Raw genomic sequence first — 56,663 nt, 5'->3', positions numbered from 1 at the left:
TGGCAGGCCGTCCTCCACGCGCGACGGACATGAGCAGACCTCGCTGGGGCGCCCCGGGACTCGCCGACGTCCAGCAACCGGCGTTTCGCGGCGGCACCTATCGAAAGTCCCGCGAACCGCTCGCGAGGTTCTTGAGGTCGAGCGGGGTGACCTGATCAGCCACGGGGGAGACCGTGCCCTGTCCGACGTGGGCGATGCCGCGCACGAGCAGTGCCGGGCTGTTCAGCCACAGCTGCCGGTGCCGACGCCACACCGTTGACCGAACTACGGGGCGACACGCCATGGGGTTGGCCGTGGCCGTCGTCGACGCGGACCTGCGTCGATTTGGTGTGCCGCAGGGCTGCGCCCTGCGGGTTTTCCGCTATGGAGCGTGCCGTGCGGTTCGCTCCGGTGGTTGTGGGCCATCCGGCTGTTGACATCGGGAATGTTGGTGTCCGTGATTTGATGCTGATACGGGGTGTTCACGCTGGTGGTCCTTTTTCCGGTCATGGCCGATGAGGTGCGGTGTTCGTGGCCCTGGCGCCTCGGCCCGGGACTGTCTTCGGAGGTTCCCGAGGCGTGTCATCGTGTGGTCGGTTACCGCGGTTTCGCCGCTGTCGTTCTCGCCGGTGGCGGGGTGATCGTGACCGGTGGTGTGGCTCTGGCCGCGACGTGTTCCGAGTCGGTCTGCCGCTGCCTCATGCGAGTTGCACCCCGGGCACCTACAACCCGGACGTCACCCAGTCGAATATCCACTCCACGATCTGCGTGTCCGGCTGGACCGCTACGGTGCGCCCGCCCACCTCCTACACCAACCCGTTGAAGGTCCGGGGCATCGCCGACTACGGCTACAGCGACACCAGCCTCGCCGACTACGAGGAAGACCACATGGTCCCGCTCGAGCTGGGCGGCGCCCCGCGGGATCCGAAGAACCTGTGGCCCGAGCCGTACTCCGGTACCCAGACCGCCCATACCAAGGACGGCACCGAAACCAAGCTCAAGAACGCCGTCTGCGCCGGCACCATCACCCTGTCGGCCGCCCGCTCGGCGATCAAGAACAACTGGACCACCGCCCTGCAGGTCGCTGGCATTGGCTGAGTCCCCTCATTCGTGGGCAGCCACGCCTGACGTGTGAGCTGCTGCTGCCCGCCGGGCTTGGGACACCCGGGCGGGCGGCAGCCCCGGTGAACGGTCACTGAAAGTCGCGGGACGTTCTGCGCCACCATGGTCCCGACCCTGGACGGCGGTTGCCACTTCTTCGACGACGACCCCTACCTGCACCAGCCCTGGCATCCCGAGCACGCTTACCACTTCGACGAGCACGGCCAGGCTCGACCGTGGCGTCGCGGTCCGGCTCGAGCGCCTGGGCCGGATGCGTGACTGCGTCCGGATCGTCCCTGACCAGTTCACCATCGCCGGCGACCTGCCCCCGCTGGACGGCTGACGTGCCGAACCCTGCGAGCGTCGGCTGTAGCACGTCGACGTATTCCGCCGCGTGGGGTCAGCTGCGGTTTCCGGTGTCCTGGGTGGTGGCGCGAACCGGGATGGCGTAGTGGTTCTCGCCGCGCGGCACCACGAGCACGAGGCGGGCGTTCTTGCCGCCGACCCACCCGCGGGTGGGCGCCGACGCCGTGAGGAATTGGTAGTGCGGGCGCAGCGCGGTGACGATTTTGACGGTCGTGGGCTCGCGGCCGGCGGGCCGCAGGATCAACGTGTGGTTGCCGAACGGCGTGACCTTCACCGCTCGCCATCCGGAGCGTGCGGCGAGGTGGCGGCGCCGGGCCAGGCGCACCGGGTACGCGACCGCCCAGGCGAGCGGGGCCAGCTCGACGATGGTCAAGATGATCAACCCTCCGGCCCACGTGTCGTCACCGTTGGGGTTGTCGGCGGTGCGCACGTGCAGGGGATCGGCCGGGTCGTAGTACACGGTCAGGACTTCGCCGACGTGGTGGGAAGTGCTGCCTTGGTAGAAGATCACGCCTCGGACGCCGGCGTAGTCCACGACGAAGTAGGGGCTGTTGCCGCGGCCCGGGGGGTCGTCCATCACGGAGTCCACTCGCGCGGGCGCCCGAACGCCGTCGACGAGCAGCCGGTCCGACCAGCGCAGCAGCAGGATCGCCCCGACGATTGTGGCGGCCGTCAGGAGTGCCCCCGCCACCGCGGCGAGCACCGCCCGGTGCAGGCGCGCGCGGACCGCGCGGTCCAAGGTCGCCGGGTCCGGCTTCGGCCGCCGGCCGGTGCGGGCTCTGAGAGGTTCGTCGTCCTGTCGGTCCGGGCTGTCGCCCGCGGTCCCCAGATCCATCAGGAGAGAGTACGACCGGGAAATCGCGCTCCACCAGCGAAAAAGCTGCGATCCAGAACACCCGGGCGACCGATGGTCCGTGCCACCGTCCGCCATCGAGGCACTACCGCGCGGCGCGTGGGTGGTCTGCCGGGGCTCGGGTCGGTTCCCGGCCGATTCTGGTCAGTCCCAGCAGTTGAACAGCAGTTCGCCCAGGGTGGCGGGCCGCCAGTGGCTAACCTGGGTGCGTTCGGCCCGGGCGAGGTTCGCCAAGTCCAGCTCCTCGACCGGCGTCGCGAGTTCGAGTTGGCCGAGCACCCGGAACCCGGCCAGGGCGAATTGCCCCGCCCAGTCCGGCGGCTCATCGAAAGTCCGTGGCGACTCCCATCCTTGCGGTGGTGCCGACGGAAACGCGACCGCGGTGAGGTGGGCGTGGCACAGGACCGTGCGGGACCATCCGGGGCCGGTGATCGTGACCGCGTGGAAGGTCGCCATTGCGAGGCGGGTTACGACACCGACGTGGCCGCCGGCGGTCCTCGCCGCTGTGAAGCAGGCCGCGCGGAAGCGGGTCAGGTCCGTGCTGGGCAACGGTTGCGCACCCGCGTCCCGAAAGCCCGTCGCGCCCCGGTCGACGCGCCACGGCGGGCCGTCGGTCAGGACGGCCGGTGCCTCCAGATGCTCGGGGTTCTTGCGCGCTGCCACGCTGGAATCCTGCCACGCCGGTGCACCATGGGCAGCCGCTCGCCATCCGCGACGAACGGTCACCGAAAATCGCGCGACGTCGCCGCGAGGCTCTTGAGGTCCAGCGGGGTGACCTGATCGGCGACGAGCGACACGGTGCCCTGCCCGACCTGCCCGACCTGCGCGATGCCGCGCACCAGCAGCGCCGGACTGCTCAACCACAGCCGCCGGTGTCGGCGCCAGACCGTTGACCGGACCAGGGCTCACCAGATCATTCCGATCACCTCGGAGGACGGCCGGATCATGACCTTCTCACAGTGGTATCGGGTGGAAGTCCTCAGCTGGCAGGCTCGGCTCTACCGGAGCGGCGGCCAGGCATAAAGACCACCGAGCAACCAGGAACGGTGGGGGAGAAGACGCCACGAGTGGCTCGCGACAGGCACCTGCGACCGTCGCGGGAGTCCCCGCCGACGGGAACGAGTCCGTACACGGTCTCGGGCGGTGGTGCAGCCGGCATCGCTAGGACAGCCAAGTCCGTGCGGTGTCGGGCACGCAGGAGCTGGCTCGACCGTCGCCTGGGGGTGGTTGGCTCCCCCATCAACGATGACGGCATCGACGCTGCGGTCACCGAGGCCCCCGGCGTTTCAGCGTGGCCGATCTGTTCCGCCACGGTCGCGGCGAGGCGCCGTACGCGGTGCCCGCCCGGGTCGTCGGCACGCGTGCGGCGGACTGAACAAACGCGGGGGAAGGTCGTTCGGTTGCCTCCGGCCCCGGTGTTCTCCGTCGCAGGATTTTCCCTGGTGGAGCCCCATTTCTGCGCCGTAAACTCAGGAAATGGAGCTGGGGATGGCGAACGAGGAAGGCGACAGGCCCGAACGGGCCGCCGACGACGGTGAACCACTGCTACCCGCCACAAGGCGGGCCGGCGGGCGCGCAACCGTCTGCGGGCGCACGAGCCGGCCCGGGAGGATCGGGCGCGCCGCGGGCCGACGGAGTCCGCGGTGGGGGACAGGGCGCTGTCCCTGCGGTTCTGGCGGGCCGCGGCGTTGTGGTTCCTGGTCGTGCCAGGGGCACCGGTCGGGATCTCGCGGCTGTGCGACGCGTCGGACGCGTTGCTGGAGAACGGTTTCACCGCGTCCGGCGAGATCCTCGCCGTGCACACGCCACGGCGCGGGACGCCCGGCCGTCACCGTGGCCTACCTCGCGGGGGACGTGTACGAGGAGCAGAAGATCAACCGCGACTCCGGCGCCGCGCGGGTGGCGGGTGACGGCCGCAGCCCGGCCGCGTACGCAGCCGGGGTGCGCGTCCCGCGCGGTTCGAAGTGGACCACTCGGTGACGCGGCGACCGGTCGGCAAACGCTCGCGGCGCGAGCTCCTGTTCCCGGCGGACCGCAGCGCGCCCGAAGACGGGGAGCCCTGGCTTCCGCCCGGCGACGACGCCCGCCCGGACGGCCGTTTCCGCGTGCTGTCCTGGCTGGCCCGTCGTGCGGGCTGGGCCGTGGCCGGTGTGGTCGCGGCTGCCGGCGTGCTGGCCGCCGGAATCGTTCTGCTCGGGATCGAAGAAGACGCGGCGGCCAGGGCGCACGCGAACGACCTCACGGTGTACGGCGTGGTGGTGTGGCTCGCCGACCGGCACTTCGAGGTGTCCTACCCGGGCTCGGACGGTCCGCACGTAGTCGACTTTCCCTACCGCAAGACGGAACACCTCGGCATCGGCGACCGGATCGAGGTGACCTACGACCAGACCGAGCCCGCTGCCGCGCGCCGGGCCGACGACTCCGTCCTGGACCCGCTCGGTGGCACGATCGCCTACGGCCTGATGTTCGGCGGACTCGGCGGCGGGCCGGTCGCCGCCTGGTTCGCCGTGATCTGGTGGCGTCGCCGCCGGGCGGTGCTCAAGACGGGCTGGCGCGCGGCCACACTGGACTTCGGTGAACCCGGCGTCACCCACGCCACGTACACCGACGGCAGTCACCTGCGGCTGCGGCCCGCCCGCGGGTTGTCCGAGCGGTACGCGCGGCTCGGCGCTCGCCGGCGCGGCGGGTTCCTGGCGGGCGAGGGCAACCGGATGGTCCTGCTCGTGCCCGGGCTCGACCCGGTCGACGTGCAGGCCGTGAGCACCCGGTGGGTCTAGTCGAGCCCGAGGTCGCCGGTCAAGTAGCTGCAAGTATCCCGGTATCTGTTGCACCGCGCTGCCGGTGATCAAGACGTCGTACTCGGGCTCGTGCACCTGCTCGCCGTACACGACCCGGCGCGGCTTCGGGAACCGACACTCCACGCAGCCGCGGTGTCGTCGGGCAGGTCTTGCAGCAGGGCACGGGGGCGTGCCTCGTCGTTGTAGATCCGGCTGGTGCTCATCGACTGCTTTCGGCGGCTCGGTTACGGCTGAGTGGCGACGGGAAGAACGTCGATCAGGTAGTCCCCGCGCGTTACGTGCACAACTCAGCGAGCCCGCCGTTCAGAAAACGGCTTGAGGCGCGCGGGCATGATGACCTCCGTGACGAGCAACCCAGAAGCCCCTCCCGCCGGGATACCCGGCTACGACGGCGGCCCTTTCCGCCACTTGCCCGAGTTGCTGGACGAGCACCTGTTCTGGCTGGGCCATCTACACACCTACTACTCCGAGACCGAAGAGCTCGTAGGTGGTACGGACCAGCAGGAGGCAGGGGACCTGCAGTCCCGGCTGCTGAGCGGCAACAGCTGGCCGATCTTCACGGTGCCGCTCGCCGGTGATCACCGCCTGTTCGTGGTGTACCGCGCATTCAAAGAGGACAGCGGCATCGACTACCTCCTGCACCACCCCGACTGGGATGCCGCCGAGCACCTCGCGCAGGATGAAGGACACTTCATGGGCCCTGGCCTGTCGTGGCCCGAGCTGATCTCCGCAGCGGACAACGGCCTGCCCGGCGGCAGCACCACCGATGCCCACGTCCGACTGCTGCTCCTACTGCCCGCGTTCGGCGACGACACCCTGCCGGATGACGCTGTCAATCGCCTGGCAGCGGCGCTGCGCGCCCGCACTCGGGTCCTGGCCCCCGAACGACTCGCCGCAGCGCTGCTGAAGAACCAGAGGCCGTGCGGCCCCGCGCACTGGACCACGGCCGCCGGCGGCTATCGGATCAACAACGGTCGCTATTCCTACCGCAACCCTGCCAACCACTTCGCCTGGTCGGCATCCCGTCTGGCCCGGGCGACCGACGCACTGGCCCCCTGATCACACGTCGTCCCGCGCGGCTTGGCTTCACGGCCCGGGCGCCGCGCACTGGACCACGGTCCGCTCATTGGCCGCCCGTACCGAGCCCGAGGATCTGGTCTCTCTGCCAGTAGGTGAGGTACTGGGCGACGGTGGTGTCGCTGAGGCGGGTGGGAAGGCCGCGGTTGCTGACGGCGACGGCTTCGGTGAGTTTGTCGGCGGCGTCCTTGCGGGTGGTGCCGTAGACGCGGATGCGATTGCGGGTGCCGCCGGCAGCGAGGACGTATCCGGCTGTTTCCCAGCGGCCGTCCTTGCGCTGGTAGATGGTTCCGTCACCGTTGGCGCGGGTACGGCGGAAGGCGGGGTTCGAGGTGCGCATCAGCTGCTTCCTGTTCGAGGCGGCGGATGTAAACGGCGAGGGCGTGGGCGGGGGATGCGGCGGGCGCGGCCGATCGTGATGGAGGCGAGCTGCCGGGTGCGGATGAGGTCGTAGACGGTGGAACGGCCGATCTTGAGCCGCGCCATGACCTCGGGAACAGTGAGGCCGATGCCGGAGAAGACCCAGTGGGCGAGGGTCAGCGTCGACTCCGCGTCCGGACCGGCGAGCGGGCCCCGGCTTGGGCACCCACCCAAACGCCGGACCCCAACCGCCGCCCACGATTCAATGAGGACGGCCTCGGGTGTGCGGACGCGGCCTGGAACCAGGCGCACCCCTTCAGCCAAGGTGCCACCGGCGTCTGCTTGGGCGGCACCCTCGCGTTCGTAGGAGGAGTCACAGGCAATGTCTGCTTCGCGGCCACCGGATCCAGCGCTGGTCTCACCGCTTCCTGCGGGCCTGTTCTTGGCGTCGCCGCGGAAGCCGGCCTTACCGGCTTCTCCTCGAATGCGAAGAAGATCAACGATCTCAGAGCGGGCTTCGAGTCGGGCTCTGGGTCCGGCCTCGGACCGTTCGGCGCCTCGTACTCGGGGGGATCTTCCCCCGACGGGTGGGTCAACGTGTTCGGCCTCGCATTCGGCTATGGCTTCGGCTTCTGGACCGGCCCCACGTACACCTGGCTGCTGTTGGGTGGGTGAAGCGGCGATGACGACTTTCCGCCCTGTCGGCTCGAGCCTGGTGGCGTTGGGTATGTGCCTCGGCCCGACCGCGCTTGTGGTGAAACTGGTTGCCGCGGTGACACATTTCGGCGCGTCGCCCGGTGTCACGAACGTCGCGGCCGGCGCGTTGGGAGTGGTGCTCGCGCTTGCCGGCGTGGCGCTCTCGTCGCGGGTCCGGATCACTGTCGACGACCGCGGTGTCCGTTTCCGCAATCTGTTTCGCAGCCGGAGCTACGCCTGGAGCGACCTCAGCGCCGTGACGATCAAACGCTGGGGCGCCCGTATCACCGCCGCCGATGAGGTCGCCGCCACGCTCCCGGTCGGGCTCGGTACGCATGGCCGCAAACACGGCATCGCGTTCGAGCTTGCCGACGGCACGCTCTCCCCGACCTCCGCGGCAACTGCGTGGGTTGGCGCGAACTCGCGTCGGATCCTGCTCGATGCTCTCGACACCCGTGCCGCAGCCCGCGGTGTCGTCGTCCGGATCATCAACCCGAACAACGGTGGCCTGTTCGGGTTCGGCTGGGACATCCGCATCGGAGACGGAGTTCCACGACCGCAGAAAGCCCGTCCATGAACGAGAAAACCACCAGGTGGATCGATCGTGGGGGTCGGCCGTGCGCTTGATCGCGTTGTGGTGCGCGCTGGCGTTGGCCGCCTCCCTGGCGGTGTTCGTCGACTCGTTCCTCCCCGGCGCGCCGCACCTGCCGGGGCCGGTGTTGTTCACCGCTGTCGTCGGGATCTTCCCGGTGGTCGCGATCACCGTTGCGACAGTCGCCCTGCGTCGCTCCGAGCTGCCTGTCGCGACGATCGCGCCTCGCCTCTTGCGGCTGCTTCCCGCCGCGCTGCGGTGGGGTGCTCCGGCCGTCATCGTGGGTGCCGCCATCGTCGCTGTGCTCACCGGCCCGCAGGTGCCCGACGGTGTCCCCGAGACCACCCCCGGCGGCTACCTCATGGACACCCGCGCCGGCGACGTCCCGATCAGCGCAGGCGAGTACCTCCACGCCCAGGTCGAGAACCGGAGGTTGTTCGCCGCGATCTCCATCGCTCTGAACACCGCGGGCGGCACCGGTGCGTTTGCCCTACGACCTCAATCCCGGCGCCGACCGCGACTCGACGCGACGAAGCCGCTTTGACCGTGGCTGCTGTCGAAGACCTTTCGTCGACGACGGGGATGCTGCGGCCGGGGCACCGCCGTGTGCGGGTCTACGGGGCGGCGGTGCCGGGGCGGCCGACGATGTGGATCGGGCCGATGTCGATCTGGGAGACGTCCATCGTGTGCAGCACCGCGATGATCAGCCCGGCTGCCACCGCGGCAACCGTCACTGACCTGGCCGTCTGCGCCATCTGCCCAGGCACAGCGCGGCCAGGGCAGTCAGTCCGCGCCGCTGGTCGCACCGCTCGTCCACAGGAGAGCAGGGAGCCGGGACCGTGATTTCGGGGTCGGCGGGCTTCACCTATCGCCGGTCGATGGTCAGTGTCGGGTCGTCGTGCCATGGCGGCAACCGGTTCTCGCGGGGACGAGGGGACCGCCGGGTCACGTCGGAACCTTTCCGGTGTCGAACGCCGCCCGTCCCGGCGCCGCTCACGCGGGGCCGAGGCCGGCAGCCTGGATGCGACGCCGGCGAGGGCCAATGGCCGCGTCGCCCGGCTCCACCCCAGCGACGCGTGCTGCATCGCGTCCGGACGCATGTGGGAGGGAACCCGCGCGGTCAAGGCGCTCGGGTTGGGCGCGCGGGCCGTGGGCCTCGGTCGCGCCGCTTTCCTCGCCGCCGACGAGGACCCCGCACGGGGATTGCTCAATCTGCTCGACTGTTGTGCCTTCGAGATGCGGCTCCTGCTCAGCGCACTGGGCAAGTACACAGCGGCGGTGGTCGGCCGGGAAGACCTCTGGGGCCTACCCCCGGCCGCCGCACCTTCCTCGGCCCCCGCCAACCCTCAACCCACCACCATTGACTCCAAGGAGACGTCGTGACCAACCCCTTCGAAGACGAAGCCGCCGCCTACGTCGTGCTTGCCAACGCTGAGAACCAGCACTCGCTCTGGCCCTCCGCAATTGACGTGCCGAACGGGTGGACCGTACGGCACAGGGGGTCACGACAGAGCTGCCTCGAATATGTGGACGCGCACTGGACCGACCTTCGTCCCGCCAGTCTCGCCTCCGAAATGGACGGGACCGCCTGAATTGCGAACACCGGAGCGGCCCCGCCGCCCGGGCGGCGCCGGTGCGAGAGTTGGCGGAGTCGTTCACGCCGACGGTGGGTGAGGTGGAGTAGGCGCGGCAGCGGGACCAGTTCGAAGCGAATGCATTGGCTCTGGTGATGTTGCGCATGTGCTATGTGCGACCAAGGCGCGTCGATACCCGAGATCGCGGCGAAGCTGACCATCGCGACCGGCACCAACGCCGGGAAAGGTCCGCCGGTCGACCGGCATCCCGATGACCTGTCACGCGCTCTACTGGACAGCGACCAAGTGGCCGACCTGGCCATTGGACAGCTACCAGGAGCTGTGACCGGCTGCTGGTAGCTGCGGAAGACCACCAGTACGCCGGAGAGCACGCGCGAACCAGGTCCGGCGCTAGCTGCAATGAGGTGTCATTGCGCGAGGTAGCCTCCGTCTACAACGAGCTCGGATCCGGTCACGAAGCTGGACTCGTCGCTGGCCAGGAAGAGTGCGCCGTTGGCGACTTCCTGCGGATTGCCGGCGCGGCCCATCGGGGTCTGGCCGATCACGAACTCGTTGATCTCCGGGTCCTGCGCCTCGGTGAGCGGCGTGCGGATGAAGCCGGGGTGCAGGGAGTTCACGCGAATGTTCTCGCGCGCGTAGGTGATCGCCGCGCTCTTCGACATGGTGCGCACCGCGCCCTTGGTGGCGTGGTAGGTGTGGGCGCCCGCGACGGCGACGGTGCCCCAGATCGACGACACGTTGATGATCGAGCCGCCGCCGTTGCGCTGCATCAGCGGGACGACCTCGCGCATGCCGAGCCACACGCCGGTCTGGTTGATCGCCACGACTTGCTGCCACGACTCGAGCGAGAGCTCGTGAAGGGACTCGTAGGCGATCACCCCCGCGTTGTTGGCCAGCACGTCGACGCGGCCGTGGCGGTCGGCGACCTCGCCGACGACGCGGGCCCAGTCGGTGTCGCTGGCGACGTCGAGGCGGTGGTACTCGACGCCGTCGGCGAACCCGTTCGCCTCACTGCGGCCGGTGGCGATCACGGTGGCGCCTTCGCGCGCGAAGGTGTCGGCGATGGTGCGGCCGATGCCGCGGCCGGCGCCGGTGACGAGGGCGACCTTGCCCTGCAGACGGTTCATGGTTCCTCGCTCGAAGCACGGAAGAGGGGAGGCTGTCCGGCTCAGCTTCGCTCGTCTCGAGCGCGTCGTGGTCGCTCAGTGTGAGACGCGGGTGTGTCATTTTGCGACAGCGCGTGGCGGGCGGCTCCAGCGTGGTGATGCTGGGTGAACCGGCGCCCGGACGGGCCCGGACACCCCCTGTGACCTCGCTGCCGAAGCGGGATTCCCCTCCAGGAGAGCCCATGACGTTGCCCGAGCCGACGGACCTGCTCGGCCAGATCTACGCCGGGTGGGCGGTCGAGATGAACCGCCACCCGGACATGTCGGTGGAGCTGCTGCGGATCGTGTTCGACGACTGGCAGCGCGCGACCGCCGAACCCGAGGGCGTGTCCTACGCCCACACCGAACTCGGTGGCGTGCCCGGCATCTTCGTGACGCCCGAGGGCGCCGACGCCGGCCAGGTGCTGCTGTTTTTCCACGGCGGCGGCTTCGCGCTCGGTTCGTCCGCGAGCCACCGCAAGCTCGCCGGCCATCTCGCGAAAGCCTGTGGCGCCACGGCTTTCGTCGCCGACTTCCGCCTCGCGCCCGAGCACCCGTACCCGGCGGCGCTGGAAGACGGGGTCAAGGCGTTCGACGCGCTGCTCTCGCGCGGCCACCGCGTCCGCGACATCACACCGGTCGGCGACAGCGCCGGCGCGAACCTCGCCGTCGCCACCGTACTGAAGCTGCGCGACGACAGCCGCGAGCTGCCCGCCCAGGTCATCACCCTCTCGCCGTGGCTCGACATGGAGAACAGCGGGACCACGATCGAGACCAACAACGACACCGATTTCCTCATCGCGCGCGAGGGCCTGCAGGCTAACATCGACCGCTACCTCAGCGGCGGCGCCGACCCGCGCGATCCGCTCGTGAACCCGCTCTACGCCGACCTCACCGGCTTCCCGCGGCTCTACATCAGCGCCGCGGACACCGAGTCGCTCTACGAGGACAGCGTGCGGTTCCACGCGCTCGCCACCAAGCACGGCGTCGACGTCACCTTCGTCGTCGGCGAGGGGATGCAGCACGTCTACCCGTTCCTGGCGGGCCGCCACCCCCGCGCGGACCAGGAGATCCGGGCCATCGCGGATTTCTACCGCGCGGGCCGCTGAGACGTTTCCACCATTCACCGAAGGGATCACCATGCCGTCCACTCAGGACACCAGCTTCGACGCCATCGTGATCGGCGCCGGCTTCTCGGGGCTGGCGATGCTGCACCACTTCAACCAGCTCGGCCTGCGCTCGGTCGTGCTCGACTCCGCGGACGGCGTCGGCGGCACGTGGTACTGGAACACCTATCCGGGCGCCCGTACCGACAGCGAGTTCTACTACTACTCGTTCTCCTTCTCCAAGGAGGTCCGCGAGGAGTGGACCTGGCAGGAGCGCTACCCGTCGCAGCCGGAGGTGAAGGCGTACCTGGAGTTCGTCGCGCGCCGGCTCGACCTGTACAAGGACATCCGCTTCGGCACGAAGGTCGAGAAGGCCGCCTACGACGAGGACTCGAACGTCTGGTCGGTGACGACCGCCGACGGCCAGGTCCTCACGGCGAAGTACCTGGTCAGCGGCATGGGTGTGCTGTCCGCGCCGAACCTGCCCGACATCCCGGGGGCGAGCACGTTCGCGGGCGAGAGCTACCACACTTCGCGCTGGCCGCGTGATCGCGAGGTCGACCTGCGGGGTAAGCGCGTCGGCGTGCTCGGGCTCGGCGCGTCGGGTGTGCAGCTGGTCCCGGTGGTCGCCGAGACCGCCGGCGAGCTGTTCGTGTTCCAGCGCACGCCGAACTACGTCGTCGCGAGCTCCAACCGGGCCGTCGACGAGCAGTGGATGACCGAGGTCCGCGAGAACTACGACGAGAGCTTCGAGAAGGCGTTCGACCACGGATTCGCGGTGCCGTTCGTGAAGCCGGAGCTCGGCGCGAAGGACGCGAGCGCCGAGGAACGCGAGCGCGTGTTCGAGCAGGGCTGGGCCGAAGGTGGCTTCCACTTCATGCTGGAGACGTTCAACGACCTGGCCGTGGACCAGGAGTCCAACGACCACGCGTCGGACTTCATCCGGCGCAAGATCCGCGAGATCGTGACGGACCCGGCGACCGCGGAGCTGCTGTGCCCCAAGGACTACCCGTTCAACGGCAAGCGCCCGCCGGGCGGGCACGGCTACTACGAGGCCTACAACCGCGAGAACGTGCACCTGGTCGACGTGAAGTCCCGCGGCATCGACGAGATCACGCCGGAGGGCATCGTGGTCGGCGGTGAGCTCTACGAGCTCGACGTGCTCATCTTCGCGACCGGCTTCGACGCCATGACCGGCACGCTGACCCGCATCGACATCGTCGGGCGCGACGGCGAGGTGCTGCGCGAGCATTGGGCGGACGGCATCAAGACCAACCTGGGTCTTTCGGCCCACGGCTTCCCGAACTTCTTCATGATCCTCGGGCCGCAGACGCCGTACGCGAACCTGCCGGTGGCCATCCAGGCCGGCGTGGGCTGGATCGCCGACGCCGTCGAGTACGCCCGTGAGCACGGAATCGAGCGGCTGGAGTCCACGGCCGACGCCGAGCGCGAGTGGGCCGAGGAGGTGAACCGGGCCGGCTCGGCGACGATCATGGCCAGCGGCGCCAAGGCCAACGCGTGGTTCATCGGCGCGAACATCCCGGGCAAACCGCTGGAGTTCAACGTCTACATGGGAGGCGCGGACGCGTACTTCCGCCGCTGCGCCGAGATCGCCGACGCCGGCTACCCCGGGTTCGTGCCCCAGACCGCCGACGCGTGAGACAGGAGGAGACCATGCCCCGCTTGGCGGGCAAGACGGCGATCGTGACCGGTGCGTCGTCCGGGATGGGCCGGGCGACCGCGGAGCTGTTCGCCGCGGAGGGCGCGCGGGTCGCGCTCACCGACGTGGACGCGGGCCAGGGCGCGGCGGCGGCGCGGGAAATCGGTGCCGCCGCGCGGTTCCACGCGGTGGACGTGCGCGACGAGAAGTCGATCGAGCGCGCGTACACCGAGATCGGGGCGGAGTTCGGCAAGCTCGACATCCTGGTCAACTGCGCGGGCATCATCGGCGTGGACAAGCCCACACACGAGGTCACCGAGGCCGAGTGGGACGCGTTGTTCGCAGTGGACGTGAAGGGCGTGTTCTTCTCGACCAAGCACGCCGTGCCGCACCTGATCGCGAACGGCGGCGGCAGCATCGTCAACTACTCCTCGATCTACGGCCTGGTCGGCAACGACGAGTTCACGCCCTACCACGTGGCCAAGGGCGCGGTGACGATGCAGACGCGCCAGGACGCGGCGATGTACGGCAAGTACGACATCCGCGTGAACTCCGTGCACCCGAGCACCGTGCTCACCCCGCTGGTCGAGGGGATCGCCGAGGCGTACGAGGGCGGCCTGCCAGCCTACGAACGCATGATGACCGCGAACCAGTCCCTGCGCCGGCTCGGGCGCCCGATCGACGTCGCCTATGCCGTGCTCTACCTCGCCTCCGACGAAGCCGCCTGGGTCACCGGTGTGAATCTCCCCGTCGACGGCGGCTACACCGCGCGCTGAGCGCGCTGAGAAAGGACGACAACCATGACCGCACTGGCCGAATCCCCGGCCGGGCTCTTCGCCGGGCACGAAGTACCGCTCGGGCTCTACCTCGGCGGCGAGTGGACGCACCCGGGCAAGACCTTCGAGGTGCTCAACCCGAGCACCGGGAATCCGCTCGCCGAGGTCGCCGACGGAGGCCCGGACCACGCGCTGGCCGCGCTGGAGGCCGCCGTGGCGGCGCAGGATTCGTGGCGGCACTGGGCGCCGCGCGAGCGCGCCACGCTGTTCCACCGCGCCCACGCGCTGCTCGTCGAGCGGGCCGACGCGTTCGCCGACGTGATGGTGCTGGAGAGCGGCAAGCCCCGTGCCGAGGCGGCGGGGGAGTTCGCACTGTCGGCAGGGTTCTTCCTCTGGTACGCCGAGCAGATCGCGCACCTGCACGGCACGTACGCGCCCGGCTCGCCCGGCGGCTATCGCGTGGTCACCACCCACCAGCCGGTGGGTCCGAGCTTCCTCGTCACGCCGTGGAACTTCCCGTTGCTCATGGTGGCGCGCAAGGGCGGCGCGGCGCTCGCGGCCGGCTGCACGGTCGTGGTCAAGTCGGCCAAGGAGACGCCGCTGACGGCGGCGCTGTTCATCCGGACGCTGCACGACGCCGGGTTCCCGCCCGGCGTGGTAAACCTGGTGCACACCAGCGACTCCGCCGCGGTGTCCGACGTCGTGCTCGCCGACCCGCGGCTGCGCAAGATCAGCTTCACCGGGTCGACCGGCGTCGGCAGCCTGCTGCTGGCGAAGGCCGCCAAGCACATCGTGAACTCCTCGATGGAGCTCGGCGGCGACGGGCCGTTCGTCGTCCTCGACGACGCCGACGTGGACCTGGCCGTGCGCGAGGCGATCGCGTGCAAATTCCGCAACGCGGGGCAGGCGTGCGTGGCGGCCAACCGGATCATCCTGCACCGCGCGATCGCCGACGAGTTCACGGAGAAGTTCGTCGCGGCCACGCGGGCGCTGCGCGTCGGCGACGGGTTCGAGGACGGCGTGGACGTCGGCCCGATCATCACGCCGCAGCAGTTGGAGCGGGTGCAGTCGCTGGTGGACACCTTCACCGCGGCCGGTGCCGAGCTGCTCGCCGGCGGAAACCGCATCGAGTCGGCAGGCAACTTCTACGAGCCGACCGTGCTACGGCTGCGCGAGGCGGATCCCGCGCTGTGCAACCAGGAGCTGTTCGCGCCGGTCGCGGCGCTGTTCACCGTGGACTCGGCGAGGCAGGCACTGGACTTCGCCAACGACACGACCTACGGGCTCGCGTCGTACCTGTTCACGAAGGACCTGTCGCGCGCCTTCGCGATCGCCGAACGGCTCGACTTCGGCATGGTCGGCATCAACCGCGGCATCATGGCCGACCCGGCCGCCGCGTTCGGCGGGGTCAAGGAGTCCGGGCTCGGGCGGGAAGGCGGCCACGACGGCATCTACGAGTTCCTCGAGCCGAAGTACCTGGCCGTGACCGTGAACGAAGAGGAGGCGGGCGCGTGAGCTCCGAAACCCTGGGCCTGCTGCGCCAGCCCAAGACCGTCCTGTTCGGACCCGGCCGACGCGCGCAGCTGCCGTACCTGGTGAAGCCGCTGGGGCGCACGGTGCTGGTGTGTACCGACGAGCGGATGGCCGGCAGCCCCGAGTTCGCCGCGATCCGCGACTCGCTGACCGGCCAGGGCCTCGACGTGCGCGTGTTCTCGCGCGTCGAGCCGGACCTGCCGCGCGAGAACGTGGAGGCGCTGCTCGCCGAAGTCGACGGCGGTGAGATCGACGCGGTGATCGGCCTGGGCGGCGGCAGCTGCCTGGACTTCGCCAAGGTCGCGTCGATCATGCTCAAGCGCGGCGGGGACGTCGCGGACCTCTACGGCGAGAACCTCGTCGAAGGCCCGGGCCTCCCGCTGGTCACCGTGCCGACCACGGGTGGCACGGGCGCGGAGGTCACCTGCATCGCCGTGGTGTACGACGCCGACAAGGGCATGAAGCTCGGCGTGGCGAGCCCGTACCTCGAACCGTACGCGGCGGTCGTGGACCCGGAGCTCACGCTGAGCTGCCCGCCGGGGCTGACGGCCGCCACCGGTGCCGACGCGCTCTCGCACCTCGTCGAGTCGTTCACCGCGCGCGAGAAGCACCCCGACGCCGGGCACCTGCACCGCCACCTCTACGCCGGCAAGAACGTACTGACCGACCTGTACGCGTTGCGCGGCTTCACCTTGCTGGGCAGCTCGCTGGAGCGCGTCGCGAAGGACCCGGCGGACCTGGCCGCGCGAACCGACACGATGCTCGGCGCGCTCAGCGCGGGCATGGCCATCAACACCGCGGGCACGGCGGCGGCGCACGCCATCCAGTCGCCGATCGGAGCGCTCACGCACACCGCGCACGGCTTCGGCGTCGGCGCGCTGCTGCCGTACGTGATGCGGTTCAACCTCCCCGCGCGCGAGGCGGAGTTCGCCGAGATCGGGCGCGCGTTCGGCCTCGCGGATCCGGCGTTGTCGCAGACGCAGCGCGCGCGGGCGGCGATCGAGCGGATCGAGCAGATCCTGGGCGCGCTCGGCGTGCCGCTGAACCTGAAGGACCTGGGCCTCGAACCGGACCGGTTCGGCTTCGTGGCCGAGCAGGCGATGCTCGCCACCCGGCTGACCGCGAACAACCCGCGTGAGCTCACGGAGTCCGCGATCGTCGGGATCCTCGAGCGGGGATACGCCGACGACCGCACGTGGTGGGAGCTGTGACCGAAGACCCCGTCGAACCGGTCGCGGTCGTCGGCACGGGCGCGATCGGCGTCGGGTTCCTCGTGCTGTTCGCACTGGCCGGCGTCCCGGTGCGGGCGTGGGACGCGGACCCGGCGGCGTACGACCGCGCCCGCGCGGCTGTGGCCGACCGGCTGGCGCTGCTCGGGAGACACGGCCTGCTTCCCGGGAAAATCGCGGAGATCTCCTACCACGAGCGGCTGGGCGAGGCCGTCGACGGCGTCGCGCTGGTGCAGGAATGCGCGGCCGAGGACGTTGTGGTGAAGTGCGCGTTGTTCGCCGATCTGGCCGCTCGCGCGGGTCCGGACACGGTGCTCGCCAGTTCGAGCTCGGCGCTGGTCCCGAGCTCGTTCGGCACGGGCCTCGGCGGGCGGGTGCTCGGCGCACATCCGGGCAACCCGCCGTACCTGCTGCCGGTCGTCGAGCTGATCCCGGCGCCGGACACGCGCGCGGACATCCTGGTCCGCGCGCGGGTGGTGTACGAGCGGGCGGGGATGAAACCCGTGCTGGTGCGCAAGGAGGTCGAGGGTTTCGTCTTCAACCGCCTGCAGGGCGCGCTGCTGCGCGAGGCGTACTGCCTGCTGCGCGACGGCGTGGCCGACGTCGAGGACATCGACGAGGTGGTGCGCAGCGGCCTCGGTCCACGGTGGAGCGTGATCGGTCCGTTCGAGACCGTCGACCTCAACACCCGCGGCGGTATCGCCGCGCACGCCGCGCGGATGGGCCCCGCCTACGCGCGGATGGGCGCCGAACGCGGACAGGACGACCCGTGGACCGACGACCTCGTCGCGCTCGCCAGCGAGCAGCGCCGAGCCCTCGTGCCACTGGCCGAGTGGGACGCCCGCGTGAGCTGGCGCGACGAGCGGCTGATGCGGCTGCGGGCCGCCATGAGACCGCGCGACTGAACGAAAGCGAAAAGCCGGAGCCGCCCGACAACCGGGGCGGCTCCGGCTTTTTCGCGTGTGCCGGAGATCCTTTACCGCCGCGGCCGGAAAACGGTCGGGAAATCTCCGCGGCGTGTGTCAAATTGACACAGGCGCGTCTCACACTGACCGGGTCCGCACCCCCTGTGGTAGCCGACACTTTTGCCAACTCGGGGGCGGAATATCGGAAAGGCGAACATGGCGATCAAGAAAAGAACCGCGGTCGTGGCCGTTTCGGCCGCGCTGTTCCTGGGCGGCTGCGCCACGGGCGCTCCCACCGGCCAGGGCGGGAGCGAGGCCGGCGCGGACAACGCGGCCCTGCAGCAGAAAGTCGGGGTCGTCGGCACCCAAGACCAGATCCAGGACGTCGGCAAGTTCTGCGGCACGAAACCGCTCACCGTCGCGTTCGCCGACGGGTTCGGTGGCAATTCCTGGCGCAAGATCACGCGCAAGCTGTTCGAGGAAGAGGCCGCGAAGTGCCCGAACATCAAGAAGGTGCTTTACACCGACGCGCAGGGTGACACGCAGAAGGCCATTTCCGACCTCAATTCCCTCGTCGCGCAGAAGGTGGACGTGATCGTCACCTTCGTCGACGGCGGCGAGGCGCTGCTGCCGACGATCAAGAAGGCGACCGCCGCCGGGGTCAAGGTCGTGCCGTTCGTCGGCTCGCCCGGCGGGGTGCCCGGCAAGGACTACGTGGACTTCGTGTCCGAGGACATCAAGACCTACGGCTCCGCGCTCGCCGAGTGGACGATGAACGCGATGCCCGGCAAGGGGAACCTGGTGATGCTCGGCGGCATCGCCGGCAACTCCTACTCCCAGGGCGTGTACCAGGGCGTGCTCGACGCGGTGAAGAAGCACCCGGACGTGAAGCTGCTCAACACCGACGGCCCCGTTGCCACCGACTGGGAGCCGGGCAAGACCCAGCAGGTCGTGGCCGGGCTCATCACGAAGTACGGCACCATCGACGGGATCGTGTCGGACTGCGGCGGCGGCTCGGTCGGCGGCGTGCGAGCGTTCATCGCGGCGAACAAGCCGCTGCCGGTGTGGTCGGCCAACGACTCCAACGAGTTCGGCTGCCTCTGGTACCAGTACAAGGACTCCCAGCCGGGCTACCAGATCGCCACGGAATCCTCGCGCAACTGGATCGTCAACGTCGCCCTCCACAAGGGACTCGCCGCGGCCAACGGCATCGCCGACGACGAACCGTCCACTTACGACCTGAAGATCATCGAGGACTCGACCGACCCGGCCAAGCAGCCGAAGTGCGAGAAGTCGCTGCCGCCGGACGCGATCCTTTCGTCCGGGCTGTCGGTGCCCGACCTGCAGGCGCTGTTCAAGTGAGCGCCCCGGCCCGAGGAGAAGAGGGGCGACCGTGACGCAGTTCGAAGTCCCCGTCGTCGGTGAACGTGCCGACGAACCCGCCGGGACCACCGGCGCGGCCGCACCGGCCGTGCTGAGCCTGAGCTCGATCTCGAAGTCGTTCGGCCCCGTCCGGGCGCTGTCCGACGTCGACCTGGAGATCCGGGCCGGCGAGGTCCACGCTCTGGTCGGTGAGAACGGTGCGGGCAAGTCCACGCTGATGGCCGTCGCGTCGGGGGTCCTGGCCCCCGACGCGGGGACCGTGGTCATCGGCGGCGAGCGGCTCATGTCGGCCTCGCCGCAGCTCGCCCGCGAACTGGGTCTCGGCATCGTGCGGCAGGAGCCGGCGCTGCTGCCGGACCTGACCGTCGCGGAGAACATGGCCGTGGCCGTCGGCTACGCGCGGGTCGGCGGTCTGCGGCGCGCCCCGGCGTGGGCGCAGGAGCAGCTCGACCCGTGGGGCATGGGCATCCGCGCCCGCAGCCGCGTGGCCGAGCTGAGCGTGGAGCAGCGGTTCGTGGTCGAGATCGCCAAGGCGCTCGCGCTCGGGCCGAAGGTGCTGATCCTCGACGAGCCGACCGAGCACCTCAGCCTCGACGAGGTGCAGACGCTCTTCGACCGCGTGCGCGAATGCGTGCGTGCCGGCGCGGCCGTCGTCTACATCTCCCACCGGATCCCCGAGGTGAAGCTCATCGCGGACCGGATCACGGTGCTGCGCGATGGAGCCGTGCGCGGCACATTCGCGGCGTCCGAAGTGGACGAGCAGCAGATCGTCGAGCGCGTGATCGGGCGGGCGCTGGAGACGGTGTTCCCGTCGAAGGGCGGCGGCACCGGGGAAACCGAGCTGCTGCGGGTCGAAGGACTGTCCGGCGCGGGCTTCGCCGACGTGGCCTTCACCGTGCGGCCCGGCGAGATCGTCGGGCTCGCCGGCGTGCAGGGCAGCGGCCAGAGCTCGGTGCTGCGCGCGCTGGCCGGGCTGGAGCCCGCCGCCGGCTCGGTCACGGTCGCCGGCCGGCAGGTGCGGCTGGGCAGCAATGCCGCGGCCGCGCGCGCCGGGGTGGTGTACGTGCCCGCCGACCGGCACGGGGAGGGGGTCTTCGGGCCGCTCGCGGTCGGGGAGAACACCGTGCTGGCGACGCTGGACGAGGTCACCACGGCCGGGCTGGTGTCGGGCCGGCGCGTCGACGCCGTCGCGCGCGGCGAGGTGGAGCGGCTCGGGGTGAAGACCCCGGGCATCGCCACGCCGATCTCCGCGCTGTCGGGCGGCAACCAGCAGAAAGTCGTGCTGGCGCGCGCGATGCTCGCGAAACCACGCCTGCTGCTGGCCGAGGAGCCCACACAGGGCGTCGACGCCGGCGCCCGCGTGGACATCTACCGGATCCTGCGCGAAGCGGCCGAGGCAGGTGCTGCCGTCGTGCTGTTCTCGTCGGACGGCGTCGAGCTCGAAGGGCTCTGCGACCGCGTGCTCATCATGTCCCGCGGCTCGATCGTCGCGGAGCTGGCGGGCGACGAGGTCTCCGAAGCCGCGATCACGCAGGCGGCGCTGACCGCGACCACCGTCCGGGCGCGCGTCGCGGCGCGGGCCGGGCGGTGGCTCACGGCGAACCGGTGGCTGCGCGGCGACCACACGCCCGCGGCCGTGCTCACGCTCGTGTTCCTCCTGCTGGGCCTGGTGGTCGGGGCCGGGAGCACGAGCTACTTCTCCGAGTTCAATCTCTACAACCTGCTGTTCGCGGCGGCCCCGCTGATCCTGGTCGGGACCGCGCAGCACGTGGTCGTGCTCGGGGCGGGGATCGACCTGTCCGTCGGCCCGCTCGTCGGGCTCCTGGTGGTGATCGCGTCGTTCTGGATCGTCGCCGGGGGACCGGCGGGCATCGGGTACACGCTGATGTTCGGCGCCGCGCTGCTCGTGGGCGTGGTCAACGCCCTGCTCGTCACCAGGTTCAGGGTCAACGCGGTGGTGGCGACTTTGGCGACGTACATGGCGCTGCAGGGCGTTTACCTGACGCTGCGCAGCACCCCGGGCGGGGTGTTCCCCGACGGCGTGACGGCCCAGATCTCGCTGCGCGTCGGGGTGCTGCCCGTGGTCACGATCGGCGCGGTGGTGCTGATCGTGGTCCTGGAGTGGGCGCTGCGGCGCACGCGCTGGGGCGTGGAGCTGCGGGCGGTCGGTTCGAACCGCACGGCGGCCGAGCAGCTCGGCGTCCGCGTCGGGCGCACGCAGCTGCTGTCCTACGTGGCTTCGGCGCTGCTGTGCTTCCCCGCGGCGGTGATCGTGATGGCGCAGATCGGCATCGGCGACGGCCGGCCCAGCCTCACCTACACGCTCTCGTCGATCACGATCGTCGTGCTCGCCGGGGCCAGCGTGTTCGGCGGGCGCGGGTCGTTCCTCGGTGTGCTGGCGGCGGCGCTGCTCGTGCAGCAGCTGGTCACGGCGTCGCCGTTCCTCGGACTGTCGCAGGCCTGGTCGTACTGGCTGCCGGGCCTGATCACGCTGGGCGCGGCCCTGCTCTACGCGCGGCTGCGCGGCGGAAGGAGCCGGGCATGACTCGACAGTCGACTGTGGGCAGTGTGGATCGCGTGTGGACTCGCCTGCTCAGCGGCCGGTCCGCCGCCATCTGGGTCGCGTGCGTGGTGCTGTTCGCGATCAGCCCGCTGGTGGCCCCGGGCAGCCTGGGCGCGGCGCCGATCCTGAGCATGCTCCCGTTCGCGGCGGTGCTCGCGATCGCCGCGGCGGGGCAAACGCTCGTGGTGCAGCAGCGCGGCCTGGATCTGTCGGTGCCGGGGATGATCGCGCTGGCCGCCGCGCTTGGCACCGGCCTGCCGCAGAACCACGGCTGGCCGGTCGCCGCCGCCGTCGCGGCCGGGGTCCTGGCCCCGGCGGTCGCGGGCCTGCTCAACGGCCTGCTCGTGACGGTCTTCCGCGTGATGCCGCTCGTCGTCACGCTCGGGATGAACGCCGTGCTGCTCGGCACGGTGTTCGCGGTGGCCAACGGCACGCCCGCGGGTGCTCCGGAGGGGCTCAACCAGTTCGCGCTCAACCGTACCGCGGGCGTGCCGAACACGGCGCTCATCGCGATCGTGGTCGTCGGCGTCACCGGTGTGGTCGCCCAGCGCTCGGCGTTCGGGCACCGGCTCACCGCCGTCGGGGTGAGCGAGCGCGCGGCCGCCGCCACCGGTATCCGCGTGCCCTCGCACCAGGTGCTCGCCTACGGATTCGCCGGCGTCTGCTACGGGCTCGCGGGCATCCTCCTGGCCGGGTACACGAAAACCCCGCCGCTGTTCCTCGGCGACTCGTACCTGCTGCCGACGGTCGCGGCGGTGGTGCTCGGCGGCACGGCGCTCACGGGCGGGCTTGCCAGCGTGGTCGCCTCCGGTGCCGCGGCGCTGTTCCTGACGCAGCTGGGCCAGCTGTTGCGGGCGGTCGGCTGGCCCGACTCGACGCAGCTCATCGCGCAGTCCGCGGTGCTGGTGGCCGTGGTGCTGGCCCGCGAGCTCGTGCCGGTGCTCGTCCACCGGCTGCGCCGGCCCGATCCGGCACTGCCCGCGGCGGTCTGAGGTGGTGCACCTGGGCCTGCCGATTTGCGGCGGGCCCAGGTCACGCCGTGAGCCGATAGGCCTTCATCTTGCGGTAGACGGTCGCTCGCGAGATGCCGAGGATCTCCGCCGCCTTGCCGCGATTGCCGCCGGCTTCGTGCAGAGCGCGCTGGATCGCCTCGAGCTCCATCCGCTCGATCATGGTGAGCGGCACGGTTTTCTGCAGTGCGCGAGGCAGGTCGGCCGGCTCGACCGGTCCCTTGCCCCGGGTCGTCACCGCCTGGGTGAACACGGTCTTGAGCTCCCGGACGTTCCCCGGCCACGCGTACGCGCGCAGCAGTTCGAGGGTCTCCCGGTTCGGCGCGAGCCCGGTACCGGGCGGGGCGGCGAGGGCGAAAGCGTGCCACAGCACAGGAATGTCCTGAGGGCGCTCGCGCAGCGGGGGCACCCACACGTGCGCGATGCCGAACTTGAGCGCGAACGCCTCGGCCTCCCGCTCGTCGGCCGCGGTCAACGTGAGCACGACGGGACCGTTCGCGGGCGTCGATTCGACGACCGAGCGCAGCCCGGCCAGCACCTTGTCCTCCAGCGTCCCGACACCCCGGACGACGAGCGTCTCCGCCGTGCCCAGCCGGCTCGCCACGTGCTGCAGCCAGGACTGCGGGCCCGACACGTGCGCCTCCGCGGCGTCGACGACCCGGCCGCTGCGCGCGTCCACCTCGGGCCGGAACGGATCGCCGAGCGCGAGCGAGGTTTTCCCGGTGCCCGGCTCACCGGCGACGATCAGCGGTGCGCCTTCCTCACGCAGCGCGGCTACTTCTCGCGTGATTCGCAGCCAGCCGGACGAGTGGCCGGCGAGCCCGTCGCGCCGCGGCCGTTCGTGCGCGGGAATCGCGTGCCGGACAGGCCGGGGACTCCCGCCGGGCAGCAGCACCACGATGCGGTTGCCCGGATCGAGGTTGGTCACGGAAATGGTGGCCGGGCCGCTCGAGAGCGGCACGGAGTGCTTGCCGTCGCGGATCCCGTCATCGCACAGCTCGCGGATCAGCCCGATGTCGGCCGTGGACAGGCTGCCGGCGGGCGGGTTCTGGATCAGCAGGCCGTCGGGCCCGAAGGCCAGCACCGGCGCGGACTGGGCGCGCGTTGCCGTGAGGAAGGCGTTGAACGTGTGGCGGGCTGAGGGTTGTTCGACGTCGAGCACGTGTTGTTCGAGCTGTGTCGTGACCGATTTCAGCAGCGGGCGGAGGAAGTCGGTGCCCGGACGGAGGTCGCACGAGATGGTGACCACGGCGAGGAGCTTTCCCGTCGCCGGGTGCAGCACCGGGGCGCCGGTGCACACGGCGTTGCGGTACAGCTCGGCGAAGTGTTCGGCCCCGCGGATCTGCACGCTTTTGCCCGTGACGGCCACCGTGCCCACCCCGTTGGTGCCGACCGCGTTCTCCGCCAGCACCGCGCCGCGCGACGTGCCGATGCGGTCGAGGTGTACCGCAGCCGAGGTGTCCTGGCACCAGCGCTGCAGGATCCTGCCACTGGAGTCGGCCAGCAGCACGGCCAGGCTGGTGCCGTCGAGGCTGTCGGAAAACCGCGCGAGCGGCGCACGGAACATGTCGAGCAGATGGGCGTCGAGCAAGTCCTCCCCGACGTGCGGGACGTCGGTGATCATGTCGGGGGTGCCGATGGCCAGTTGCGAACGCTGCCAGGAGCTCATGAGCTCGACGTTGTGCCACCGTTCAGGGGCGGCTGCGGCGAAGAATTCGGCTTTCGCCTTCTGGATACGACTGTCTTCGTCGTCCTGGGCCACGGTCGGACTCCCTGCGGATGGCCGTCGCGTCCGGGCTCGGCGCACGGCTCACACCGGGCGCCCCGACCCTGGTGATGCCGGCGACATTGGCGGTATGGTGGGTAGCGGGATCGTCATACGATCACACAATCATACGAGGGAGCGGGCGTGAACACAAAGGTGACCGTTCCGAAACCCGCGCGTCACTCTCCGAGCGGGGACGAGGTCTGTCGCGCATGAGTCTCGAGCGACACGCGGCGCCCCTGCGCCAGCAGGTCGTCCAGCAGCTCAGGGGCGAGATCCTGGACGGGCTGCGCAAGCCGGGAGAGCGGCTCGTGGAAACGGCACTGTGCGAGGCGTTGGAGGTGTCTCGCACGGTGGTTCGTGAAGCGCTGCGCCAGTTGGAGTCCGAAAGCCTAATCACGATGCGCCCAAACCGAGGGCCGATCGTCACCGTCTTGACCTCGGAGGACATCGAGGCGCTCTACGAGGTGCGGCAGAACCTCGAAGGCCTCGCCGGCGAGAAGTTCGCCCAGCGGGCGTCGGAGGAAGACGCGACGGCCTTGATGCGGCAGCTCGACCGCATGGAGGCCACGTTCCCCACCGGCGACGTCGCCTCGCGCGGCCGGGAGAAAGACGAGTTCTACCGCCTCCTGCTCCAGGGCGCCCACAACCCCGTGCTCGCCGAGCAACTGCGCGGCATCCACTCGCGCATCAGCATCTTCCGGCACTTCGCGTTCGTTGACGACCACCGCGCGGAGCTGTCGCTGCGCGAAGTGCGGGCGATCGTCACGGCCGCCGCGGTGCACCGCGACCCAGCGGAGGCTCGCCGGGCATGCGAGGAGCACATACGGCTGGCTAGCGAGCTGGCCATCATCGAATACGAAGCCCGCAGACAAGGCGGTTTTGCCGCGGTCTGAGACTGTGCACGCGGTTGCGAGGTGCCCGGGTCGGCATCTACCTTGGGCACTCGACTGACGACGAGCATCGAGATGCGGCGCCGATTGCTCACCGGGCTGCCCACAGCCGACCCCTACAAGATCGCCGTGGTGCCCACGTTCACCGTCAAGGAGCTAGCCGCCGACCGGCTCGCCCCGCAGGCGCTGCTCGACCGGGTCGCCGCCGACGGGATGGAAGGCCTGATCGCGAAGCTCACCACCTCGAGCTACCAGCCAGGACATCGCACCGACGCCTGGCTCAAACACCCGCTGATCCAGACCGCCGAGGCCATTGTCTGTGGCTGGCGGCCCGGCCAGCGCAGCTTCACCGGCGTACTCGGCGGGCTGCTGCTGGGCGCCCACGACCCGATAACCGGCGATCTCGTCTACATCGGCGACGTCACACCGTTGACCGGACTTTGAGGTGTGTCGCGCTGCTGGCTGTTGTTGGTCGATTCGGGACTGGCAGACTCAAGGGCAAGTAACCCAAACTGTCTGCCCGCCGGCAGGTTCACCTGGTCGAACTTCACCAGGCAGGTATGCACACCATCGTGAGTTGGCTGAGCTGTTGAACGTCTCCCGTCCCACGGTCCACCGGGTCCTCACCCGTAACCAGTCTTCGCTCGTTTCCTCCGCCGCGAGGGGCCTCTGACATGCTGCCTTTTGTCTACCGGGTCACCAAATACGATCCGGCCGACCGCGATGACCGGGGATATTACGTCGGCATCCAGGACACCGTCAGCGATCACGGGCCCGTGGAAGCGGCCTACCTCGCCACCACGGCTGCCTTCGCCAACGACACCGCAGTCACGCATCTGACCATCCGCGCCCCAGGACTCACCGGCTTTGTCACCTTCGGTATGGAGGCACCGATCGAAGGCCACGGACTGGCCGGGCTGTTCCCGCCCGACCTTGCCGGCTACGAGTAAACTGCTGCTGTAGAACTACAGCGCGTTCATGGTCCGTGGGATCGCGTGGCCGGCATCCGCTCGGTCGGCCAGGACCTCGCCGAACGGATCGTCGCCGAACGCGACACCGCCGGCCCCTACCCGTCGATCGGGCAGCTGACCGAACGGGTCCAGCTCGACCGGCCCGCCGTCGAAGCCCTCGCCACCGCCGGCGTCACCGGCCTCGGGCCCGACCGCCGCGCCGCGCTCTGAGCCGCCGGCGCCGCCTCAACCACCCGCGCCGAGCACATCCCAGGCCTGCCATCGGCCACGACGCCCCCGCGCTACCCGGCATGACGACGTTCGAGCTCGCGTCGGCGGACCTGTGGGCCACCGGCATCACCGCTGACCGCCACCCCATCGAATTCCTGCGCACCCACCTCGATGCGCTCGGCGCCATCCCCGCCGGCCGGCTCCTCGACGTCCCCGACGGCACCCGGATCAAGGTCGGCGGCGCCGTCACCCACAAACAGCGCCCCGCGACCGCGGGCGGGATCACGTTCCTCAACCTCGAGGACGAGACCGGCATGTGCAACGTGATCGTGTCGATCGGGATGTTTCACCGGCCACGATGGCGCGCAGGTCACCCTCGTCGTCGGCCTGGAGCTGGTGCGGGCCATGCTGCGCGACAACGGTGCCTGGTGCCGGCTGGAAGCGGAGGAGAGATTTTTCGTTCACGTCGGATACGACCAGTACCTGTACATCGGCAGCGTCGAACCCTGCGAGCACGCCGTCGCCCATGCCCACGCACTTGGCCTGTTCGCTGAACGGATTGACGCATCCCCCTACGACCCGTCCTTCGACGAACCCGTCGAGCGGCGCCCCGCCGAGGAAGCGTTCTGGACCGAGGTGACCGACCTCGCCACCCAACGCGGCACGGTGCTCCTGGAGGAGGGCTACGTCGCAAACGTGTCCCGCTGGCATCGCCTGCATCCCACCAACATCGGCGTGATCCGCGCCGGACTCGCTCCACGCGCACGGCTGCTCGTGTGGCCGGATCTGTCCACCGATGTCGCCACCGTGCTCCGCACCCTGCCCCACGACGGCCCGATCGAGCTCGTCTGGGAAGACCGGAACGGCCACATCACCAGCGTCATCGGGTCGACGAGGAGAGCTACCCCCAATTACCTACACAGGCCGAGTCGGATCGCGACTCCGCCTTCGGAGTCCGGGTCGGGTTCGAGGGTGGCGTGCGGCAGCGAGAGGTTCAGGTCGGGCTCGCGGGTGGTCACGCCGTGGCGGCGGGCGTCGGCGACCAGGGACTGGGGTGAGTAGAAGCCCATGGGTTGGGCGCGCAGCGGGCCGGCGCAGAACGCCGCGGGGTAGTAGCGCTTGAACCACGCCGAGGCGTACACGAGCAGCGCGAATGACATCGAGTGCGCTTCGGGGAAGCCGTAGCCGGAGAAGGCGTGGATCTGCTCGAAGACCCGTTTCGCGAGGTCATCGGACAGGCCGTTGGCTTTGGCGCCTTCGAAGAACCGGCCGGCCAGGCGTCGCATCTTCGTGCTGGAGCGTTTGGAGCCCATGGCGCGGCGCAGCTGGTCGGCCTCGGTGGGGGTGAAGGAGGCGACGTCGCGGGCCATCTGCATCACCTGCTCCTGAAACAGCGGCACCCCCAACGTGCGCTCGAGCGCCGGGGCGAGCAGCGGGTGTTCGTGCTGCCACTGCTCTTCGCCGCGGCGGCGGCGGATGTAGGGGTGCACGGAGCCGCCCTGGATCGGGCCGGGCCGGATCAGCGCGACCTCGACGACGAGGTCGTAGAACTTCCGCGGCCGCAACCTCGGGAGGGTGCCGAGCTGGGCGCGGGATTCGACTTGGAACACGCCGATCGCGTCGGCTTCGCACAACATGTCGTAGACCTTGGGGGTCGGCGAGGTCGAGGTCGTGCAGTCCGATGTGGACGTCGTGATGCTCGGCGAGCAGGTCGATTGTGTAGTGCAGCGCGGAGAGCATCCCGAGGCCGAGCAGGTCGAACTTCGTGAGTCCGATCGCGGCGCGGTCGTCCTTGTCCCGCTGCAGGACGCTGCGGTCGGCGGCGGTGGCCCACTCGACCGGCACGATCTCGCTGACCGGGGTGTGGGCGATGACCATGCCGCCGGAGTGCACGCCCAGGTGCCGCGGGGAATCTTCGAGCCAGCCGGCGAATTCGATGAGGTCGTCGGGCAGACCGGCTTCGGCCGCCGCGGGGTCGGTGACGCTGGCCCAGCGGTCGACCTTCTTGCCGAAGGCGTCCTGCTGTCCGGGGGAGTAGCCGAGCGCTTTGACGGCGTCGCGCACGGCGGAGCGGGCGCGGTAGGCGATGACGTTGGCGACCTGGGCGGCGTGGAAGCGGCCGTGTTTGGCGTAGACGTACTGGATGACCTCCTCGCGGCGGTCGGACTCGATGTCCACGTCGATGTCTGGCGGCCCGTCCCGCTCGGCCGACAAGAACCGTTCGAACAGCAGGTTCCACTTCACCGGGTCGGCGTGGCAGATCTGCAGCGCGAAACACACCGCCGAGTTCGCCGCCGACCCGCGGCCCTGGGCCAGGATGTTGGCCTCGCGGCAGAACCGCACGATGTCCCACACCACCAGGAAGTAGCCGGGGAACCCGAGCCGCTCGATGACGTCGAGCTCCCGCTCCAGCTGCGCGTAGGCCTTCGGGTTGTCCGCACGGGCGCCGTAACGCGCGCGGGCGCCCTCGAACGTGAGGTGGCGCAGGAACTCGTCCTCGCCGGCGAACCCCTCGGGCACGTCGAACGGCGGCAGCTTCGGCGCGACCAGGGCGAGGTCGAACGCGAGCTCCACCCCGAGCAGCGCCGCGCGCTGCACCGCCCCCGGATACCGGGCGAACCGTTGCCGCTGTTCAGCGCCGTCACGCACGAACGCCATCCCATCGGCCGGCAGCCACCCCTCCAGCTCGTCCATCGACCTGTTGGCCCGCACCGCCGCCACCGCGGCGGCGTGCCGGTGCTGCTCCGGGCGCGCGTAGTGCACGTTGTTCGACGCGACGGTCGGCAGCCGCAGGTCGGCGGCGATCCCGGCGAGCAGGTCGTTGTGGACCGCATCCAGCGGCTGGCCGTGGTCGATCAGCTCGACCGCCACGTTCTCCGGTCCGAACCAGTGAGTCAGCCGGCGCAGCTCGGTGGCCGCCGCGGGCGCGCCGTCGCCGACGAGGGCCTGGCGCACGGTGCCCTTGCGGCAGCCGGTGAGCACCAGCACGTGCCCGCGCAGCTCCTCCACAACCTGGTCGAGGTCATAGACGGGCCGGCCTTTCCGGCCGCCCTTGGCCAGCTGGGCGCGGGAGATCACCCGGCACAACCGCTGATAGCCCTCCACCCCACGGGTCAAGGCCAGCAGGTGCGAGCCCTCGGGGTCGGGGACGCCGCCCTGCGGCGCGGATAGGCCGAGGGACAGCTCGGCGCCGTGGCCTGTGCGGATGCCGAGCTCACGGCCGGCCTCGGCGAAGCGGACCGCCCCGTACATGCCGTCGTGATCCGCCAGCACGACCGCGTCGAGGCCGAGCCGCGCCGCCTCTTCGACGAGCTGTTCGGGGTGGCTGGCGCCGTCGAGGAAGCTGAAGTTGGAGTGGCAATGCAGCTCCGCGTACGGCACCCGCGCCCCGCCGACCTCGACATCCGCGCGCGGCCGCAGACCCCGCGGCGGCTGGTAGCCCTCCCGCTTGTGCGAGCGCGGCGCCTCCTCGTCACCGTCCGGCCGTGCGGGCGGGACTCCCCGACCGGACGCGATCCGCTCCAGCTCCGACCAGGGCATCGGGGGGTTGTTGAAGGCCATCGACCGCTCCCACTACGTCTTCGCCGTGGGGAGCCGGCAACCAGGTTCTTACTCGAACAAGTGTTCGTATAATGCGTCTGACGTGCACTGATCGCAACATGCCCATCGTCACGGTGACGGTGAGCTCTCTCTGTCACTTGTGAGCGGCATCTGTCACCACGGGCGCCTGCTTGGGCTCCAACACCGCCGGCGCCCCCGATTGCGGCCACCGCAGTGGCGGGCAGGGGCATCGGCGGTGCCGGCTCGGTGTGCTGGTGGGGGTGTCAGGCCAGGGTGCTGAGCGGGATGTCGATGTAGGACTCGATGTCCTGCGGGGAGATGATCTCGATGGTGGACGGTGTGGTGTTGGCGTCGGCGAAGAACGGGTCGTGGGTGTCGATGATCAGCTGGAGCTGGCGGCCCTGGGCCAGGACGTAGTGGGCGGGCTGCAGGGGGAAGTTCAGGGTGATGTCCTGGCCGGCCTCGCGGTCGGTGACGGTGTAGGGGGCGTGGGTGATGATGGTCGCCTTGCCGGTGGAGGGGTCGCAGTCCATCAGGTAGGCCACGATCGTGACGTTCCTGTCCTGTGCCTTCACGGTCACCTGCACCTCCAGCTCGCCCTGGACACGCATGGCTTGCGCCAGCGGCGCGGTGGTCCAGATCGCGGCGAGGCCACGGTCGAGGTCGGCGGTCTGATAGACGTGGGGCAGGCCCAAGCGCTCGGTTGCGCCGGTCTGGACCAGTTTCGGGGCAACGACGACCTCGGTGCCCTGGCCGGTGGCCTTGATCGAGCGGGTCCAGCCCGGTTGCGGCCGGCCCTGGGCCATCTGCGCGTCGCGCTGACCGGCGGGCGCGTCGGCGAGGTGGAAACGTTGCCGGGGCAGGGCGTAGCTGTCCCAGTCGGGGTGGTGGACGTCGGACAGGAGGTTGTGCATGTACTCCGAGCGGACGCCGAAGTGCGGCTTCGCTCCGTCGCCGGCGTTGCCGCCGAGGTGGTGATCCATCCAGCGGTAGACCGTCTCGGTGGGCTTGGAGACGAGGCCGAGCAGGCCGGGAAGCTCGCTGTTGCCGTGGTCTCCGACCTGGACCAGCAGCGACTTGGGACCGGTCAGGCCGTCGAACAGGTCGACGACGCTGGGGACCGAGAAGATCGTCTCGTGCCAGGCGGTGGTCAGCAGGATCGGCGTCTGGTCCGGTCGTAGGACTCCAGCTGGTTCCTGGCCGACCGCACATCGGCAAACGCCATGACCTCGCCGTCGATGGAGTTGCTGCGGACCTTCTCGATGACGTCGCGGAACTCCGGCGAGCAACGGTCCTCGCTGAACAGCTGCACGAGCGCCTCGAAAGCCTTCACGTGGCAGGTTTCGTTCTCGAACAGCGAGGTGAACAGATCTCCCCACGCGCTGGTCGCCGCCACGGCCGAGACTCGTGGATCATGCGCGGCCACCAGCAGGGACGTCCCGGCGCCATAGGAGGAGCCGACACACCCGACCCGGCTGCCGGAGACGCCCTGCTCGAACAGCCAGTCGATGACTTCGGAGCCGTCATTCACATCCAGCGGCCCGGCGACGTCGATCTCGCCGGTGGAGGCGGCCAGGCCGCGCTGGCTGTAGGCCAAAACCGCGTAGCCGCCAAGGGCCCAGCGCGGGAACATGCCGAGGTAGGCACGCCAGCCGATCCCGATCAGCGGCGCCGGCATGACGATCGCGGGACAGCTTGCGGGCTCAACGTCACGCGGGACGCTCAGCGCCGCATCGAGCACCGTCCCGTCCGACATGGTGATCGAGACCTCGGCGTACTTGGCGGTCCGCAGGTACGTCTCGTAGGTGTCGGCCAGGCCCCAGTTGTCCAGGGTGACGATGTTGCGCGACACCGGGAAGGCCAGTGCCGTGCGGATTGCGTCGAGTCTGGCGAGCTCGTCGGTGCTGAGCGTGAACGGGTTCTCCGGGGCGCTGGCGACTGACATGTGGGCTGTGCCCGCCTTCCGTGGCAGTGGTGCTGACGAAGTACCGGCGCCATGCTCTCCCCGATTTGACCAGCCAGGACGCGGGCTCCGCAGTGATCACTCAAAGAGGGAACCAAGATCGAAGCTTCCGTCACAGAAGCGATCCGACCTCACGCCCAACAGCCGATTGACAGCCAGCTGGCGTCCGTTTCCTGTCGGCGGGCTCCGGGCGCACCGCGTCCAGGTCTGTTGGGCAAGAGCGAGTGTCTGTCCACCGCGCCCGTCGCAGACGCCGCGGCGCAGGTAACAGCTACCGCGCAAAATCGGTGACAACCAGCGCGCACGAAAGCGGTGCAACACAGACGTCGTGCACGTTCGTCGGTGACAACTACCCTCCACAGTCACAGTCACAGTCACTGTGACCGTGATTTTTATCTGTGACTTGTGAGCGGTACATGTCACCGGCGTTGGTGGTGCGGTCCCGGTAGAGCAGCGGTGTTACGGCCTGCTCCGGTGAGTCGGACCGCGCCCATGACCGCATGGCCCGGGATGCCGGCGGTCCCGGACTTGCCGGGACGCGGCACCCCGGCGATCCACAGCTGCCCGGTCGTGGCCGTCGCGAGGCCGAACGCGACGGGCACGTTCCGCATTCGGAAGCCGACCATGCGGCCGTCAGGCAGGACGGCCCGGCCCTGGAGGCGGACGAGACCACGGCCGTTGATCGAGACCGGCCGGTCGAGCACCACGGCCAGCTCGGTCCAGGTGTCGGCCGCGAGTGGAGCGCGCAGTCGCACCGCGCGGACCACCACAATCAGCGCTAGAACACCGATGAACGCCGCGATGAACACTGCCCCGCTGCTGGCCGTGTGAAGGGCCCGCTCCTGCGGCAGGTCCGCCGCCGCCCAGCCTGCGAGGACGGCGACGACGCCGTATACCACAGCCGGGTACCAACACAGGCGTGCGAGGTAGCGGCGATAGGCCGTGAGCACCGGATCGAGCCGCGGCGAGGTCGGCTCCCGGGAGCCGATCGGCAGCACCCGCGCACCGGGCAGCGGGCCGTCGGTGATCCGCGCCGCCCCGAGAACGCCGGACCCCGGCAACGTGATCATCGCCCGCTCACCCACCCGCAGCAGCCACAGTCGGCGCTCACCGGCCAGCTGCACCCGCAGCGGTGCAGGCATCCTGGCGCGCAGCCACCGGCCGTCGGGCAGGCGGACGCCGACCTCGCGACCCGCGAGGACCACCCCGTGCGGCGGGCAGTCGACCGGTTCGAACCGGGCCCCGAGGAACGGCACCGCCCGGCGGAGTGTCGTGAGAATGGCGATGGCCGCGACCAGGGCGACGCCGAAGAACACGACAAGGAAGAGCGGCGCGGCGACACCCTTACCGGCGAAGAACAGGCCTATCCCGCCGATCACGAACGGCAGCGGGAAAAACAGGCTCGCAGCCGCACGGCGGCGCGCGGCCGTGTGGAGCTCGCCGAACACCGGTAGTGCACCGGCCGGCACGGCGGGGTCGGGCTCCCAGCGCCGGACGCGATCGGATTCCGGACGAGCGGTCATTTCTCTCCCAACGTGCGCACAAGGTCACCCGATCGTCGGTACCCAGGCGAGCGGCGTTACGTCGCACCACTCTCCCAGCGCACGGAAGTCAGGTTAGACAGCTCGGTGCCATGGCCAGTTACCCTTCGCCGTGCGCACGACCCGTCTACGGACGCAGACACGCAGCGGTGATGACGCGCCTCGTGGTCGTCATTGCGCAGCACCGGGGAAGACCCCGCCGGCAGGTTGGGGGGAGGGCCTGCCGGTGAGGTCGTGCGCGGTTGGGAATGACCTCTCGGTTGTTCGGGCGAAGTTCGGCGATGCCGCGTTACAGGATCATCGGTGGTTCAGGCTCAGGCTGGTCGAGTTGGTCTGTGACCGGTGGCCTCCTTTGGTGCCGGGCCGTCCGATCTTGCAGAATGCTGATCATGTGGGGCGGGGGGAGAACCGCCGACGCCGCCAGTCATGAGACCACGGCGCGAGATGGTGCAGCAGGAAGGCGGAACCGGCGATGACTTACCCACCGCAGCCCGGGCAGGGCGGCCGGCCCGGCCCCTACGGCCAGGGCTGGCAACAAGCCGGCCCGGGCGGGCAGCCGGGATGGGTCCCGAACGCCCAGCAGCCGGCCTGGGGCCCGAACCAGTCGTACGGCGGAGGTTACGGCGGCGGCCCGCAGCCGCCGAAGAACAACAACACCGGGTTGTGGATCGCCGTGGCCGTGGCCGTGGTGATCGTGGCGACGCTCGGCATCACCGGATTCGTCGCACCGGGTTTCTTCCTGAGCAAGGACTCCTCGATCACTGCGGCGCAGACGCAGAACCCCGCGCCGTCGCAGCCGTCGCAGCCGACGACAGCACCCTCGGAGCCGGGCCTGCCCACCAACCAGACCGCCGTCCCCGGCACCGGCGGCTTGGCAGGGGCCGACGGCAAACAGTTCGTTGGCGACTTCGTGGCCAAGCTCAACGCCAAGGACGCCGCCGGCGCCCTCGCCATGGGTTGCCAGGGCATGGACCTCTTGAAAGACGACATCGACAACGTCACCGGCGGGCAGCCGCAGCTGACGGTGAAGGACTACAGCGGCAGCTCGACCCTCGTCGCGCACCTCGGCGGTTCGCTGTCCGGAAAGGACATCAGCGGCTCGGTGCAGGCCACCAACATCTACGGCAACTGGTGCGTCCAGCTCCTTATCGTGCTGGACTAATGACGCGACCGGTCTCCACTGCTGTGAACGTTCGTCAAGTCCCGTACTACTGCTGGTTGGGGTCGGCAGCTAGCCCCGTGACCGACCCTGCCACGAGCCGCAGTAGCGCCACGACTTGGAGCTGAAGCGCGCCGACCAGTGACGGGTCTGCTGCAGGAGTGGTGACAGTGGTAGTCACGCAGCCTGGCTGGCTGGCGTGGTCATGATTGCTTCGTATTCGATGGGGGCCAACCGGCCGAGGGCGGCTTGGCGTCTGCGGCGGTGGTAGGTGCGTTCGATCCAGGTGACGATCGCGGTCCGGAGTTCGGCTCGGGTGGTCCAGGTACGCCGGTTGAGAACGTTGTTCTGCAGCAACGCGAAGAAGCTTTCCATGGCGGCGTTGTCGCCCGCGGCGCCGACCCTGCCCATCGAGCCGGCCAGGCCCGTGACGAGCGAGTTCACGGACGAACTTTCTGGATCGAAATTGCGATCCGCGGTCGGTGTGCACCACGCAGTCGGCGACGTCGTCGTGGCGGGCGATGGCGTTGGCGAGCGCGGTGACGGCGAGACGGGACTTCATCCGGGAGTCGATGGAGTAGCCGACGATCCGGTTGGAGCAAGCGTCCTTAACCGCGCAGAGATACAGCTTGCCTTCGGTGGTGTGGTGTTCGGTGATGTCGGCCAGCCACAGCTGGTTCGGCGCGGTGGCGGTGAAGTCGCGCCGGACCAGGTCGTCGTGGACCGGCGGACCGGCCTTCTTGCCGTTGCGGCCGCGTGTCCTGCCGAACGCGCTCCACCAGCCCATGGATGAGCAGATCCGCCACGCGGTCCGATCCGCCATCGACAGGCCGGCGTCGCGGGCTTCGTCGGCCAGAAACCGGTAGCCGAACTCCGGATCATCGCGGTGCGCGTCGAACAACGCGTTCGCCCGATATGCCTGCTCGAGCTCCGCGGCGGTGATCGGCCTGGCACGCCACCGGTAGTAGGGCTGTCGAGCGATGTTCAAGACCCGGCACGTCACCGCGACGGGGATACCGTCCGCGGCCAGCTCGCTCACGAGCGGGTAGAGCCTTTTCCCGGCAGGTTCGCCTGCGACAGATACGCCGTCGCCCGGCGCAGGACCTCGTTCTCCTGTTCCAGCAGCTTGATCCGCTTGCGCGCTTCGCGCAGCTCGGCCGAGTCGTTCCTGCTCACACCGGGTTTGGTACCCTCGTCGGTGTCGGCCTGGCGCAGCCACTTGAACAGCGTCATCGGGTGGACCCCGAAGTCTTTGGCGATCTGCTCAACCGTCACACCGGGCTCACGGTTACGGGCAACTCGCACGACATCGTCGCGGAACTCCTGAGGGTAGGGCTTGGGCACAGCGACATCCTCCCAGCTCACCATCACGGCAAGCCAACTCAGATGTCACCTACTCGTGCAGCACACCCTCTTGCAGGAGTGGGGTGTGGCGGGTGTCGATGGTGACGGTGAGCGGGCCCCATTCGACCCGGTGAACACGGCGACCCAGCCGGGTTCGCCGGTGGTGAGGTGGTCGGTGCTGTCGGGCCAGGGATCCTCGAGCAGATGCTCGGGGTCCTCGATGCGGTACTGCCCGTCCGCGACCTGGATGACTAGGTCGCGGACGGTGTCGTCAGTTACCGGTTCCACGCGTCTGTGTCCGTCGGGTAGCGCGGCCCATGCCCATGAATGGATCCTCGCCGTCGTCGGTCTGCTGCCACGTCTTCAGCGATGGGAGCAGGTTGTCGAGCCTTAGGATCAGTAGCCCGTCCACCAGGCGTCGGGCGCCCAAGCACGAGGAAGCCCCGACCGCTGCGACGGGCGCCGGGGCTTCCTGCTGCCGGTCAGAGGGTGGTCAGTACGACCATTCCCATCCGATGTTGCCGTTCTGGAAGTAGCCGGAGCTCTGGGTCACTTGGACCTTGCCGGTGTCGTATGGCGTGGCGAACGCGATCTGCCCCGTGTAGGCGTGGCCGGGGACGTAGGTCGACGGCAGCTTTTTTAGCGGCGTCACGCACCTGTCCGTCTCGATGATTCTCGTGCCGATCGTGCCAGTGGTCGATAGCGAGAACGGGTTGATCCTGCCGGGCAGGACGATGAACGGGCTTAGGCGCTGCCCCGCGACCTTGTCGGTGTAGGTCTTCACGGTGACGTCCAGTACGACTGTGTGCCTGCCTACCGCGCGCCGGCTGGAGGGGTCACACTTCGGGTCCACGTTGATCTTCGTGATCCAGAAGTCGGCCGCTTTGCTGCCGTCAATGTTGGTGATTCCGACTCGTTCCCCGACCTTCTTCGCCAGGTAGGTGGCCGCCGCCCCAGGCGCCGGTGCGGCCTCCGGCGGTGTGATGGGCACGATCTCAGGATGGGCGTGGGGCGTGGTGGCGGGCGGCGCGTGGGTGGCGGGTGGCACGTTGGTGCCGCATGCGGTCAGGCCGAACGCGGCGACCGCCGTGGCGGTGAGCAGGAAGAAGCGCCTGGACAAGTCGTAATCCCTTGGTCAAGTGATCGCCGCTGGCGAAGACCGCATCGTGCTGCCGGAGTCGAAACCCCCAGCGTAATCTGTCGATTTATAGCCTCGACGTGGGTCGTGATAATTCGTTTGGTTCGGTCGCTCGTCTACGCGGCTAGCCGGTTCGCCGAACCCGGGCGGGCGCCGAGTGTCTCGTGCCGGCTGTATCGCGGCGACGACGGACGCGTCTCAGGTGCCCCGTCGGTCGCGGCACTGAGGCAGGCCCTGCGTGGCGACGGGGTCCACGCACACGAGGCAATCGCTTAGGACAGCACGTCGTGTTGCGCAGGGCCTACTGGCAGAGCCGCGTCAGCGCGGTGATGGACTCGCCGTGCGGCGACGGCCGGTAAGTTGCGTCGGCTCGACGTTTCGGGCCTGCGGGGCGGCGGGCAACGCTGCTCTGACGTTGCTGAGGGCGGCTTCAGCTGCACGATGACATGCTTTGACCGGCACGAATGCAGTCGCTAGCCCGGAGGGCCGAGTCATGGATCGGCAGGCAGTGCATCGGCAATGGGACTGCGACCGCGCCACTTTCCACATGCTGGTGGCCGCCTCGACGAGAGAGGCTCTCCTCCGGCGATCGCAGGGGACCCGGTGGACCAACCAGCAACTGCTATTCCACCTCGTATTCGGCTACCAGATCGTACGCGCCTTGCTGCTCCTGGTTCGTCTCTTCGGCCACCTGCCGGACTCCGCCAGCCGCCGATTCGCGGCCGCGCTGAACGCAACCACGCCGCTGTTCCACGTGATCAACTATGTTGGGTCGTGCGGCGGAGGCTTGATCGGACCCAGGCGCGCGGCCTCGTGGCTCGACCACATCATCACGTCGCTGCACCGCAGCCTCGATCGTGCCGACGAAGCGGATTTGGCCCGCGGGATGCGCTATCCGACCGGTTGGGACCCGTTCTTCCAGCCGTACATGACCCTGGCCGATCTCTACCGGTATCCAGCTCGGCACTTCGCCTTTCACCAGCAGCAGCTGACGCTCGATCACGAGCGTCCGACCGGAATGTGAAGCCCTCGCTCAGTTCACGGCCGGGACTCGATGCCACCTAACGGCGCGCTGACGTTCCGGGTGCGGGTCGGCCGCAACCCAGGCGTTCCACCAGCGCGGGCCGCGGTGTTTCACCGACTCCACCCGCAACGCCACCGGGGGAGCTGACTCTCTCGCGCCAGACCGCCTGAGAAGTGCAGGCTGCCACGTTGTCGAAGTCAGCTGACCGGGCTGCGGCGCTCCAGGAACACGGTGTCGTGCCAGGTGCCGTCGCGTTGGGCGATGCGTTCGCGGATGCCGACGGTGCGGTAGCCGGCGGAGTGGTGGAGGGCGAGGCTGGCGCGGTTGTCGGTGAAGATGGAGGTTTGCAGGGTCCAGAGGCCGGCGTCGTCGGCGGCCATGACTTGCTTGCGCAGCAGGGCTTTGCCGACGCCGCGGCCGCGGTGGGATTCGGCGACGTAGACCGACGTTTCGGCGACGCCGGCGTAGCAGTCGCGTGAGGAGGCGGGGCTGGCGGCGGCCCAGCCGACGACCTGGTCGTCGGCTTCGGCGATCCAGCGGTGCTCGGGCAGCCACTTCCCGTCGAGGCTGGCGCGGGTGGGGACGGTGGTTTCGAAGGTGGCGTTGCCGGTGGCCAAGCCTTCGCCGTAGATGCGCCGGACGGCGGCCCAGTCGCCCGGTTCGAGGGCGCGGACGGTGACGTCGGCGGGCACGTCGTCGGGGCAGCAGGGGCGGGGGCCGAGCAGGCCCATGACGGCGTCGGCGGCGTGCGGGAGCCCGGAGCAGCAGGCTTCGTTGACGGTGACGACGGTGGCGGTGCCGACCTTCTCCAGGTTCACGAATCCGACGTCGGCGAGCTTGCGCACGTGGTGCGACGTCGTGGACTGGCTGGTGCCGAGGATCTCGGTGAGCGCGCCGACCGTGAGGCCACGCGGGGTGGTGGCGACGGCGTGCAGCAGTCGCACGCGCACGGGCTCGGCCAGACAGGCGAACCACTCGGCGTAGGTGGTGGCGTCCGTGGTGGGCAGGACCTGGGCCTGAGGCAGCGCGATCGGCATGCCCGTCAGTATATCGATCCGAATCGATGGTTGCATCCATCGATTTCGGTCGATACTCTCTGGGTCGCGTTAATCGAGCAGGACCGATGGAGGGTGTTGGGGATGGGCGAATACCCGGTTGTGGTCGTCGGTGCGGGTCCGGTGGGTCTGGCGGCGGCGGCGCAGCTGTTGGAGCGGGGCCTGGAGCCGCTGGTCTTGGAACGCGGTGGGCGCGCCGGCGCTGCGGTGGCGGAGTGGAACCACGTCCGGTTGTTCTCGTCGTGGTCGGAGCTGGTGGACCCGGCGGCGGGCCGGCTACTGGCGCCGACGGGATGGATGCGTCCGGACAGCAGCGGTTATCCGACGGGGGCCGAGGCGGGTCTGGTGCATCTGCGAGCTCGTTATTACGGCCTCGCACGGCTCTGTTCCTGTCGCTGGACCCGCTGGTAATTGCAGCTTCTGGCGCTACCTCGGCGAGGGGTTTGGTTATGCCGGCATCGGGGTGCGGCGCGGTCCGTTGCTGGGTGCTGGAGCCCTGTGTGGCCCCGACCTTGGCGAGGCGGGTGCCGCGTCGGCGGGCGCGCGGACATGACCATGCTCCGGATTGGTGTGGCGACGGCGCCGGCGGCAGTGGGCGCGGCGATGATGGGACTTCGGCGGCCCCGGATCGATCTGGGACTTCAGTGATTTCGGCGACGAAGACGCTGGTCTCCAAGTAGCAGAAGTCCTACGGCAACGCGCATCAACCGAATCATATGGACCACGTGTTCTGGCCGAAGCGCAACGCCGACAAGCGAGGGCTGTTGGCCCAGGGCTGCGGCGGCGAGGATGAGGCGATGACTCACGTAAAGACAGCATCGGCGACGTGCCGGACGGTTTTTACGGATAGGTAACGAGAAGCCCGGTGTATATCAAGGGGCAGGATGATGGACGACATCTCCAAGATCGCGAAAAACTCACCCCATGAACTCGGTTGAACTGGGGTGTGTCAAGGTTCTTGGACGGTCCTCGGTGGGTTGCCTCAGGCCGCGCTCGCGGTGAGGTGATCACGGTAGGCCTCGACCGGGTGCGGTAGCCGAGGCCGCTGTGGAGTCGTTTCCGGTTGTAAAACACTTCGATGTAGTCGGCGACGGCGAACCGCGCACGGACCCGGGTCGGGAACATTTCGCGGTGATACATCTCGGTTTTCAGCGATGCGAAGAACGACTCGGCCGCCGCGTTGTCCCAACGCACCCCGGTTCGCCCGACACTGGTTCGAACCTGATTGTCCTTGCAGAATCGGAAAAACTCGGCCGAGGTGTACTGCGTTCCGCGGTCGGAGTGGAACACTGCGCCCGGGCTGACATGGCCGTGGGTGATCGCCATGCCCAGGGCGTCGGTGATCAACGATGTCCGCATGCGATCAGCCAGCTGCCAGCCGACGACCATCCGGGTGGCCGGATCGATCACGGTCGCGAGATACAGCCAGCCCTCACTGGTTCTCACGTAGGTGATGTCGCCGACCAGCCGTTGACCAGGCATGTCCGCGGTGAACTCACGGCCGATCAGGTCGGGACTGTGCACGGTTGTTCCCCGGGCAGGGTGGTGCGTTTGTATGCCCGGGGCTGGCAGCCGGCCAGCCCGAGTTCGCGCATGAGATCGGCCACCAGCCCGACGCTGCACGGGTGGCCTTCGCGGTTGAGCTGGGCCGTGACCCGTCGGCGGCCGTAGGCACCGCGTCCCTCGGTGAACACCCGGGACACATGCTCCCTGAGTAGGCGGCGCCGGGCTTGGGTGGCTGTCTCGGTGGAAACCCGGTGCCTCCAAGCGTAAAACGACGACCGGGCACCCGTAGTAACCGGCACATCCAGGTGATCGGATAGTGGGCCTTCTCCGCATCGATGACCGCGCAGCGCTCGGCTACTGCGAGGTCCGCGCGAAGAAGGCCGCGGCTTTTTTCAGGAACTCGTTTTCCATCCGCAGCCGGCGGATCTCGTCTTCCATCTCCGCGACCCGGGCATGCTCGGACGGGCTCACCGGTCGCGCAGGTCCAGGGTTCTCGCGCCGCCACGCATTGACCCAGCTGGCCGGTGTGCCGGCGTTGATCTCGAGATCCCGGGCGACCTCAGCGACAGGTTTACCGGTCTCGATCACCATCTGCACAGCCTCGGCCTTGAACTGAGCGCTGAATCTCCGACGCTGCTCGGGCATACACCCATCCTCTCAGACAGGAGGCCCTGTCCAAGATCCTTGGTACACCCCAAGTTTCTTGTAGCAGGTGAGGCTGGCTCCGAGGATGAGGAAGGCGAGGAAGTGCTCGGCTTTGCGTTCGTAGCGCAGCGTCAGGCGTCGGTAGCCGGTGAACCAGGCCATGGTTCGTTCGATCACCCAGCGGTGTTTGCCGAGTTTCTGGCTGGATTCGATGCCTTTGCGGGCGATGCGGGCCTTGATGCCGCGGTCGCGGACCCAACGCCGCAGGTCGGGTTGGTCGTAGGCCTTGTCGGCGTGCAGCTTGGCGGGCTTGCGGCGCCGAGGGCCGCGGCGGGACTTGATTGCGGGAATCGCCATCACCAGGGGTTTGAGCGCGTAGGAGTCGTTCGTGTTGGCTGCGGAGACAGCGACTGCGAGCGGCAGTCCGGCGCGGTCGGACATGGCGTGGATCTTCGAGCCGGGTTTGCCGCGGTCTACCGGGCTGGGACCGGTGGACCATGTGCCCGGGCCAGCGGGCGATGATCCGCCGCGGAGCCCGGTTGGTGGCACCGGTGAGGTCGAGGAACCGGCGCCGGTTCAGCCCGAGCTGCAGCAGATACCGGCCGACGGTCCGGACCGAGATCGTGATGCCCTCGGCGGCCAGTTCGGTGGTGATGCGGCGGGCGGAGTACTTGCGGTCCCGGCGCAGCTGCTCGATCCGGGCCACGACCTCGGCGGGGGTGGCGGTGGGCTGGTGGCGCGGCACGCTCGGGCGGTCGAGCAGGCCGGTCTCGCCGTGGCGGCGCCAGCGGTTGACTCACTTGGACGCGCATTGGCGGGAGATGCCCATCTCAGCGGCAACATGCGCGATCGGACGAGTCTGGCAACGCTGCACGAGCCGGCGACGGCCCTCCACGGACAGCGGGGCGTTACGGTGATGCACGGACGGGTCTTTCTCTCGGCGGATGTGTTGGTCGCACTTCCATCCTGCCGCCGAAAGACCCGTCCCTCGTCTCAAGCCCTCTCAGCCGACACCAACGTCATGACCCGCGACAGCTAGCGGGCGGGTTGAGGGGTGTCGGCGAGTAGCCGCGCGAGCTCACGTGGTCGCGACCAGAACGGCGAGTGTGACGCGGCCAGCTCGACGATCGACGCACCGTAGCGTTCGTGGGTCAGCCGTGCGCTCTCGCGGGGGTCGATGGCGCGGTCGGCAGTGCAGACGATGTGCCGCGTGGGCACTCCCGGGTGTGCGTGGTGCACACCCGGCACCAGCGCTCCGATCCGGTGGGGGACGAGCCGCTCGATCGCCGAATTTGCGTCGGCGCGCTCGCAGTCCTGGTAGAAGAGATCGTAGGCGTCGTCGGGATCCCACACGACGCCGTCGTCGGTCCGCCCCTGCCGCGCCAGCGCCTCTGCGAAGCCGGGCGCGATCGCCGCTGGCTCGCCGGGGACGATCGGCGCGAGCAGCACCAGCTCCCGCACCAGGCGTCGGCTCGCGACCAGCGGAGCGATCGCCGCGCCCCCGGAGTGCGCCACGAGCACGGTCTGTCCGGGCGCGGCAAGGGTCCGCTCCACCGCCTCGACGAGGGAGTCGAACGTCGCCCCTGGGCGGGCGAGCCCGAGGTCGGCGGCCACTGCGTGGTGCCCGAGCGCGGCTAGCTCAGGGATCAGCCGCTCCCAGCACCACGCGCCGTGCCACGAACCGTGCACCAGGACGAAATCGGTCATCGACGCCTCCTCAGCTGATCATCAGAGGCTATCCGCGTCCCTCGCTGTCGTGGGGAATTGTCTCCTCGGCGTGCCGGGGAGTGCGCGATCGGCGTGGACGGTCTGGCTTCGCTGGCCGGTCGTTTCGGTCATTGCTGGTCAGCCATATCCGCCCGATTTTCCGAGGGTACTACGGGGACCCCCAGTGGGCGGAGTTCCCGGGCAATCACGCGTGGGGAGCCGCTGCGCTGCCCGCACATGCTCGACGCGGGCGCGTGGCTCGTGCCGCAAGGCTACCGGCCGCCGCGCGAAGGGGAGCGCAGTAGCCGGTCGGGGGCCTAGCGAAGCGGAAGCCGGGCGGCCGTCTGGATGCGGCTCGCGTTGGTCAGGCAGTGCGGCCCCTCCTGAACGGAGCGCCGAGCGCGTCGAACGCTGAGCCATGCCGGCATCCGCCCGGCGACCGCCATGTGGCATGCCGAACACGCTGGCTCCGACTGAGCCCGCTACGCCGTCCTGTACTCAGCGGAGCCAGGCAGGCGGGACGGATGAGGTCACGCTTTCGGGAGAGGCCGGCTCGGGTCGGGCAACGCGTCCCCGGACTTCGCAGCGTTGGCGCGCAGAGCACGTTCGACGTCGCTGGCCCACAAGACGATTTCGGTCGTCGACACACCCTCGATCCAGACATCCTTCTTGGTGAAGGCCGCCCGACCTGGAACCGCATCGGGGATACGCCCGCGAAGTTCGGCCGCGGACCATCCCATGGGGTCTTCCCAGTGCTCCGTCATGGGGAGGAGTCGAGTGACGCAGGATGAGATGGATCGGCTGAGACTACTGCTCTGGTGGCTGGATGGGCGGTACACGAGACGGCCAGCGCCGCCTCGGGATCAAATCGAGGCGGAGATCTGCACCATGATGGGCGAGCCGAACAGGGTGGCACGGTTGATGTCGAATGCCGCTGCGACCTGGTCGACGGGTTTGCTGGCCTCAGAGCACACTCTCGGCCGCGCGAGAGATCTCGTCGATGTCGTCGGTCGTGGCAACGAGGATGAACTCGTCGATGCCGACGTCTGCATAGCTGTGAATGGTTTCCCTCAGTGCTTCCTGCGAGCCGCTGACGCCGGCTGCCATCCGGGTGGCAGCTTCCTCACCCTGGAAGCTGTAGTAGCCCTTGACCTGCGCGCGCCCTTGGTCCTCGTTGCCGAGGGCGAAGTAGCCGATCACGACGATTGTCGGGTTGCCGGTGCGGCCTGCGTGCTTCCATGCTCTCTTGGCGGCTTCGATGGACGGGCCGACAAGAGACACCGGGCCGGAGGCGGCGATGTAGCCGGCACCTTCCCGGGCCATGCGTGCGAGTGCTGTGGGGCTGAAGCCGCCGAAGAGCAGCGGTATTTCCCGCGTGTCGGCAGGAACGGCGGGGTTCGTCCCGTCGCCGACGGGCTCTCCCTTCCAGATCCTGCGGTAGATCTCGAGGTCGTGGTCCATTCGTTTGCCGCGGCCCTGCACGCCGCGTCCTTCGACCGGGAAGTCGTCCGGTCGTCGCCCGACGCCGAGGCCGAGTGTGAGCCTGTGTCCGGAGACGCCGTCGATGCCGGCCAATTCCTTTGCCAGTAGTGGTGCCGGCCAGGTGGGGGCGAGCAGCACGTGGCTGAGCAGCCCGATAGTGCTGGTTGCGCCTGCTGCGGCGGCGAGCGTGACGGTGTCGCTTACGCCTGGATAGGCGTACCGGCCGATGGTGCCGAGGGTGGAGAACCCGGCCTCCTCGGCCTTCGCTGCCCATCGTGGAATCGTCTCGGGGCGGACGTTTCGCACCTGGTTGGGAAGCCCGATGCCGATCTTCACTCAAATCTCCTTCCAGCATCGTCGGGTTTGGTCGCTGACTACGCGTTGAGCAGGCGGCGTAGATGGTCGGCGATGAGCGCGGCGCCGTCTGGCTCCACGACGTCGTGGTGGCGTCCGGGGATGGGGATGATCGTGAGGTCGGGGCAGTGGTCGCCCCAGCCGAGGGCAGGGTCGTCCGGTTGGTCGTCGGGCTGAGGGGTCAGCCATGGGCGCCGGTCGGTGCCCCGGAACAGCACGACCGGCCCGAGATAGGGCTGCTGGGGTGGCTGGTAGTGGATCAGCGCCGCGGTGTCTTCGGCGAGGGTGAGATGGCTGTGCAGGAGTCCTGGGCTGACGCTGTCACTGATCCCGGACCTCTTGACCGCCTCCGTGAAGAGGGCGATCTGGTGGGGGCCGTCGCTGGCGGCGAGAAGGTCCAGGTCGAGGTCGACCGAGCGGCCGTGGAGGCTGCCGACGTAGTCGGCGACGGTGCCCAGTGCGTTCGCGGCGACCTCCCGACGGGTTTTTTCGGCCCGACGCCAGGGGGGAAGTGTTGTGTCGAGCAGGACGACCGGGACGGGCGCGGCGCCGTCTGAGGTCAGTCGGTGGGCCGTTTCGAACGCGGCCAGCCCTCCGGCTGACCAGCCACCGAGAACCGCCGGTGCGGACAGGAGCTGGGCGTATCGACGTGCCCGGGTGGGGATGTCGAATGCGTCTTCGACGCGTTCCATGCCGTAGCAGGGGCGTTGGGGCTCGAGTTTCCGGGCGATCGGCGCATAGACCGCCGAGTTACCTCCGGCGGGGTGCATCAGGTACAGCGGACGCGCGGACCCGCTCGCTTTCAGGCGGCGCACGAGCCCGCCGGACGGATTGCGCTGGCGGTCCCGGACGATTTCGGCGAACTGCTCGATGGTGGGGTGGGCGCGCAGGTCAAGCGCCGTGATCGGCCGGCTGACTTCGGGGGTGATGACCTCGAGGATCCGCGCGATGTGTGCGGGCGGCGCGGCGGCGAGGTCGGTGTCGAGACCCGTGTCGGTTCCCCATACCTCGGAGGCGACGCGCAGGACCAGGCGCTCGGCGTCGTCGCGGCCACGTGGTGTGACAGGCCGTGGGACCTCGGCAGCCAGGTGAGCGGCCAGCCCCGCGACGGTGGGGTTTGCGAACACCTGCCGGACGTCAAGGGTGACGCCGAGGACGGCACGGGCGCGGGCGGCGAGACGGGTGGCGAGCAGCGAGTGGCCACCGCGCTGGAAGAAGTCGTCATCAGCACCGACCTCGTCGACGGCGAGGACTTCGGTGAACAGTGCCGCGATCGACTTCTCCATCGGTGTACCTGGCTGCCGGGACCTGACTGCGGACTCGAACCTCGGCGCGGGAAGCGCGTCGTGGTCGACCTTTCCGTTCGAGGTCAGGGGGAGCGTGTCGAGGCAGATGATGGCGGTGGGGATCATGTGTTCGGGAAGCCGCGTAGCCAGGAAGGCGCGCAGTAGTTCCGGGTTGTCCGGGCCGGGGCTGACGTAGGCCACGAGATGGTTGGTGCCTGTGGGATCGGGACGTGCGACCACAGCGGCAGCCGTGACGTCGGAGTGCTGGACGAGCACCGTCTGGATCTCGCCAGGCTCGACTCGGAACCCGCGGATCTTGACCTGGTCATCCATGCGTCCGAGGAACTCCAGCTCGCCCTGGCGGTTCCAGCGAGCCCGGTCGCCCGTGCGGTACATCCGCTCGCCGCCGGCTCCGTAGGGGTCGGGCACGAACCGCTGTGCGGTCAGGTCCGGCTGGTCGAGGTAACCACGGGCCAATCCGCTGCCGGCGACGCAGAGCTCGCCCGCAACTCCTACCGGCACCGGGCGAAGCCGTTCGTCGAGAACGTATATCTGCGTCCCGGCGACAGGTCGTCCGATGGGGACGGTGGTTTGGTTCGGCGAGACTTGGGTGACGGCATGGACGGTGGCGAACGTGGTGTTCTCAGCCGGGCCGTATGCGTTGATGATGTCGAGGTCCGGACAAACCTCACGGACCCGCCTGACCGCATCGACGGACACGGCCTCCCCGCCGGTCCAGACTTCTTCAAGGGGCGCGAGACTCTGCGGAATTTCGTCGGCGATCACGGCGAACAGCGCAGCCGTGACGAACAGGCTGGTGATTCCGTGCCGGTTGATCAGTGCGGCGATGTCGGTAATGTCGAGTCGCCCGGCAGGAGCAAGCACGGCCGTGCGGCCGCTGAGCAACGGCGTCCACAGCTCATGGCTGAACGCGTCGAAGGTCATCGGCGAGTGCACGAGGACACGATCATGGGCGCCGTGGATCAGACGCGGGTCGAGGACCATCTCGGCCAGGTTGCGGTGGGTCAGGACGATGCCCTTGGGACGACCGGTCGATCCGGATGTGTAAATCACACAGGCGGCGTCGTCGGGGTCACGATCTGGCTCGATCTGCTGCGGGGCCGTTTTCGCGGACAGGTCCTCCACGCGCAGCACCGCGGTCGTGGACGGGATCTCGAGTTCGCCGTGGCTGGTGGGATCGAACTCGGCAGTCGTGAGCAGCAGCTCGGGCCGGGCGTCCTGCAGCAGGAACCGAATACGCTCCGCGGGCTGAGTGGTATCGAGCAACAGGTAGGCCGCGCTGCTCTTCAGCACCGCCAAGATCGCGAGGACCAGATCAATTCCGCGCGGCAGCGCCAGTGCGATCCGACGTGGCGCATCGCGGTGCCGCGCGGCGAGGTGTGCCGCGAACCGGTCGCTTGCCTCGTCGACCTCCCGGTAGGTCCATGATCGGTCGGCGGTGACGACCGCGATGGCGTCCGGGGCAGCGGAGACCTGTGTGGCGAAGAGGCCGGTGATCGTGCGCGGTCCCGTCAGGGTGTCGGCACCGCGGCCCCAGTTCGTCAGTAACCGTTGTCGCTCGCGTGAATCCACAAGATCGAAGGAGCCAATGGGCCGGTCCACGGTGGAGGCGGCGAGCTCGCCGAGGAGCCGCAGGAAGCGGGTGTGATGCGTGGCGACGTCTTCGGCGTCGTACAGCTCGTCATTGCCCTGCAGATAGGAGCGCAGACCGCGTGATCCAGGTCCGTCGTCGAGGAACAGCGTCAGGTCGTGGACCGGGTTGGTGGTCATCGTGCGCCAGGTGACCCGGTGACCGCCGATCGTGAAGGCGTGGTCGAAGCTCTGCAGATTCACGGTCATGCTCAGCAGCCCGGCAAGGCCACTGCGGATCCCGAGATCCTGACACAGCTGTGTACCACGGTAGCGCTGGTGGGCCAGGGCTCCACGAATCTGCGAGCGGGTGCTCTCCAACAGTTCGCCGACCGTCGTGTCTGAGTGGACCCGCAGCCGGAGCGGCACGACGTTGGACATGAGCCCGCAGCCGGACGCCTGTAGCTCGGTCGGGCGAGCGGCGACCGGGTAGCCCAGGACGATGTCGGTCTGACCCGTCATGCGGTGCAGGAACGCTGCAGCTGCGGCAACGGGGACTAGGGACCGCGACCGCGAGCCCACCTGTCCCGCCAGGTCGCGTATCGCGTCGAGGTCACCGGCGGGCATGTGCTTGGCTGACCAGACGATCTCGTCTGCGGGACGCGTTGGCCGACGGCCGCTGAGCCGGCTGGGTTCGGGAGGCGCCTCCAGCTGGCCGGTCCAGTACTCCTTATCGGCGCTGAATTGTTCGGAGGATTGATAGGACTGCTCGGCCTGGACGATGTCCCGCAACGGGGCGAACGGTGTGGGCCCTACCTGGACATCCGCGATCAGAGCGTCGTAGATCGCGGCTACCCGCGCCACGACAAGGCGCATCGAGGCCCCATCGGTGATGATGTGGTGAAACCCGAAATACCAGGCAAACCGCTCCACATCCAGCATAAGCAGAGAAAAGGTGAACATCGGACCAGAATCGGGACACATCGGGTCTCGCAGGTCGGCGCGTATCCATCGTTCGGCTGCGGCGAGCGGGTTGTCCTCGGTGCTGACATCCACAACCGGGAACGTCCAGTCCACCGTGGAACTGATGACCTGCACGATCTCGCCGTGCTGCTCGATGAATCGCGCGCGCAGTGCCGGCGATTCATCCACCACCTGGCGGAGGGCACGCTCGAACAGAGCCGGGTCGATCTGTCCGTGAATCTCGATGTACTCGCCGAGCCGGCACGCTGATGACGCGGGGGCCAGGCAGGCCATCATCCACATCTCCCGCTGCGCGGGTGACACCGGCAGAATCTCATCCACTGTCAACAACCACCTGGTGCGTGACTCAGGACGCCCGCCGCACCGATTCGGCGACGACTGCCTCGATGGCGTCGACCGCCGTGGTGGCGCCGTCCGCCGGTACTGCGTCGGCCGCGGCGCGGCATGCCTGTGCCACTGTCTCAGAGGTCATGGATTCGCGTACGGCATTCCGCAGCGCGACGGGTGTTATCTGACCGGGCTCGAACACGGTTGCGACACCCGCTTCGGCGAGCATGATCGCGTTGTCGAACTGGTCGATGGCCTGCGGCACCGCGACCATCGGCACCCCGAACGCCAACGCCTCCGACGCGCCACCAGGTCCGGCATGAGTCACGAACACAGAGGCGTGGCGCAGCACCGACCGCTGGGGTACCCGCCGGTGCACCTCGACATCGGATGGCAGCGGTCCCAGGTCCTCCGGGTCGATGTGGCGGGTGCCCACCGAGAGGACCAGGTGCCACCCCTGTCCGCTCAAGGCGGCGATGCAATCGCGGAAGAAGCCGATGGAATCAGTGAATGCCGTACCCAACGACACCAGCACCAACGGCCGCTCGGGTGCAGGCCACGGTTGCTGCTCGGGCCGCCTGTCGAGGCCCGGACCGACGAACGTGTACACCGACGGATCGAAACGCTCGGGTTGCGGTTGCAGTAGCCGCGGTATGAGCACCAGACACCGCGACGGCCGGCGCAGAAACTCCACAACCGACAACGAGATTCCCTGTCTTCCCAGCCAGCCGGCGAATCTCGCGCGGATCTCCGCCGCATCCGGAGTCTCCGCCATCACCGGCAGCCACTCCGTCGGCCGATGATCATCAACCGTGCTCACCCGGGCCGCCGCCAACTTCACCGCAGGCAAACCCCAGCGCAATGCCAGGGCATACCCCGCGTACGCAGTCGCCTCGTACACGACGACATCAGGACGATCATCGGTGAACGCGTCTTCCAGTTGCGGCAACGTGCGCTGGGCGTAAGCCAAATTCATGCCGAAGACGAACGTCGCAAGATCGACCGGTTCGCCATCCGCAGCCGGCATCACGGTCTTTGGCTGGTCACGGATCACTGGCGTCGCACCCGTCGAGGCGATCAGCTCGGCGAACTCCGCAGTGACCGGGCAGCTCACCCGATGACCCCGCAAGACCAACTCGTGAAGAACGCCCCGAAGTGGCTCGATGTGGCCCATCGCGCTGACCGTCACGACCAGAACGTGCAAAGCTTCACTCCCCGCTCAGTACTCAACGCGGAACAAAGTGGGTACTGCCGCCGACATCCGATGGGCACGGCGCGCACGTCATCTGACCCGCGAATACAGCCACAGCGCTGCTGCCAATTGATCTTCCTCTGGTCTCGACCCTACCCGGCTCTGTCTGGACGTTGTGTGTGACAACGGATCCATTTGCCCGAGGTGCCATCAAGGCTGCGCACCCGGACATGTTGTGCGTCACTACGAATAGCGCACACGTGCCGCACGCGAGCAACCTGAGAACCACTTCAGTACGGACTCGCGCTCCAAGGAGACGCCATGACCTCGACGCTCAGCCGACCGCAGCGCGGAATTGAACAGTGAGCCGCGCCGAGGCGGTGCCGGACTACCTCGATCAGCTTCGACTCGACGGACGTGTTGTCGTCGTACTGGGCGCGGGCGCCGGAATCGGCCGCCAGACCAGCCACGCGCTGGCCCAGGCGGGAGCCACAGTGGTCTGCGTCGGCCGGCGCGCCGAACCCGTCGAGACCGTGGCGAAGGAAATCGGCGGCCACGCCGTCACCGGCGACGTCACTCGTCGCGACGACATCGCACGCATCTTCGCTGAGGCCGCCCGGATCGGCCCGGTCAGCGGACTCGTCGACATCGTCGGCAGGGCACTCCCAGGCTCCGTGCTGACCTACGACGACGACTGCTACGACGAACAGTTCGACGTCGTTCTCCGACACGTCTTCCTGGCCCTGCAAGTCGGAGGCCACGCCCTCGCCGAAGCGGGCGGCGGGTCCATGGTCTTCATCGGCTCGGTGTCCGGACAGGAATACCTGCCGAACCAGGCCCTCTACGGGGCAGCCAAGGCAGCGCTCCACCGCCTGGTTGAGTCGGCCGGACGCGAGCTCGCGCCACGCGGCGTCCGCGTTAACGCCGTGGCTCCAGGCTTCACCCACACCCCCCGCCTCGACGAACTCTTCACCCAAGACCAGTGGACCGCAGTGAACGCAACCATCCCACGCGGCCACGCGGGCACGGCATCCGAAATAGCCGGCCCGGTCCTGTTTCTGCTGTCGAGCCTCGCTAGCTACCTGAACGGGCAGACGATTACCGTCGACGGTGGCATGACCGCCAGCTTCAACGGCCGGTTCTGACCGGTCGTCGGACACGGCCTTCCAGTAGCGCGCGCCGGAAAACAACACTTAGCGCGTTGACGCTGGACCGGGGTGGTGGGGCCACCGGGATATGCGCGAAAGGGGCAATGAGCTCCTGAGTGTGCAGGTCCGGATGTTTGTCGGCATAGAACCAGCGCGGTTCGCGGTGACCGCCGGCCGGTGTCGTACCTACTGCTCTACCGCGTGCCGGGTCCGCGCGCACCGCCATGCCCGCGGCGCCGGCCGGGAGACCGCGGGATGGTCACCAGCGTGGCGGTGCCGCGGCTGGCGCAGGTAGCTGCCGAGACTCCCGGCCTGTCCGCCGCCGTCGCGCAGGGCTACCTCGCCGTGCCCACCCAGCGGCCGCCGATCGCCGCCGACCCGCTGCTGGCCGACAACGCGTTCGTGCACTTGACCGCCGCCGGCCGCGATCTGCTCGCGGGCCTGGAACCCCGGCTGCTGGACTGACCCCGCCCGCGCCAGTGACAAGAGCCGTCCTGTGAACGTCCGCATGAGTCTCGAGGCGAAGTTCTCCTCGACCTCGCCCGAGCAGGAGGCGCGCCGGATCGCCGATGCGTTTGCCCTCCGCCGGGCCACCTCCGCGTGGGAGATCGCCTCGCTCGTCGATGGCGAGCTGAACCTGGCACGCGTGTGCCGGGTGCCGCCGGGCCGGATCCTGCACGTCGTCGGCGACACCGACCTCGCCAAGCAGCTGCGCAACCTCTACCGCAGCGGGGCCGTGGCGGGCTGGGAACTGCGGCCCGCCGAGCCCACTCGCACGCTGCTGGAAGAGGTGCGCGAGCGCCTGGCCGCGGACGGGACGGGTCCGAACTTGTGGTGCGAGAAGCTGCTGCGCCTCGGGTTCGCGCACGCCGAAGAAGTCACCGCCTGCCCGGACGAGGCCCTGCTCGACCTCGTCGGCCTCGGCCCGCGGGCGCTCGCCGATCTGCGCGCCGCGCCGCCCTACGCCGCGCCGAACCCCGCCGCCGACGGCCTGCACGGGCCGTCGATCGTCTCGGGCACGCCTCGGCCGACGCCGGCGTCCGCGGCTGGTTGGTCGGGCACTTCGCACCAGCGGAGAGCGGCCGGCACGCCGACGAGGTCGAGGTGAAATGGGTACACCACCCTGCCGGCGAGGCGCGCGCCGCGTGGAGCCCGCCGGCCGATGCCCGCGCGCTCACTGTGCTGGTGGCCGGCGGTCCCTTTCGTCTCGACGTCGAAGAGGAGGTCGTCGAGCTGCGGCAGCTCGGCGACTACGTCCTGTTCGGCCCGGGTATCGCGCACGCTGGCAGGCTCTGGGCGAGGCGACGATGCTCACCGTGCGGTGGGCCGTCGGCAACGGCGCACCTGCAGGTTTTCGAACCCTGAAAATGAAAAAGGGCCGGTGGGACACACCGTGATGTGTGGCCCACCGGCCCTTGGCGGTGATTCAACAGTGAGGAGTGGCGGTCGGTCGAGATGCCTTCACGGCGACCCAATGTGCTCCGGCGCGTTCACGGGCAGCCTCGTTGCGTGCGTCGGCGCGCTGCTGGGCCTCGTCGGGCGCCAAGCTGGCCGACCTACGTTGTGGCCGCCGAGCCGCCCCGACGTCGACGGTGCTCCCGCAAGCAAGCCCTGCTCAGCTTCGGGAGACGGGAGCCCCGCCGCTCGTCAGGTTCAACTCCCTTGACGCGGTTCAGGGCTCACATGTTGTTGGCGATAAGTGCGCCGCGGTTTGCCCGCGGCGCACTTATCTCGAGAATGACACGACTAGTTCTGCACGAGCCACCAGCGGAGGGCGCCACCACTGATCGTGACCTGCTCGCAAGAGAGCGAAGCGCCCGGGTGCACGGTCTCGTAAATCGCCAGCGCGGCTTGGCACGCGTTCGGGTTGTCGTAGCTCGCGATCACCGTCGAGGCCGAGGCGATCGCGTTCCCACCGAGGACCAGCGCACCGGCGACCAGTCCCGTAGCGAGGGCCTTGCTGCTGAGTTTCACGTCTGTTCTCCTATTTTCGCACGCGCTCGAAGTGTCATCGGGCGAGTCTGTGTTGATCTTGGCACGGCGACGGGGAAGATCCGGCTCGTTTGTCGCCTCCTGAGAAAGCAGGGAAGCAGCGTTGCCCTACCGACCAAACCCCCGGCCCGCCAAAACTGCTTCGGGCCAGGTGGCCGGGAAGAGTTCGACTTCTGGATCACGAAGATCCGCTTTATCCGAAATGCGATCCCCTGAGCTGGGGGAACGATCACCGCGGGACGGCTGGGACGGCTAGCTTCAGCCGTCCCGCGCGGTGATCGCGGTGTTCGGTTGAAGGCGAGCCGCGTGACGGTTGTTGGAGCACGGTTGCCGCGGCGATGATCCGGTTATGGCAACCCCCGGGAGCGGGGCATGTGGACGCTGGCGGTCAGGTGGCCGGCCTGCACGGCTAGCTAGCGCGGCCGTCGATGGCCGGCTGCCGGACGAGCGGCCCGGGGCGGCGGAGCCGGCTCGTGAACTCCGCCGCGCTCCGGACTCACGGAGTCAGCTCGTAAACCGCGTTATGTTCGTTGGACGCCGCGATCCGAGCGTCGCTGAACCCGGCCTCCGTGGCCAGCCTCAAGATGCGCGTGGGCCCCGCCTGATTACCCAGCCCGTACGCCGGTGAACCGGCCAGCCCGCTGGGCAAACAGACCAGCAGCGAGGCACCGGCCATCACTCGCCCCGTCGGGCTGCTGATGGTTTCCTCGACCGTGTCCCAGCTCATCGGCTCGACCAACATGACCCGGCCCTCAGGCGCCAACGCGGCGAGTGCCGCCCGCAACGCCGAAACCGGGTCCGGCATGTCGTGCAGACAGTCGAAAAAGGCGATGAAGTCGTAACTGCCCTCCAGGTCGGCCGACCCCACGTTCCGGAACGTTATTCGGTCGGCCACCCCGGCCGCGGCCGCCCGTTCACCGGCCTTCGCGATCGACGGCGCATGGAAATCGACCCCGACGAACGTCGAGTTCGGATACGCCTCCGCCATGATGATCGTCGACGCGCCAAACCCGCAGCCGACATCAGCCACCCGGGCACCCCGCACGAGCCGCTCCTCAACCCCGGACAACGACGGAATCCACAAGCTGGCCAGGTTGGCCACGTAGCCGGGGCGGAAGAATCGCTCCGTGCCCTCAAACATGTCGTCATGCTGTTGATGCCAGGAGATTCCCTCGCCGGTCCGGAAAACCTCAGTAAGCCGGTCGACGACGCGGGCGCCTGCGGTCATGCTCTGGAACATGCCCGCGACATATCCGGGGCTATCGGGGTTGGTAAACGCATCAGCCTGCTCGGGAGAGAGCCGATAGCGGGCGGTCCGCTTGGCTTCCGGGCCGGAACCACCATCCGTATAGGTGACATAGCCCGCGGCGGCCATCGCCAGCAGCCACTCGCGAAGGTATCGCTCCACCATCCCGGTCCGCTCGGCAAGTTCCCCGGCGGTGACCGGCTCCCCGGAGGCTAGCGCGGAGAACAATCCAAGCCGGTCGCCCACCAACGCCAAGGGCAACGTCACCGCCCCTGCCGCGTCCCTGGTTACCTGGCCAAGCAACTCATCCATCCGAGCTTGATCGACGGCTGTGTTCTTGATTGGCTTTGTCATTCGTCCCCTTCGTGCGGGATCCGGAAAGCTCCGGGACCTGATTCTACTCGTGCCGGATTTCCGACAAGGAAGATTTGTCTGTTTCTCAATGATTGGTGCAACGGTGGCCGAAGGTGTCATCAAAGTCCGACGGGAAACGCACCGACGTCCCTCTCTCCCGGATAGTAGTGGCAAGTACGAGCAGTGCGTGACATGCCGGTCCTCACGTGACCTTGAAGACGTGACCACTAGTGATACGAATTGCTCTTCCCGGAGGTTCACCGACATGACGCGACCTACGCCACACTAGCGATCCAGCGCTCGAGCGGAAGGCCGCACGTGACGTCATCGGCTACTGCGGGCTGATCGACAGCGGAAGGGGAACCGGAGCTGGCGTTCGAGCTGCTCCGGTGTCAGGGATATGCGACCGAAGCCTCGTTGGCGCTTCTGGACCGGGCGAGATCGTCCGGGTGCGAACGTTTGTGGGCCACGGTCTGGGTGCGGAACACCGCTTCTCGCCGTGTGCCGGCCAAAGTTGGGTTCACTGAGACCGAGTGGAGGGAAGTGGACGCGGTCTACGGGATCACCCTGTTCACCACGAGACGGCTCTGACGCACCCGTGTTCGGCCCTGAGCGCTGATCCGAACAGTGACGTCGGGCGTCAGCTGTTACACCGCGCCGTCGGGCGCTCGATGTCCTGAGCGTCAGCGGACCGATCCCGAGCGGTGTGACCTTGTCGACAAGGTCCATAACCTTGACAATTAATATCCAGATCAAACAAAAAGGTAGGGTATGTCGGTTTTTTGAAGGTCCTGGTAAACGGTGGGCAAACAAAAAATTGTTCACCACGGCCCCGTTAGCCCACCTGGGCGCGGGGCGCCACTTTCGATCCGGACGAGAATCCCTCAGATCCGGACAGGGGTAGCCGGTGTACCAGGCCACTCGGACACGGCTACGGCGTCCAAGTGCTCACGGGCGGGGAAAGTGCCCACTTGGTCCAGTGACGATGCTCACGCAGGTCATCGTCACTACGGTCGGTGCAACCTTGTTAGTTTTGTTGGTGCCATGCAGTCCCCCTTGGGGATGTGAGTTCGGGTCTCCGTTGTCGTTTTTCGGGCTTCGCCCGGTCACTTTGCACGGCCATGCGGAGGAATCATTCGGTTTCTCGGTTGCACTGTATTCACACTTGTTGATAGGGCGCATATTATGACTTTCGACGATTCTTCTTTGCCGCCGGTGCTGCCTGAGGATGTCGCGGCCCTGGCGGTCGTGGTGGCGGGTTCGGTTCTGCTGCCGGGTGACGTGGGATACGACGATGAACGCGCCGTTTTCAACCTGAACCACGAGCTGGTGCCCGCGGTGATCGTGGTGGCCGAGAATACGGCCGATGTCCAGGCCGCGGTCGCGTTCGCGGCGGACGGGCATCGGCCGGTTCTGGTGAAGACCACCGGCCACCAGATGGTCGGCACGGCCTCCGGTGCTGTTGTCATCTCGACGCATCTGATGAACGAGGTGGTGAT

Annotated in this window: 54 protein-coding genes and 5 pseudogenes (1 of these 59 running past the window's edge); 32 read left to right on the top strand and 27 right to left on the bottom strand. The window is 68.8% G+C overall.

The features are described from left to right. Both ACFY1H_RS41870 and ACFY1H_RS41865 read left to right on the top strand, forming a co-directional pair. Positions 1 to 33 carry the 3' portion of a hypothetical protein gene (locus tag ACFY1H_RS41870; RefSeq protein ID WP_386955769.1) on the top strand. The gene continues 351 nt to the left of window position 1, outside the view, so the window shows 33 of its 384 coding nt (coding positions 352-384); its start codon lies beyond the left edge, outside the window; it ends in the stop codon at positions 31 to 33. 714 nt (positions 34 to 747) lie between these two features. Continuing rightward, complete coding sequence (locus ACFY1H_RS41865) at positions 748 to 1,077, top strand: hypothetical protein (RefSeq protein WP_386955768.1); 330 nt, start codon at positions 748 to 750, stop codon at positions 1,075 to 1,077. Positions 1,078 to 1,480: 403 nt separating this feature from the next. On the opposite strand, the gene ACFY1H_RS41860 is transcribed toward ACFY1H_RS41865, so the two are convergent. The 3 genes from ACFY1H_RS41860 to ACFY1H_RS41850 all read right to left on the bottom strand — a co-directional run bounded on the left by ACFY1H_RS41860 (position 1,481) and on the right by ACFY1H_RS41850 (position 3,159). Continuing rightward, positions 1,481 to 2,281 (bottom strand): DUF3592 domain-containing protein, encoded by an 801-nt coding sequence (locus ACFY1H_RS41860; protein WP_386955767.1) that lies wholly within the window; start codon positions 2,279 to 2,281, stop codon positions 1,481 to 1,483. A gap of 162 nt (positions 2,282 to 2,443) precedes the next feature. Next, a complete protein-coding gene (locus ACFY1H_RS41855; RefSeq protein ID WP_386955766.1) occupies positions 2,444 to 2,962 on the bottom strand; it encodes a hypothetical protein in 519 nt (172 codons plus the stop codon). Positions 2,963 to 3,021: 59 nt separating this feature from the next. Next, positions 3,022 to 3,159 (bottom strand): hypothetical protein, encoded by a 138-nt coding sequence (locus ACFY1H_RS41850; protein WP_386955765.1) that lies wholly within the window; start codon positions 3,157 to 3,159, stop codon positions 3,022 to 3,024. Between the two features lie 973 nt (positions 3,160 to 4,132). On the opposite strand from ACFY1H_RS41850, the gene ACFY1H_RS41845 reads away from it, so the two are divergent. From ACFY1H_RS41845 to ACFY1H_RS41835, 3 genes are all read left to right on the top strand, one after another. Then, complete coding sequence (locus ACFY1H_RS41845) at positions 4,133 to 4,279, top strand: hypothetical protein (RefSeq protein ID WP_386955764.1); 147 nt, start codon at positions 4,133 to 4,135, stop codon at positions 4,277 to 4,279. Continuing rightward, complete coding sequence (locus ACFY1H_RS41840; protein ID WP_386955763.1) at positions 4,276 to 5,076, top strand: hypothetical protein; 801 nt, start codon at positions 4,276 to 4,278, stop codon at positions 5,074 to 5,076. The genes ACFY1H_RS41845 and ACFY1H_RS41840 overlap by 4 nt, the downstream gene beginning before the upstream one ends. Before the next feature lie 363 nt (positions 5,077 to 5,439). Further along, positions 5,440 to 6,156: a hypothetical protein gene (locus tag ACFY1H_RS41835; RefSeq protein ID WP_386955762.1), complete on the top strand. Its 717-nt coding sequence runs from the start codon at positions 5,440 to 5,442 to the stop codon at positions 6,154 to 6,156. Positions 6,157 to 6,220: 64 nt separating this feature from the next. On the opposite strand, the gene ACFY1H_RS41830 is transcribed toward ACFY1H_RS41835, so the two are convergent. Beyond that, positions 6,221 to 6,514 carry a hypothetical protein gene (locus ACFY1H_RS41830; protein WP_386955761.1) on the bottom strand — a complete coding sequence of 98 codons (294 nt, stop codon included), beginning with the start codon at positions 6,512 to 6,514 and terminating at the stop codon, positions 6,221 to 6,223. Continuing rightward, positions 6,514 to 6,846 (bottom strand): helix-turn-helix domain-containing protein, encoded by a 333-nt coding sequence (locus ACFY1H_RS41825; RefSeq protein WP_386955850.1) that lies wholly within the window; start codon positions 6,844 to 6,846, stop codon positions 6,514 to 6,516. The genes ACFY1H_RS41830 and ACFY1H_RS41825 overlap by 1 nt, the downstream gene beginning before the upstream one ends. Before the next feature lie 30 nt (positions 6,847 to 6,876). Here ACFY1H_RS41825 and ACFY1H_RS41820 point away from each other — a divergent pair, with 30 nt between their 5' ends. The 5 genes from ACFY1H_RS41820 (at position 6,877) to ACFY1H_RS41800 (ending at position 9,414) form a co-directional block, all read left to right on the top strand. Further along, positions 6,877 to 7,209: a hypothetical protein gene (locus tag ACFY1H_RS41820; protein WP_386955760.1), complete on the top strand. Its 333-nt coding sequence runs from the start codon at positions 6,877 to 6,879 to the stop codon at positions 7,207 to 7,209. 7 nt (positions 7,210 to 7,216) lie between these two features. Further along, complete coding sequence (locus ACFY1H_RS41815) at positions 7,217 to 7,807, top strand: PH domain-containing protein (protein WP_386955759.1); 591 nt, start codon at positions 7,217 to 7,219, stop codon at positions 7,805 to 7,807. Positions 7,808 to 7,823: 16 nt separating this feature from the next. Beyond that, on the top strand, positions 7,824 to 8,366 hold the full coding sequence (locus ACFY1H_RS41810) for a hypothetical protein (RefSeq protein ID WP_386955758.1): 543 nt from the start codon (positions 7,824 to 7,826) through the stop codon (positions 8,364 to 8,366). A gap of 359 nt (positions 8,367 to 8,725) precedes the next feature. Next, a complete protein-coding gene (locus ACFY1H_RS41805) occupies positions 8,726 to 9,205 on the top strand; it encodes an alpha-hydroxy-acid oxidizing protein (RefSeq protein WP_386955757.1) in 480 nt (159 codons plus the stop codon). Next, entirely contained in the window at positions 9,202 to 9,414 is a 213-nt protein-coding gene (locus ACFY1H_RS41800) for an MbtH family protein (protein ID WP_386955756.1), read from the top strand. Before ACFY1H_RS41805 ends, ACFY1H_RS41800 begins: the two co-directional genes overlap by 4 nt. 410 nt (positions 9,415 to 9,824) lie before the next feature. On the opposite strand, the gene ACFY1H_RS41795 is transcribed toward ACFY1H_RS41800, so the two are convergent. Then, positions 9,825 to 10,544 (bottom strand): SDR family NAD(P)-dependent oxidoreductase, encoded by a 720-nt coding sequence (locus ACFY1H_RS41795; protein ID WP_386955755.1) that lies wholly within the window; start codon positions 10,542 to 10,544, stop codon positions 9,825 to 9,827. A 221-nt stretch (positions 10,545 to 10,765) separates the two neighbouring features. On the opposite strand from ACFY1H_RS41795, the gene ACFY1H_RS41790 reads away from it, so the two are divergent. The 9 genes from ACFY1H_RS41790 (at position 10,766) to ACFY1H_RS41750 (ending at position 22,709) form a co-directional block, all read left to right on the top strand. Continuing rightward, entirely contained in the window at positions 10,766 to 11,671 is a 906-nt protein-coding gene (locus tag ACFY1H_RS41790) for an alpha/beta hydrolase (RefSeq protein WP_386955754.1), read from the top strand. Positions 11,672 to 11,702: 31 nt separating this feature from the next. Next, positions 11,703 to 13,328: a flavin-containing monooxygenase gene (locus ACFY1H_RS41785; protein WP_386955753.1), complete on the top strand. Its 1,626-nt coding sequence runs from the start codon at positions 11,703 to 11,705 to the stop codon at positions 13,326 to 13,328. A gap of 14 nt (positions 13,329 to 13,342) precedes the next feature. Next, positions 13,343 to 14,104, top strand: a complete 762-nt coding sequence (locus ACFY1H_RS41780; RefSeq protein ID WP_386955752.1) for an SDR family NAD(P)-dependent oxidoreductase — start codon at positions 13,343 to 13,345, stop codon at positions 14,102 to 14,104. A 24-nt stretch (positions 14,105 to 14,128) separates the two neighbouring features. Next, entirely contained in the window at positions 14,129 to 15,619 is a 1,491-nt protein-coding gene (locus ACFY1H_RS41775) for an NAD-dependent succinate-semialdehyde dehydrogenase (RefSeq protein ID WP_386955751.1), read from the top strand. After that, a complete protein-coding gene (locus tag ACFY1H_RS41770; RefSeq protein WP_386955750.1) occupies positions 15,616 to 16,848 on the top strand; it encodes an iron-containing alcohol dehydrogenase in 1,233 nt (410 codons plus the stop codon). The genes ACFY1H_RS41775 and ACFY1H_RS41770 overlap by 4 nt, the downstream gene beginning before the upstream one ends. After that, positions 16,845 to 17,771 (top strand): 3-hydroxyacyl-CoA dehydrogenase, encoded by a 927-nt coding sequence (locus ACFY1H_RS41765; RefSeq protein WP_386955749.1) that lies wholly within the window; start codon positions 16,845 to 16,847, stop codon positions 17,769 to 17,771. Before ACFY1H_RS41770 ends, ACFY1H_RS41765 begins: the two co-directional genes overlap by 4 nt. A gap of 216 nt (positions 17,772 to 17,987) precedes the next feature. Further along, entirely contained in the window at positions 17,988 to 19,133 is a 1,146-nt protein-coding gene (locus ACFY1H_RS41760) for a substrate-binding domain-containing protein (protein WP_386955748.1), read from the top strand. A gap of 31 nt (positions 19,134 to 19,164) precedes the next feature. Further along, positions 19,165 to 21,699, top strand: coding sequence for an ATP-binding cassette domain-containing protein (locus ACFY1H_RS41755; RefSeq protein WP_386955747.1), 2,535 nt, complete (start codon positions 19,165 to 19,167; stop codon positions 21,697 to 21,699). Further along, entirely contained in the window at positions 21,696 to 22,709 is a 1,014-nt protein-coding gene (locus ACFY1H_RS41750; RefSeq protein WP_386955746.1) for an ABC transporter permease, read from the top strand. Before ACFY1H_RS41755 ends, ACFY1H_RS41750 begins: the two co-directional genes overlap by 4 nt. A gap of 40 nt (positions 22,710 to 22,749) precedes the next feature. Here the strand turns inward: ACFY1H_RS41750 and ACFY1H_RS41745 are convergent, their stop codons facing one another. After that, positions 22,750 to 24,489, bottom strand: a complete 1,740-nt coding sequence (locus tag ACFY1H_RS41745) for a sigma-54-dependent Fis family transcriptional regulator (RefSeq protein WP_386955745.1) — start codon at positions 24,487 to 24,489, stop codon at positions 22,750 to 22,752. Positions 24,490 to 24,704: 215 nt separating this feature from the next. On the opposite strand from ACFY1H_RS41745, the gene ACFY1H_RS41740 reads away from it, so the two are divergent. The 4 genes from ACFY1H_RS41740 (at position 24,705) to ACFY1H_RS41725 (ending at position 26,566) form a co-directional block, all read left to right on the top strand. Then, positions 24,705 to 25,388: a GntR family transcriptional regulator gene (locus ACFY1H_RS41740; RefSeq protein ID WP_386955744.1), complete on the top strand. Its 684-nt coding sequence runs from the start codon at positions 24,705 to 24,707 to the stop codon at positions 25,386 to 25,388. A 72-nt stretch (positions 25,389 to 25,460) separates the two neighbouring features. Then, positions 25,461 to 25,829: a hypothetical protein gene (locus ACFY1H_RS41735; RefSeq protein WP_386955743.1), complete on the top strand. Its 369-nt coding sequence runs from the start codon at positions 25,461 to 25,463 to the stop codon at positions 25,827 to 25,829. Between the two features lie 230 nt (positions 25,830 to 26,059). Then, positions 26,060 to 26,335, top strand: a complete 276-nt coding sequence (locus ACFY1H_RS41730) for a hypothetical protein (RefSeq protein WP_386955742.1) — start codon at positions 26,060 to 26,062, stop codon at positions 26,333 to 26,335. A 45-nt stretch (positions 26,336 to 26,380) separates the two neighbouring features. Next, on the top strand, positions 26,381 to 26,566 hold the full coding sequence (locus tag ACFY1H_RS41725) for a hypothetical protein (RefSeq protein WP_386955741.1): 186 nt from the start codon (positions 26,381 to 26,383) through the stop codon (positions 26,564 to 26,566). Positions 26,567 to 26,857: 291 nt separating this feature from the next. Here ACFY1H_RS41725 and ACFY1H_RS41720 read toward each other — a convergent pair whose 3' ends face one another. From ACFY1H_RS41720 to ACFY1H_RS41700, 5 genes and pseudogenes are all read right to left on the bottom strand, one after another. Continuing rightward, positions 26,858 to 27,436 carry a hypothetical protein gene (locus tag ACFY1H_RS41720; RefSeq protein WP_386955740.1) on the bottom strand — a complete coding sequence of 193 codons (579 nt, stop codon included), beginning with the start codon at positions 27,434 to 27,436 and terminating at the stop codon, positions 26,858 to 26,860. A 50-nt stretch (positions 27,437 to 27,486) separates the two neighbouring features. After that, positions 27,487 to 30,127: pseudogene (locus ACFY1H_RS41715) on the bottom strand (error-prone DNA polymerase); the annotation flags it as partial. A 263-nt stretch (positions 30,128 to 30,390) separates the two neighbouring features. After that, positions 30,391 to 31,110: a CocE/NonD family hydrolase C-terminal non-catalytic domain-containing protein gene (locus tag ACFY1H_RS41710; protein WP_386955739.1), complete on the bottom strand. Its 720-nt coding sequence runs from the start codon at positions 31,108 to 31,110 to the stop codon at positions 30,391 to 30,393. Positions 31,111 to 31,277: 167 nt separating this feature from the next. Further along, on the bottom strand, positions 31,278 to 32,072 hold the full coding sequence (locus ACFY1H_RS41705) for a CocE/NonD family hydrolase (RefSeq protein ID WP_386955738.1): 795 nt from the start codon (positions 32,070 to 32,072) through the stop codon (positions 31,278 to 31,280). 437 nt (positions 32,073 to 32,509) lie between these two features. After that, positions 32,510 to 33,613 (bottom strand): hypothetical protein, encoded by a 1,104-nt coding sequence (locus ACFY1H_RS41700; protein ID WP_386955737.1) that lies wholly within the window; start codon positions 33,611 to 33,613, stop codon positions 32,510 to 32,512. A gap of 490 nt (positions 33,614 to 34,103) precedes the next feature. Here ACFY1H_RS41700 and ACFY1H_RS41695 point away from each other — a divergent pair, with 490 nt between their 5' ends. Next, positions 34,104 to 34,793 (top strand): hypothetical protein, encoded by a 690-nt coding sequence (locus ACFY1H_RS41695; RefSeq protein ID WP_386955736.1) that lies wholly within the window; start codon positions 34,104 to 34,106, stop codon positions 34,791 to 34,793. A 174-nt stretch (positions 34,794 to 34,967) separates the two neighbouring features. Here ACFY1H_RS41695 and ACFY1H_RS41690 read toward each other — a convergent pair. Together ACFY1H_RS41690 and ACFY1H_RS41685 are read right to left on the bottom strand one after the other, a co-directional pair. Next, positions 34,968 to 36,134, bottom strand: a pseudogene (locus ACFY1H_RS41690) (IS3 family transposase). Positions 36,135 to 36,627: 493 nt separating this feature from the next. Then, the gene (locus ACFY1H_RS41685) at positions 36,628 to 37,254 is read right to left on the bottom strand and encodes a hypothetical protein (RefSeq protein ID WP_386955735.1); all 627 of its coding nucleotides are present in this window, start codon (positions 37,252 to 37,254) and stop codon (positions 36,628 to 36,630) included. 511 nt (positions 37,255 to 37,765) lie between these two features. Between ACFY1H_RS41685 and ACFY1H_RS41680 the strand changes: the two genes are divergently transcribed. Continuing rightward, positions 37,766 to 38,296, top strand: coding sequence for a DinB family protein (locus ACFY1H_RS41680; RefSeq protein ID WP_386955734.1), 531 nt, complete (start codon positions 37,766 to 37,768; stop codon positions 38,294 to 38,296). Positions 38,297 to 38,493: 197 nt separating this feature from the next. On the opposite strand, the gene ACFY1H_RS41675 is transcribed toward ACFY1H_RS41680, so the two are convergent. Next, positions 38,494 to 39,333, bottom strand: a complete 840-nt coding sequence (locus ACFY1H_RS41675) for a helix-turn-helix domain-containing GNAT family N-acetyltransferase (protein ID WP_386955733.1) — start codon at positions 39,331 to 39,333, stop codon at positions 38,494 to 38,496. 102 nt (positions 39,334 to 39,435) lie between these two features. On the opposite strand from ACFY1H_RS41675, the pseudogene ACFY1H_RS41670 reads away from it, so the two are divergent. After that, positions 39,436 to 39,687: pseudogene (locus tag ACFY1H_RS41670) on the top strand (FAD-dependent oxidoreductase); the annotation flags it as partial. A 504-nt stretch (positions 39,688 to 40,191) separates the two neighbouring features. On the opposite strand, the gene ACFY1H_RS41665 reads toward ACFY1H_RS41670, so the two are convergent. The 10 genes and pseudogenes from ACFY1H_RS41665 to ACFY1H_RS41620 all read right to left on the bottom strand — a co-directional run bounded on the left by ACFY1H_RS41665 (position 40,192) and on the right by ACFY1H_RS41620 (position 50,436). Continuing rightward, complete coding sequence (locus ACFY1H_RS41665; RefSeq protein ID WP_386955732.1) at positions 40,192 to 40,875, bottom strand: IS3 family transposase; 684 nt, start codon at positions 40,873 to 40,875, stop codon at positions 40,192 to 40,194. Continuing rightward, a complete protein-coding gene (locus ACFY1H_RS41660; protein WP_386955731.1) occupies positions 40,857 to 41,045 on the bottom strand; it encodes an IS3 family transposase in 189 nt (62 codons plus the stop codon). The genes ACFY1H_RS41665 and ACFY1H_RS41660 overlap by 19 nt, the downstream gene beginning before the upstream one ends. A 166-nt stretch (positions 41,046 to 41,211) precedes the next feature. After that, positions 41,212 to 41,502 carry a transposase gene (locus ACFY1H_RS41655; RefSeq protein ID WP_386955730.1) on the bottom strand — a complete coding sequence of 97 codons (291 nt, stop codon included), beginning with the start codon at positions 41,500 to 41,502 and terminating at the stop codon, positions 41,212 to 41,214. A 12-nt stretch (positions 41,503 to 41,514) separates the two neighbouring features. Further along, a pseudogene (locus ACFY1H_RS41650) lies at positions 41,515 to 42,000 on the bottom strand (IS5 family transposase); the annotation flags it as partial. Next, positions 41,993 to 42,424, bottom strand: a pseudogene (locus ACFY1H_RS41645) (helix-turn-helix domain-containing protein); the annotation flags it as partial. The pseudogenes ACFY1H_RS41650 and ACFY1H_RS41645, both read right to left, overlap by 8 nt. 113 nt (positions 42,425 to 42,537) lie before the next feature. Then, a complete protein-coding gene (locus tag ACFY1H_RS41640; protein ID WP_386955729.1) occupies positions 42,538 to 43,209 on the bottom strand; it encodes an alpha/beta fold hydrolase in 672 nt (223 codons plus the stop codon). Positions 43,210 to 43,739: 530 nt separating this feature from the next. Next, a complete protein-coding gene (locus ACFY1H_RS41635; RefSeq protein ID WP_386955728.1) occupies positions 43,740 to 43,973 on the bottom strand; it encodes a hypothetical protein in 234 nt (77 codons plus the stop codon). Positions 43,974 to 44,172: 199 nt separating this feature from the next. Beyond that, the gene (locus ACFY1H_RS41630) at positions 44,173 to 45,027 is read right to left on the bottom strand and encodes an LLM class flavin-dependent oxidoreductase (RefSeq protein WP_386955727.1); all 855 of its coding nucleotides are present in this window, start codon (positions 45,025 to 45,027) and stop codon (positions 44,173 to 44,175) included. A 38-nt stretch (positions 45,028 to 45,065) separates the two neighbouring features. Beyond that, entirely contained in the window at positions 45,066 to 49,226 is a 4,161-nt protein-coding gene (locus tag ACFY1H_RS41625; protein WP_386955726.1) for an amino acid adenylation domain-containing protein, read from the bottom strand. Between the two features lie 25 nt (positions 49,227 to 49,251). After that, entirely contained in the window at positions 49,252 to 50,436 is a 1,185-nt protein-coding gene (locus tag ACFY1H_RS41620; RefSeq protein ID WP_386955725.1) for a macrolide family glycosyltransferase, read from the bottom strand. Positions 50,437 to 50,786: 350 nt separating this feature from the next. Between ACFY1H_RS41620 and ACFY1H_RS41615 the strand changes: the two genes are divergently transcribed. From ACFY1H_RS41615 to ACFY1H_RS41600, 4 genes are all read left to right on the top strand, one after another. Next, entirely contained in the window at positions 50,787 to 51,569 is a 783-nt protein-coding gene (locus tag ACFY1H_RS41615; protein WP_386955724.1) for an SDR family NAD(P)-dependent oxidoreductase, read from the top strand. A 258-nt stretch (positions 51,570 to 51,827) separates the two neighbouring features. Next, positions 51,828 to 52,037, top strand: coding sequence for a hypothetical protein (locus ACFY1H_RS41610; protein WP_386955723.1), 210 nt, complete (start codon positions 51,828 to 51,830; stop codon positions 52,035 to 52,037). Positions 52,038 to 52,080: 43 nt separating this feature from the next. Beyond that, on the top strand, positions 52,081 to 52,680 hold the full coding sequence (locus tag ACFY1H_RS41605) for a hypothetical protein (RefSeq protein WP_386955722.1): 600 nt from the start codon (positions 52,081 to 52,083) through the stop codon (positions 52,678 to 52,680). After that, positions 52,677 to 52,937 carry a hypothetical protein gene (locus ACFY1H_RS41600; RefSeq protein WP_386955721.1) on the top strand — a complete coding sequence of 87 codons (261 nt, stop codon included), beginning with the start codon at positions 52,677 to 52,679 and terminating at the stop codon, positions 52,935 to 52,937. The genes ACFY1H_RS41605 and ACFY1H_RS41600 overlap by 4 nt, the downstream gene beginning before the upstream one ends. A 381-nt stretch (positions 52,938 to 53,318) precedes the next feature. Here ACFY1H_RS41600 and ACFY1H_RS41595 read toward each other — a convergent pair whose 3' ends face one another. Further along, positions 53,319 to 53,546 carry a hypothetical protein gene (locus ACFY1H_RS41595; RefSeq protein ID WP_386955720.1) on the bottom strand — a complete coding sequence of 76 codons (228 nt, stop codon included), beginning with the start codon at positions 53,544 to 53,546 and terminating at the stop codon, positions 53,319 to 53,321. A 514-nt stretch (positions 53,547 to 54,060) separates the two neighbouring features. Then, on the bottom strand, positions 54,061 to 55,122 hold the full coding sequence (locus ACFY1H_RS41590) for a methyltransferase domain-containing protein (RefSeq protein WP_366585297.1): 1,062 nt from the start codon (positions 55,120 to 55,122) through the stop codon (positions 54,061 to 54,063). 459 nt (positions 55,123 to 55,581) lie between these two features. Here ACFY1H_RS41590 and ACFY1H_RS41585 point away from each other — a divergent pair, with 459 nt between their 5' ends. Further along, positions 55,582 to 55,755, top strand: coding sequence for a hypothetical protein (locus ACFY1H_RS41585; RefSeq protein ID WP_386955719.1), 174 nt, complete (start codon positions 55,582 to 55,584; stop codon positions 55,753 to 55,755). A gap of 594 nt (positions 55,756 to 56,349) precedes the next feature. Then, a partial coding sequence (locus tag ACFY1H_RS41580) for an FAD-binding protein (protein WP_386955718.1) occupies positions 56,350 to 56,663 on the top strand: 314 nt, incomplete at its 3' end.

It is taken from the genome of Amycolatopsis sp. NPDC001319 (assembly GCF_042896185.1).
In the GTDB taxonomy this organism is placed as follows: Bacteria; Actinomycetota; Actinomycetes; order Mycobacteriales; family Pseudonocardiaceae; genus Amycolatopsis.
This window is presented reverse-complemented; position numbering and strand designations above follow the sequence as displayed.

Bases quoted from the DNA above. Each gene is read 5' to 3' on its own strand.
- ACFY1H_RS41830 (WP_386955761.1), bottom strand. From the start codon at position 6,514: ATGCGCACCTCGAACCCCGCCTTCCGCCGTACCCGCGCCAACGGTGAC.
- ACFY1H_RS41610 (WP_386955723.1), top strand. From the start codon at position 51,828: ATGGTCACCAGCGTGGCGGTGCCGCGGCTGGCGCAGGTAGCTGCCGAG.
- ACFY1H_RS41640 (WP_386955729.1), bottom strand. From the start codon at position 43,209: ATGACCGATTTCGTCCTGGTGCACGGTTCGTGGCACGGCGCGTGGTGC.
- ACFY1H_RS41740 (WP_386955744.1), top strand. From the start codon at position 24,705: ATGAGTCTCGAGCGACACGCGGCGCCCCTGCGCCAGCAGGTCGTCCAG.
- ACFY1H_RS41705 (WP_386955738.1), bottom strand. From the start codon at position 32,072: ATGTCAGTCGCCAGCGCCCCGGAGAACCCGTTCACGCTCAGCACCGAC.
- ACFY1H_RS41750 (WP_386955746.1), top strand. From the start codon at position 21,696: ATGACTCGACAGTCGACTGTGGGCAGTGTGGATCGCGTGTGGACTCGC.
- ACFY1H_RS41795 (WP_386955755.1), bottom strand. From the start codon at position 10,544: ATGAACCGTCTGCAGGGCAAGGTCGCCCTCGTCACCGGCGCCGGCCGC.
- ACFY1H_RS41730 (WP_386955742.1), top strand. From the start codon at position 26,060: ATGCTGCCTTTTGTCTACCGGGTCACCAAATACGATCCGGCCGACCGC.
- ACFY1H_RS41635 (WP_386955728.1), bottom strand. From the start codon at position 43,973: ATGACGGAGCACTGGGAAGACCCCATGGGATGGTCCGCGGCCGAACTT.
- ACFY1H_RS41655 (WP_386955730.1), bottom strand. From the start codon at position 41,502: ATGCCCGAGCAGCGTCGGAGATTCAGCGCTCAGTTCAAGGCCGAGGCT.
- ACFY1H_RS41590 (WP_366585297.1), bottom strand. From the start codon at position 55,122: ATGGATGAGTTGCTTGGCCAGGTAACCAGGGACGCGGCAGGGGCGGTG.
- ACFY1H_RS41710 (WP_386955739.1), bottom strand. From the start codon at position 31,110: ATGGATCACCACCTCGGCGGCAACGCCGGCGACGGAGCGAAGCCGCAC.
- ACFY1H_RS41805 (WP_386955757.1), top strand. From the start codon at position 8,726: ATGGCGGCAACCGGTTCTCGCGGGGACGAGGGGACCGCCGGGTCACGT.
- ACFY1H_RS41790 (WP_386955754.1), top strand. From the start codon at position 10,766: ATGACGTTGCCCGAGCCGACGGACCTGCTCGGCCAGATCTACGCCGGG.
- ACFY1H_RS41785 (WP_386955753.1), top strand. From the start codon at position 11,703: ATGCCGTCCACTCAGGACACCAGCTTCGACGCCATCGTGATCGGCGCC.
- ACFY1H_RS41760 (WP_386955748.1), top strand. From the start codon at position 17,988: ATGGCGATCAAGAAAAGAACCGCGGTCGTGGCCGTTTCGGCCGCGCTG.
- ACFY1H_RS41680 (WP_386955734.1), top strand. From the start codon at position 37,766: ATGGATCGGCAGGCAGTGCATCGGCAATGGGACTGCGACCGCGCCACT.
- ACFY1H_RS41735 (WP_386955743.1), top strand. From the start codon at position 25,461: ATGCGGCGCCGATTGCTCACCGGGCTGCCCACAGCCGACCCCTACAAG.
- ACFY1H_RS41780 (WP_386955752.1), top strand. From the start codon at position 13,343: ATGCCCCGCTTGGCGGGCAAGACGGCGATCGTGACCGGTGCGTCGTCC.
- ACFY1H_RS41860 (WP_386955767.1), bottom strand. From the start codon at position 2,281: ATGGATCTGGGGACCGCGGGCGACAGCCCGGACCGACAGGACGACGAA.
- ACFY1H_RS41695 (WP_386955736.1), top strand. From the start codon at position 34,104: ATGACTTACCCACCGCAGCCCGGGCAGGGCGGCCGGCCCGGCCCCTAC.
- ACFY1H_RS41605 (WP_386955722.1), top strand. From the start codon at position 52,081: ATGAGTCTCGAGGCGAAGTTCTCCTCGACCTCGCCCGAGCAGGAGGCG.
- ACFY1H_RS41675 (WP_386955733.1), bottom strand. From the start codon at position 39,333: ATGCCGATCGCGCTGCCTCAGGCCCAGGTCCTGCCCACCACGGACGCC.
- ACFY1H_RS41815 (WP_386955759.1), top strand. From the start codon at position 7,217: ATGACGACTTTCCGCCCTGTCGGCTCGAGCCTGGTGGCGTTGGGTATG.
- ACFY1H_RS41775 (WP_386955751.1), top strand. From the start codon at position 14,129: ATGACCGCACTGGCCGAATCCCCGGCCGGGCTCTTCGCCGGGCACGAA.
- ACFY1H_RS41700 (WP_386955737.1), bottom strand. From the start codon at position 33,613: ATGACCGCTCGTCCGGAATCCGATCGCGTCCGGCGCTGGGAGCCCGAC.